Annotated in this window: 58 protein-coding genes and 1 tRNA gene; 37 read left to right on the top strand and 22 right to left on the bottom strand. The window is 63.4% G+C overall.

The window, feature by feature from the left end:
* Nucleotides 1-1,694 precede the first annotated feature (1,694 nt).
* Entirely contained in the window at nt 1,695-2,066 is a 372-nt protein-coding gene (locus tag KBY83_RS09930) for a hypothetical protein (protein WP_255019383.1), read from the top strand.
* Between the two features lie 507 nt (nt 2,067-2,573).
* Here KBY83_RS09930 and KBY83_RS09925 read toward each other — a convergent pair.
* Nucleotides 2,574-3,674, bottom strand: coding sequence for an IS3 family transposase (locus KBY83_RS09925; RefSeq protein WP_255019382.1), 1,101 nt, complete (start codon nt 3,672-3,674; stop codon nt 2,574-2,576).
* 8 nt (nt 3,675-3,682) lie between these two features.
* Complete coding sequence (locus KBY83_RS09920; RefSeq protein WP_255019380.1) at nt 3,683-4,189, bottom strand: transposase; 507 nt, start codon at nt 4,187-4,189, stop codon at nt 3,683-3,685.
* 169 nt (nt 4,190-4,358) lie between these two features.
* Here KBY83_RS09920 and KBY83_RS09915 point away from each other — a divergent pair, with 169 nt between their 5' ends.
* Nucleotides 4,359-4,841 carry a hypothetical protein gene (locus tag KBY83_RS09915; protein ID WP_255019378.1) on the top strand — a complete coding sequence of 161 codons (483 nt, stop codon included), beginning with the start codon at nt 4,359-4,361 and terminating at the stop codon, nt 4,839-4,841.
* Between the two features lie 32 nt (nt 4,842-4,873).
* Here the strand turns inward: KBY83_RS09915 and KBY83_RS09910 are convergent, their stop codons facing one another.
* Together KBY83_RS09910 and KBY83_RS09905 are read right to left on the bottom strand one after the other, a co-directional pair.
* A complete protein-coding gene (locus tag KBY83_RS09910; protein WP_255019376.1) occupies nt 4,874-5,776 on the bottom strand; it encodes a hypothetical protein in 903 nt (300 codons plus the stop codon).
* Between the two features lie 84 nt (nt 5,777-5,860).
* The gene (locus KBY83_RS09905; RefSeq protein ID WP_255019374.1) at nt 5,861-6,793 is read right to left on the bottom strand and encodes a hypothetical protein; all 933 of its coding nucleotides are present in this window, start codon (nt 6,791-6,793) and stop codon (nt 5,861-5,863) included.
* A gap of 285 nt (nt 6,794-7,078) precedes the next feature.
* Here KBY83_RS09905 and KBY83_RS09900 point away from each other — a divergent pair, with 285 nt between their 5' ends.
* From KBY83_RS09900 to KBY83_RS09875, 6 genes are all read left to right on the top strand, one after another.
* Complete coding sequence (locus KBY83_RS09900; protein WP_255019372.1) at nt 7,079-7,972, top strand: hypothetical protein; 894 nt, start codon at nt 7,079-7,081, stop codon at nt 7,970-7,972.
* Nucleotides 7,973-7,975: 3 nt separating this feature from the next.
* On the top strand, nt 7,976-9,676 hold the full coding sequence (locus KBY83_RS09895; RefSeq protein WP_255019370.1) for a DnaB-like helicase C-terminal domain-containing protein: 1,701 nt from the start codon (nt 7,976-7,978) through the stop codon (nt 9,674-9,676).
* Nucleotides 9,673-11,379: a DNA primase gene (locus KBY83_RS09890; protein ID WP_255019368.1), complete on the top strand. Its 1,707-nt coding sequence runs from the start codon at nt 9,673-9,675 to the stop codon at nt 11,377-11,379. The genes KBY83_RS09895 and KBY83_RS09890 overlap by 4 nt, the downstream gene beginning before the upstream one ends.
* Nucleotides 11,380-11,405: 26 nt before the next feature.
* Nucleotides 11,406-11,768, top strand: coding sequence for a hypothetical protein (locus KBY83_RS09885; protein WP_255019367.1), 363 nt, complete (start codon nt 11,406-11,408; stop codon nt 11,766-11,768).
* A 67-nt stretch (nt 11,769-11,835) separates the two neighbouring features.
* Nucleotides 11,836-12,033 carry a hypothetical protein gene (locus KBY83_RS09880; protein ID WP_255019365.1) on the top strand — a complete coding sequence of 66 codons (198 nt, stop codon included), beginning with the start codon at nt 11,836-11,838 and terminating at the stop codon, nt 12,031-12,033.
* Nucleotides 12,033-12,266 (top strand): hypothetical protein, encoded by a 234-nt coding sequence (locus tag KBY83_RS09875; protein WP_255019363.1) that lies wholly within the window; start codon nt 12,033-12,035, stop codon nt 12,264-12,266. Before KBY83_RS09880 ends, KBY83_RS09875 begins: the two co-directional genes overlap by 1 nt.
* Before the next feature lie 22 nt (nt 12,267-12,288).
* On the opposite strand, the gene KBY83_RS09870 is transcribed toward KBY83_RS09875, so the two are convergent.
* The 4 genes from KBY83_RS09870 to KBY83_RS09855 all read right to left on the bottom strand — a co-directional run bounded on the left by KBY83_RS09870 (nt 12,289) and on the right by KBY83_RS09855 (nt 14,446).
* Nucleotides 12,289-12,501 (bottom strand): type II toxin-antitoxin system HicA family toxin, encoded by a 213-nt coding sequence (locus KBY83_RS09870; RefSeq protein WP_255019361.1) that lies wholly within the window; start codon nt 12,499-12,501, stop codon nt 12,289-12,291.
* Nucleotides 12,501-12,698, bottom strand: a complete 198-nt coding sequence (locus tag KBY83_RS09865; RefSeq protein WP_255019359.1) for a type II toxin-antitoxin system HicB family antitoxin — start codon at nt 12,696-12,698, stop codon at nt 12,501-12,503. Before KBY83_RS09865 ends, KBY83_RS09870 begins: the two co-directional genes overlap by 1 nt.
* Before the next feature lie 92 nt (nt 12,699-12,790).
* On the bottom strand, nt 12,791-14,143 hold the full coding sequence (locus tag KBY83_RS09860) for a hypothetical protein (protein WP_255019358.1): 1,353 nt from the start codon (nt 14,141-14,143) through the stop codon (nt 12,791-12,793).
* 231 nt (nt 14,144-14,374) lie between these two features.
* Nucleotides 14,375-14,446 (bottom strand) — tRNA-Lys (locus KBY83_RS09855).
* A 97-nt stretch (nt 14,447-14,543) separates the two neighbouring features.
* Here KBY83_RS09855 and KBY83_RS09850 point away from each other — a divergent pair.
* The 8 genes from KBY83_RS09850 to KBY83_RS09815 all read left to right on the top strand — a co-directional run bounded on the left by KBY83_RS09850 (nt 14,544) and on the right by KBY83_RS09815 (nt 21,578).
* Complete coding sequence (locus KBY83_RS09850; protein WP_255019356.1) at nt 14,544-15,047, top strand: gamma carbonic anhydrase family protein; 504 nt, start codon at nt 14,544-14,546, stop codon at nt 15,045-15,047.
* A gap of 73 nt (nt 15,048-15,120) precedes the next feature.
* Nucleotides 15,121-15,243 (top strand): photosystem II protein Y, encoded by a 123-nt coding sequence (locus tag KBY83_RS09845; protein ID WP_106632785.1) that lies wholly within the window; start codon nt 15,121-15,123, stop codon nt 15,241-15,243.
* Nucleotides 15,244-15,247: 4 nt separating this feature from the next.
* A complete protein-coding gene (gene trmFO, locus KBY83_RS09840; RefSeq protein ID WP_255019354.1) occupies nt 15,248-16,621 on the top strand; it encodes an FADH(2)-oxidizing methylenetetrahydrofolate--tRNA-(uracil(54)-C(5))-methyltransferase TrmFO in 1,374 nt (457 codons plus the stop codon).
* A 27-nt stretch (nt 16,622-16,648) separates the two neighbouring features.
* Nucleotides 16,649-18,178 (top strand): carotenoid isomerase, encoded by a 1,530-nt coding sequence (gene crtH / locus KBY83_RS09835; protein ID WP_255019352.1) that lies wholly within the window; start codon nt 16,649-16,651, stop codon nt 18,176-18,178.
* Nucleotides 18,179-18,274: 96 nt separating this feature from the next.
* Complete coding sequence (locus tag KBY83_RS09830; protein WP_255019350.1) at nt 18,275-20,320, top strand: bifunctional diguanylate cyclase/phosphodiesterase; 2,046 nt, start codon at nt 18,275-18,277, stop codon at nt 20,318-20,320.
* Complete coding sequence (locus tag KBY83_RS09825; protein WP_315858966.1) at nt 20,223-20,732, top strand: EAL domain-containing protein; 510 nt, start codon at nt 20,223-20,225, stop codon at nt 20,730-20,732. Before KBY83_RS09830 ends, KBY83_RS09825 begins: the two co-directional genes overlap by 98 nt.
* Nucleotides 20,733-20,760: 28 nt before the next feature.
* Nucleotides 20,761-21,045, top strand: coding sequence for a hypothetical protein (locus tag KBY83_RS09820; RefSeq protein WP_254960319.1), 285 nt, complete (start codon nt 20,761-20,763; stop codon nt 21,043-21,045).
* A complete protein-coding gene (locus KBY83_RS09815; RefSeq protein ID WP_255019348.1) occupies nt 21,042-21,578 on the top strand; it encodes a hypothetical protein in 537 nt (178 codons plus the stop codon). The genes KBY83_RS09820 and KBY83_RS09815 overlap by 4 nt, the downstream gene beginning before the upstream one ends.
* Here KBY83_RS09815 and KBY83_RS09810 read toward each other — a convergent pair.
* Nucleotides 21,562-22,323, bottom strand: a complete 762-nt coding sequence (locus tag KBY83_RS09810; protein ID WP_255019384.1) for a response regulator transcription factor — start codon at nt 22,321-22,323, stop codon at nt 21,562-21,564. The two genes, KBY83_RS09815 and KBY83_RS09810, sit on opposite strands and share 17 nt — an antisense overlap.
* Nucleotides 22,324-22,500: 177 nt before the next feature.
* Here KBY83_RS09810 and KBY83_RS09805 point away from each other — a divergent pair, with 177 nt between their 5' ends.
* The gene (locus KBY83_RS09805; RefSeq protein ID WP_254936090.1) at nt 22,501-22,767 is read left to right on the top strand and encodes a DUF6761 family protein; all 267 of its coding nucleotides are present in this window, start codon (nt 22,501-22,503) and stop codon (nt 22,765-22,767) included.
* A gap of 25 nt (nt 22,768-22,792) precedes the next feature.
* Here the strand turns inward: KBY83_RS09805 and grxD are convergent, their stop codons facing one another.
* The 4 genes from grxD to KBY83_RS09785 form a co-directional block, all read right to left on the bottom strand.
* Complete coding sequence (grxD, locus tag KBY83_RS09800) at nt 22,793-23,116, bottom strand: Grx4 family monothiol glutaredoxin (RefSeq protein ID WP_106632779.1); 324 nt, start codon at nt 23,114-23,116, stop codon at nt 22,793-22,795.
* A 4-nt stretch (nt 23,117-23,120) separates the two neighbouring features.
* Entirely contained in the window at nt 23,121-23,354 is a 234-nt protein-coding gene (locus tag KBY83_RS09795; RefSeq protein ID WP_255019346.1) for a BolA family protein, read from the bottom strand.
* 37 nt (nt 23,355-23,391) lie between these two features.
* On the bottom strand, nt 23,392-23,889 hold the full coding sequence (locus KBY83_RS09790) for a hypothetical protein (RefSeq protein WP_255019344.1): 498 nt from the start codon (nt 23,887-23,889) through the stop codon (nt 23,392-23,394).
* 71 nt (nt 23,890-23,960) lie between these two features.
* Complete coding sequence (locus KBY83_RS09785; protein ID WP_255019343.1) at nt 23,961-24,653, bottom strand: 1-acyl-sn-glycerol-3-phosphate acyltransferase; 693 nt, start codon at nt 24,651-24,653, stop codon at nt 23,961-23,963.
* 179 nt (nt 24,654-24,832) lie between these two features.
* Here KBY83_RS09785 and KBY83_RS09780 point away from each other — a divergent pair, with 179 nt between their 5' ends.
* Nucleotides 24,833-25,582, top strand: a complete 750-nt coding sequence (locus KBY83_RS09780) for a pyridoxine 5'-phosphate synthase (RefSeq protein WP_106632777.1) — start codon at nt 24,833-24,835, stop codon at nt 25,580-25,582.
* Nucleotides 25,579-25,899 (top strand): MgPME-cyclase complex family protein, encoded by a 321-nt coding sequence (locus KBY83_RS09775; protein ID WP_254960312.1) that lies wholly within the window; start codon nt 25,579-25,581, stop codon nt 25,897-25,899. Before KBY83_RS09780 ends, KBY83_RS09775 begins: the two co-directional genes overlap by 4 nt.
* Here KBY83_RS09775 and KBY83_RS09770 read toward each other — a convergent pair.
* Nucleotides 25,896-26,219 (bottom strand): hypothetical protein, encoded by a 324-nt coding sequence (locus KBY83_RS09770; protein WP_254960311.1) that lies wholly within the window; start codon nt 26,217-26,219, stop codon nt 25,896-25,898. The two genes, KBY83_RS09775 and KBY83_RS09770, sit on opposite strands and share 4 nt — an antisense overlap.
* Before the next feature lie 113 nt (nt 26,220-26,332).
* Here KBY83_RS09770 and KBY83_RS09765 point away from each other — a divergent pair, with 113 nt between their 5' ends.
* The 7 genes from KBY83_RS09765 to KBY83_RS09735 all read left to right on the top strand — a co-directional run bounded on the left by KBY83_RS09765 (nt 26,333) and on the right by KBY83_RS09735 (nt 38,430).
* Nucleotides 26,333-26,992: a metallophosphoesterase gene (locus KBY83_RS09765; RefSeq protein WP_255019342.1), complete on the top strand. Its 660-nt coding sequence runs from the start codon at nt 26,333-26,335 to the stop codon at nt 26,990-26,992.
* A 23-nt stretch (nt 26,993-27,015) separates the two neighbouring features.
* On the top strand, nt 27,016-30,273 hold the full coding sequence (locus KBY83_RS09760) for an exodeoxyribonuclease V subunit gamma (RefSeq protein WP_255019341.1): 3,258 nt from the start codon (nt 27,016-27,018) through the stop codon (nt 30,271-30,273).
* Complete coding sequence (locus KBY83_RS09755) at nt 30,270-34,061, top strand: UvrD-helicase domain-containing protein (RefSeq protein ID WP_255019340.1); 3,792 nt, start codon at nt 30,270-30,272, stop codon at nt 34,059-34,061. The genes KBY83_RS09760 and KBY83_RS09755 overlap by 4 nt, the downstream gene beginning before the upstream one ends.
* Nucleotides 34,058-35,635 carry an ATP-dependent RecD-like DNA helicase gene (locus KBY83_RS09750; RefSeq protein ID WP_255019338.1) on the top strand — a complete coding sequence of 526 codons (1,578 nt, stop codon included), beginning with the start codon at nt 34,058-34,060 and terminating at the stop codon, nt 35,633-35,635. The genes KBY83_RS09755 and KBY83_RS09750 overlap by 4 nt, the downstream gene beginning before the upstream one ends.
* Nucleotides 35,632-35,997 carry a phosphomannose isomerase type II C-terminal cupin domain gene (locus KBY83_RS09745; RefSeq protein ID WP_255019337.1) on the top strand — a complete coding sequence of 122 codons (366 nt, stop codon included), beginning with the start codon at nt 35,632-35,634 and terminating at the stop codon, nt 35,995-35,997. Before KBY83_RS09750 ends, KBY83_RS09745 begins: the two co-directional genes overlap by 4 nt.
* Nucleotides 35,998-36,215: 218 nt before the next feature.
* Nucleotides 36,216-38,111 (top strand): DEAD/DEAH box helicase, encoded by a 1,896-nt coding sequence (locus KBY83_RS09740; protein WP_255019336.1) that lies wholly within the window; start codon nt 36,216-36,218, stop codon nt 38,109-38,111.
* A gap of 28 nt (nt 38,112-38,139) precedes the next feature.
* On the top strand, nt 38,140-38,430 hold the full coding sequence (locus KBY83_RS09735) for a hypothetical protein (RefSeq protein ID WP_254960304.1): 291 nt from the start codon (nt 38,140-38,142) through the stop codon (nt 38,428-38,430).
* Nucleotides 38,431-38,462: 32 nt separating this feature from the next.
* On the opposite strand, the gene KBY83_RS09730 is transcribed toward KBY83_RS09735, so the two are convergent.
* Nucleotides 38,463-38,666: a hypothetical protein gene (locus KBY83_RS09730; RefSeq protein WP_255019335.1), complete on the bottom strand. Its 204-nt coding sequence runs from the start codon at nt 38,664-38,666 to the stop codon at nt 38,463-38,465.
* A 251-nt stretch (nt 38,667-38,917) separates the two neighbouring features.
* On the opposite strand from KBY83_RS09730, the gene KBY83_RS09725 reads away from it, so the two are divergent.
* The 3 genes from KBY83_RS09725 to KBY83_RS09715 are packed head-to-tail and all read left to right on the top strand — an operon-like array spanning nt 38,918 to nt 40,417.
* Nucleotides 38,918-39,271: an RNA-binding protein gene (locus KBY83_RS09725; RefSeq protein ID WP_255019334.1), complete on the top strand. Its 354-nt coding sequence runs from the start codon at nt 38,918-38,920 to the stop codon at nt 39,269-39,271.
* A complete protein-coding gene (locus KBY83_RS09720) occupies nt 39,219-39,497 on the top strand; it encodes a hypothetical protein (RefSeq protein WP_255019387.1) in 279 nt (92 codons plus the stop codon). The genes KBY83_RS09725 and KBY83_RS09720 overlap by 53 nt, the downstream gene beginning before the upstream one ends.
* Complete coding sequence (locus KBY83_RS09715) at nt 39,494-40,417, top strand: LCP family protein (protein ID WP_255019333.1); 924 nt, start codon at nt 39,494-39,496, stop codon at nt 40,415-40,417. The genes KBY83_RS09720 and KBY83_RS09715 overlap by 4 nt, the downstream gene beginning before the upstream one ends.
* Here KBY83_RS09715 and KBY83_RS09710 read toward each other — a convergent pair.
* Nucleotides 40,399-40,869: an MgtC/SapB family protein gene (locus KBY83_RS09710; protein WP_255019331.1), complete on the bottom strand. Its 471-nt coding sequence runs from the start codon at nt 40,867-40,869 to the stop codon at nt 40,399-40,401. The genes KBY83_RS09715 and KBY83_RS09710 overlap by 19 nt on opposite strands.
* An 82-nt stretch (nt 40,870-40,951) precedes the next feature.
* Here KBY83_RS09710 and KBY83_RS09705 point away from each other — a divergent pair, with 82 nt between their 5' ends.
* The 3 genes from KBY83_RS09705 to KBY83_RS09695 are packed head-to-tail and all read left to right on the top strand — an operon-like array spanning nt 40,952 to nt 44,832.
* Entirely contained in the window at nt 40,952-41,929 is a 978-nt protein-coding gene (locus KBY83_RS09705) for an aromatic acid exporter family protein (RefSeq protein WP_255019330.1), read from the top strand.
* On the top strand, nt 41,926-42,978 hold the full coding sequence (locus tag KBY83_RS09700) for an FUSC family protein (RefSeq protein ID WP_255019328.1): 1,053 nt from the start codon (nt 41,926-41,928) through the stop codon (nt 42,976-42,978). Before KBY83_RS09705 ends, KBY83_RS09700 begins: the two co-directional genes overlap by 4 nt.
* Before the next feature lie 6 nt (nt 42,979-42,984).
* Nucleotides 42,985-44,832 (top strand): TolC family protein, encoded by a 1,848-nt coding sequence (locus KBY83_RS09695; protein ID WP_255019326.1) that lies wholly within the window; start codon nt 42,985-42,987, stop codon nt 44,830-44,832.
* 30 nt (nt 44,833-44,862) lie between these two features.
* Here the strand turns inward: KBY83_RS09695 and KBY83_RS09690 are convergent, their stop codons facing one another.
* Genes KBY83_RS09690 through psbP form a run of 4 tightly spaced genes read right to left on the bottom strand, consistent with a single transcriptional unit; the run spans nt 44,863 to nt 48,119 of the window.
* Nucleotides 44,863-45,069: a hypothetical protein gene (locus KBY83_RS09690; protein WP_106632756.1), complete on the bottom strand. Its 207-nt coding sequence runs from the start codon at nt 45,067-45,069 to the stop codon at nt 44,863-44,865.
* Nucleotides 45,066-46,406: an NHLP bacteriocin system secretion protein gene (locus tag KBY83_RS09685; RefSeq protein WP_255019324.1), complete on the bottom strand. Its 1,341-nt coding sequence runs from the start codon at nt 46,404-46,406 to the stop codon at nt 45,066-45,068. Before KBY83_RS09685 ends, KBY83_RS09690 begins: the two co-directional genes overlap by 4 nt.
* Nucleotides 46,407-46,449: 43 nt before the next feature.
* A complete protein-coding gene (locus KBY83_RS09680) occupies nt 46,450-47,535 on the bottom strand; it encodes an FAD-dependent oxidoreductase (protein ID WP_255019323.1) in 1,086 nt (361 codons plus the stop codon).
* The gene (gene psbP / locus KBY83_RS09675; protein WP_255019322.1) at nt 47,532-48,119 is read right to left on the bottom strand and encodes a photosystem II reaction center PsbP; all 588 of its coding nucleotides are present in this window, start codon (nt 48,117-48,119) and stop codon (nt 47,532-47,534) included. Before psbP ends, KBY83_RS09680 begins: the two co-directional genes overlap by 4 nt.
* Before the next feature lie 85 nt (nt 48,120-48,204).
* On the opposite strand from psbP, the gene KBY83_RS09670 reads away from it, so the two are divergent.
* The 3 genes from KBY83_RS09670 (at nt 48,205) to lipA (ending at nt 50,464) form a co-directional block, all read left to right on the top strand.
* The gene (locus KBY83_RS09670; RefSeq protein ID WP_255019321.1) at nt 48,205-48,900 is read left to right on the top strand and encodes a pentapeptide repeat-containing protein; all 696 of its coding nucleotides are present in this window, start codon (nt 48,205-48,207) and stop codon (nt 48,898-48,900) included.
* 62 nt (nt 48,901-48,962) lie between these two features.
* Complete coding sequence (gene recR, locus KBY83_RS09665; protein WP_106632752.1) at nt 48,963-49,541, top strand: recombination mediator RecR; 579 nt, start codon at nt 48,963-48,965, stop codon at nt 49,539-49,541.
* Between the two features lie 5 nt (nt 49,542-49,546).
* Nucleotides 49,547-50,464, top strand: coding sequence for a lipoyl synthase (gene lipA, locus KBY83_RS09660; protein WP_255019319.1), 918 nt, complete (start codon nt 49,547-49,549; stop codon nt 50,462-50,464).
* Here the strand turns inward: lipA and KBY83_RS09655 are convergent.
* Entirely contained in the window at nt 50,443-51,210 is a 768-nt protein-coding gene (locus tag KBY83_RS09655; RefSeq protein ID WP_255019318.1) for a J domain-containing protein, read from the bottom strand. The two genes, lipA and KBY83_RS09655, sit on opposite strands and share 22 nt — an antisense overlap.
* Before the next feature lie 120 nt (nt 51,211-51,330).
* On the opposite strand from KBY83_RS09655, the gene KBY83_RS09650 reads away from it, so the two are divergent.
* Nucleotides 51,331-52,560: a carbohydrate porin gene (locus KBY83_RS09650; protein WP_255019316.1), complete on the top strand. Its 1,230-nt coding sequence runs from the start codon at nt 51,331-51,333 to the stop codon at nt 52,558-52,560.
* Nucleotides 52,561-52,594: 34 nt separating this feature from the next.
* Here the strand turns inward: KBY83_RS09650 and KBY83_RS09645 are convergent, their stop codons facing one another.
* Complete coding sequence (locus KBY83_RS09645; protein WP_241518326.1) at nt 52,595-53,146, bottom strand: hypothetical protein; 552 nt, start codon at nt 53,144-53,146, stop codon at nt 52,595-52,597.
* A 94-nt stretch (nt 53,147-53,240) separates the two neighbouring features.
* Between KBY83_RS09645 and KBY83_RS09640 the strand changes: the two genes are divergently transcribed.
* A complete protein-coding gene (locus tag KBY83_RS09640) occupies nt 53,241-53,534 on the top strand; it encodes a type II toxin-antitoxin system Phd/YefM family antitoxin (RefSeq protein WP_255019315.1) in 294 nt (97 codons plus the stop codon).
* Nucleotides 53,535-53,757 lie beyond the last annotated feature (223 nt).

Raw genomic sequence — 53,757 nt, 5'->3', positions numbered from 1 at the left:
CGATAAGATCGAGATCTGTTGCGGCTGAATGGCTTTCGGGCACAGGGAGGAGGCAATTCCGCCGACCTCAACTCATGCTGGCAGCCCAGGCAAGCTCGCCTGTGCCAGACTTTGAATCAGCCCTGGGTCCAGGCGGGAGCCATAAATAACTGGGCTCCTCCAATCCTGTGGAGGCAGTCTGGGAAGGAGTGGATCTATGGTGGAAAGTACATAGTGATAGCGAGTGGTGTTATACAAATAAAGCATACAGGTCAGAACACGTCTTCAACATATACTCACCGCTCTCTCTCAAGTGCTAAATGTCGCAAATAGAGGATCCATCATTAAACGTGCAAAGCCATGTTTCTATCGTCAAATAATCAGATCAACTAAGCATCCAACCATCCATACTTAGATGATCCAATGGATTTCATCATGGTGGATCCAGCCAACGCCTTGTTAAGATCGCCCAGTGCAGGAATGTGAGTCTCAGCAACTCCAGTGGGGAATTTAATTGTTATCCAGATCAAACCTAGTTCGCCTGAATGTAGTGTATTAGCAGCAGAGGAACATGCCTAATCAACAAGACTTGGAGAAACCCTATAGAAAGTAGATCAAAGGGTAGTGGTTACGGCATATTCAACTGGAGTGAAATATTCCTTGATTTCTGACAATTATACTCATCAGTTCGAAGGAACTCCTGGAAGAGAAATAGCGAAAAAGGCAATTCAGACAGTCTGCTGCCGGCGAATCCCTGAATCTGCAACAACTAATGTGAAAATCGATCAAACTGAATGCATAGAAGAACCCTGGAGAGTCGGTTGCCTAATCTGGTGCGGATAGATTATAATTCATAGGATACCACGAATGCCAAAAAAATAGGGTAATTCTGAGATGATCTAAACCCCATCAGCTAAAGTTAGAGTTGATAGCGCAACCTGCAAGCAATGCCGCGTCATTCTCTGAATCTAATGTCTTCAATTGTGAGTATCGTGACCACTAGCTGGAGTGGAGTGGTCTTTGCCTCTCCATGTCATGAGCAATATCAAGCGCAATACTATTCAAGTGCTAAAAAGGCAGCAGTAAACGTTCTTAAATACTGCGAATGGCATGCGAAACAAGGGTCATCATACTCTGAATGCCTTGGGTATTTCGGCATTATGCAAGGCACGAAAGCATCAATGATTGAAATGAACAAGGTATGTATAACTGAAGTCATCCCATTTCGCTCAGCTGAGAAAGTTTGCAACCAAGGCGATCCAAGATCAAACTGCATAAAATATTGGTACTCACCCTAGACTGGTCCTTAAGAAAAGCCCGACAAGTCCACTTAATCAAGATCTCCTTATAACATTTCCAAGCCTGTAATAAATTGTTGATATTGATATAAGCATCAGCCCTTAATCGGCAGTCCGAGTTTTCTGGATCTCTCTGGTTTGTTAGTTTTCCAAAAAGATCTAATGCAAACTTGATGCCTGGTTCGCACAAAAACGATGTAACTGCACCAATCACATCCTGATCACACTCATAGGCAGCCATGCACTGAAAAGTGACTTCTTACCCGAGAGAGGAGAGGGCACAAGAAGGAGAAGGGAGGGGTTGCCTGGAGAGCGGAATGATTTTAAGTATAGCTGGTTGAAATAAGTAAAAATCATTGCTCTTTCTGATTAAATTCAGTAAAATAAGACAGCCTAAACCATACGAGAACTGCTTCCATGCACAAATTTTCAGCACGAGCGTTCACGGGAATATTCATAATATTAATGCAATCGCATGCAGCAAATGCAAATGAATTTAGATTACCGAGCAGAATTTCTTGTATAAATGGAAGCGTTGCTATCAAGCAAATATCGCCAGCACAGACATACGAGAACACAACCACAGCAGGATTCACGCTGACGGTGGGAGGGGTTACGGAACAAGCTACAGGGATTGCAAATGGTAATTACAACAAAATAGAAAGTAGAGGTTATTACGTCTTTCTTGGGACTGGCGGATTGACCTTTGCCAAGCAAGATGGTATTAACAAAGCAATATGCACAAACTCAAAGTACGGCAATACAACAAAGGGATTTATGACTGAATAAAAGTGCAATCAGTTTTCTGCAACTTTACTAAGTAACTTATATCCTAGAGACAAGTAGGCGGTTTTTGGCTGGACTGATCGAGAGGAAAGGCGTAGAGTTAAAGGTTTTGGGTAGATGCTGGATGGGTTTGGGTGATGGATAGGGTTCGAAAGGGGGCAGGATATTGGTGACTTTTGTAGGAAACTGGAGGACTTTGGAGGGGAAGAGAAGCTGCCAGAAGGAGGGAGGAAGACAAATGACAAATATCGGTCGGTGGGTCAAACAACTGCTACAAACTCAGTAATGGTGAATTTTTGGCAAAGGTTGCTTTTATGGTAAAGAAAGACAGCAGACTACAGCAACTATAAATAAGAATGCAACTTCTTGCATACCTACCAAGTAACCTTATTGATGGCATTCTTCGGCATATTTTCTAATCCGCTGCATCCATCCGCCAACGGCCTCTTATAAACTATGGGCAGCATGGGTCGGTGACTTTCAGGAAAGATGTCACTCCTGGGCTGCCACTCAGGCGGCCTGCATCAACGTTAACTCCAGGGCCAGTTCGTTCTCTTCCGGTGGCTTGTTAATCCACACTTCTTCGGGTTGGCGCCAGCAGCGGGTGCTCCGGCTCCAGCGAGTTGGATTTGCACGGCGTGCGGCCTCGCAGACATCGGCTCGCTGCTGGCAAATTGCCTTGGCTGCTCCGCTGTGGCGCTGATGTGGCGTCACGAACTTGATGCCGCTGTGGCGGTGCCGGTGGTTGTACCAATCCACAAATGCAGCTACCCATTCGCAGGCCTCGTCCTTGCAGGCAAAGGGCCTGCTGGGGTAGTCGGGCCGGTATTTGACTGTCCGGAACAGGGATTCCGAGTACGGGTTGTCGTTCGAGACCCTCGGCCTGGAAAAGGATCTGAGCACGCCCATCTCCTCCAGCCTTGATTCCAGCGTGGCCCCACGCATGGCATTGCCGTTGTCGGCATGGAGGATGAGTGGCGGCTGGTGGCACTGGCGGCTGCCAAAGCCTCTGGGGCGGTGGTAGCGCTCCTTGAGGCAGGCACGCTGCACCAGATCCGCTGCGATCTGAGCCGACTCAACCTCGGCCACATCCCAGGCCACCACTTTGCGGCTCCAGACGTCGACCACCAAATAGAGGTAGAGCCACACACCCCGCACCGTGGTCGGCAGGAAGCTGATGTCCCAGCTCCACACCTGGTTTGGGCCATCCGCCCTGAGGCGCGGCACCGAGCGCGGTTCCTGAGGCAGTCTGGCCCTCCCCCGACGGTGGCACTGACCCGCCTGGTGCAACACCCGATAGAAGCTGCTCTCTGAGCCAATAAAGAGCTTCTGATCGGCTAGTGCCGGCACGATCTGTCCCGGCGGCAGCGAGGCGTATTGCGGCTGGTTGCAAGTCAGCAAGATTCGTTGGCGCTCTTCCTCGCTCAGGCGGTGACCCACCAGGCGGGCGCTGCCTTTACGGCGGTCCTTGCCGTCCCCATCACCCAGGAAGTCCTTCCGCCAGCGTTTGAGGGTGCGCAGGCAAATGCCGATCACACCGCAGGCCCTCACCAGGCCAGCGCCCGCAGCATTGGCCTCGCCAATCAGCTCGATCACCTTCCGCCGGTGCAAGGCACTGGTCAGCCTTCCGCGTCCTCCGAACAGAAGGCATCCCACTTTTTTTGCAGCACCAGCAAAGCCGCCATCTCCGCCATGGCCTTCTCCTTGCGCTGCAACTCCTTTTTGAGGGCCTTGATCTCCCGCTGGTCCTGAGCGCGGAGCTTCTCGAGCTCCTTCTGTTCGGCCATCGTCAGCACCGGCTTGGCGTTGGCATCCTGGGCCGCCTGCCGCCAACGGCTCACCTGCTCAGGGAACAGGCCCCGCTCGCGGCAGTAGGCACTGAGCTCGGTGGCGTTGAACCCGGAGCTCTCCAGCACCACCGTGAACTTGTCGGCGGCGTTCCAGCCCTCTGGTTCCTTCTCGGATGCCGGCACCACCTCTCCCTGCAACCGCCAGGCCTTCCTCCATTTGTAGAGGGTCATCACGTGAATGCCCAGCTCCTCTGAAATCCGGGCCACGCTCTGCCTGTGGGGCGGGTGCATCCGTCTCCTCACATCAGCCTTAACGGCCTCGCTGTAACGACGCATTGGTCATGTCCTCAAGCCCCCGGATGTACTGATCACAGGGGTGACAACTTTCCTGAAACCGGGGGGGTTAGCCTTACATGGGCTTAGTTTGATCAGATTTGTCAATGCCTTGACGAGATAAAACCCAATGAGTAAATTGACAGAAAGCACTTAACCAGAAGAATTCACCTTGATTCTCTCCATTCCTAGTCTTAAGCGGGCTATTCTGGCAATGCTTCTTGCCTTTTCAAGTTCTGCCTGTGAAAAGGGCAAAAATACTACCCAATTACTGGAACAATCCAAAACATCCCCTACTCAAGGAACAAATATCTACAGATATCTATCAGCCATAAGCGATGCTTATCCAGACAAAGAGGCGCTGACTCAACTTTGTATCCGCCAGCACGACTTTATGCTAAACCTTCCTGAGCAGACTATTAAAGCGGCTCATGATATTCGCTTGCCAGCTTATGAGGAATGGAGTGAAGTGCAGGAAGTAGAAAGTCAAAAATATAAAAACAAAACAGTTATAGTTCAGCCTCCATCAGTTAATGGGATTGTCATGGAAAAGGAGACAAAAGAGATCCAAATACCATATACTGTTACTGAGAATATTCAAACAATTAAGCGCGTTTCCGGAACATGCATTGGCACAGAGTACATAACTCAATAATCTTGTAGTATTGGGTTAATGTATTGCCGCACTCAGATATTAGGAGATACTCCACCTTGATATGTGCAGTAAAAACCACTTTCTATTTCACGGCTAATGGTTACATACCTTTTGTCTCCAGCTACGAATAGTGGTCTTAATACAATTGCTTCAATCACCATGTCACCTGTTCCATCTCTCAGCATCGCAAAAGAATACTTATCAGAATAAGACATGTCGTAGAGTGGCGCTTTGAAATCCTCGTCCACTATAAATCTAGCACCACTCTTGTCTACAAATATGCCGCAACCATAAGAGCTTGAGCATTGCGATACTGAATAACTACCCTGACTATCTATCTGATATCCACTTCCTTGGCTATAAAGCTCCGTAGGATCCCAACCGTAACCCGCACTATTTGAGCATCTACCTTCGTGATAAACCGTGAAACCTTCATAAGGATTTCTGAAAGTGCACTTAAAATCTGGTGCCCGCTCTTTAGAAATACTATTATATGTTGACAAAACATTTGCGTTTCTTAAGGATGACTCACTATCTTTGGGCACAGTGACAATCCAATACTCAGCGACTTTGCCATTTCGCTGATCTTGATAGCGCTTAAAGTAATCTTTTGGACATGATGCAGCATTGGCCTGTAAAGAAGCTATAACAAAGCTGATTGCAACCGAGGCGAATCTAAAACGCATGCAAAAAAAGAGACCTTTTTCATAGTAGCATAAATCTAATAAAAAATCAATGCAATAAATTATCAAAGCATTTATCAATCTTTCCTGGAAGTAATTTTCGTTTTCATTGCAATCTCCTGGCAGGCACCAAAGCGGGCTTTGTGAGAAGGAGATTAAAACACTAAAGCTAACAGCCGCTAACATGGCCGGCACTCTTTTACCATGATGCTGACAGGTAATTTTTTGAAGACCTGGGGCTGCAAAACTCATGTTTTCGAGGAGCTCTTAAGGAAATAGGCCAAGCTCAACACCCACCACAACGGACGTGGCCCCTACTAGCTCGGGTTCGCTGAATTAACCCTGCTTGAGCGCCGTAGCCCTACCCGCCCGAGGCTTCTTCTCGGCAGGGGCTTTCGCAGCAACGGCCTTGGCGGTGGGCTTCTTCTGGGCTGTCTTCTTCTGCACAACCTTCTTCTCCGCCGGCTCTAGGGCTTCACCGAGCAGCTCTTCTGCCAGTTGCTGAGGATCAAGCGAACGGCCCAGGGCAGCGGCCACGCTTGCCGCAATCCGCTCCCAGTCATCCGCCAATTGGCGCGGGCTGTAGTCCTCCATCCCCGCCACCACGCGCAGCAGCCGCTCCACTCCAAAGCTCTCGCCGCACCAGGCGCTCCGCAGCCGCTGGCCCGCCTCCCGGAAGCTGATCCCATCAGCCGAGAAGGCCTGATCCAGCCAGCCGCCCAGCTTTTCAGCCAACAGTTCGGCCTGCCGGCTGGACAGGCTCAAAGGCGGACTGATCGGTAGCTGCAGATAGCCCAGGTACACCTCCAGAAACTCCCCCGCCCCCAGGGGCTGATCGGTGGCCGGGTGCAGCAAGGGGGCATAGCCCTTGAGGATCGACTCGAGCCGCGGGGTCAACGGCGCTGTACCCAGCTGGCTCATCAGGGCCGGCTGATGGTGATAGGCCCAGGCCGCCTGGTTGATCCGGCCGAGGGCATCGACGCACTTGATGCCAAGCATGCGCATCTTGCTGTTGCGCAGGTGGGAAATCTGGGAGGTGTGCAGGTTGCCCGTTTCATTGCAGGCCCAATCGGCCAGCTCACTGAGCTGGGGATGGCTCACATGGCGCAGCAACTGCACGAGCGCATCGGTGAAATGGCTGCGGCCCTGCTCGCGGCGCGCTTCTCCAGGGAGCTGCAACAAGCTCCCATCAGGAAAGCTGGCGGGCCAGCCCTGGGCGGGATCAACAGCCTTTGGCGTGGTTGCGCCCTTGGCAGCGGTTGCAGTCATGACCAGAAACCTCTAGGACCTATCTCCTAGCGAGCAGGCTAGAGCCAATCAGTTCAAAACCATATCCGTAATTCCACGGTGATAAGACAATTTCTTAAGCCCCGCTAGGGCCGCTCCAATCCCAGCGGCAGGGCCCCTGCTGCCCCGCTCTAAGGCCCCAGCGGCCCAGCCATCCCTATATAAAAACCATAAAAAAACCAAAGGCCCAAAGCCGCTAGGCAGGAAAGCTCCAACGCCACCCGTAGCCTGTCAGGTATCGCACAGGAGCATGACCTCCTGGCCCCCATGCAATTTTTCGCGGTGCGTAGCGAGGCGATAGCCCGCACCCACCAGGCCCTACAGGCCCTCAGCCTCCAGGGCGCCACCTCCGGATCAGGCCCCAGCCGCGCCCTGCGGGTCGCCCAGCTCTACGGCCACCTGCAGGTGCGCTCCGCAGACAGCGGCCAGCTCAGCCTGGTCCTAAGCGAACTGGCGGCCCAATGGCACCTGCAGCCGCGCCAACTGCGCGCCGACCTGGAAGCCCTGCAAGCCATGGGCTGGTTGAGCTACGCGGGCACCAGCCGCGGCACCGACATCCAGCTGCACGAACCCGCCAGCCTCAGCCGCAGCGGTGCAAGCAAGGGCCCTGGCGCCAGCAACTCTGCAGCCGCCACCGACCAACCAGCCCAACCCGGCGGCTCCGAGCTGCTTGAGCGCGTCGCCGAGCACTACAACCACCACAAACCCACCAGCTGGCCCGCCTACAGAGCCAAGGGCCAGGCCCTGCTCCCCAAGCTGCAACGCGCCATTCGCCACGCCGGCGATCTCGATCGCTTTTTAGGGCGCCTGGCCCAGGCGCTGGCAGCCATGCCCGCCTTCTGGCGCACCACCTACCCCCAGGGCCGCAGCGGGGCCGAATGCCTGGCGGTGCTCCTTGCCTGTGATCGCTCCTGCGCAGGCTTGGGGGTGGAGTTTTGGCACGTCTTCTCCTGGGGAGCGGCAGCCGACTCGCCGCCCATGGGCTCCTCCACGGTCAGCCGCGCCCAGATGCTCCTCGCCTGGGACGGTCACCACTGGCGCGGCCAGGGGGTGGCAGCCCTCAAGCTCTCGCTGAAAGAAAAACGCCAGCTTGCAGAAGCACTAGAAGCGGCCGGCCATGGCATCGCTGGCACGGCGGCCCAGCAATTTGCCGAGGCCTGAACCATGACCCCACAAGCACCAACACCGATCGCCAGTTCGGCCATCGCTGGCGGCTTTGATGCGGCCGTGATCGAGCGCGCCATCGCCACAGGCGCCTTGATTGAAACCGCCAGCGGCCTGATCCCCAGCGGCGCTGGCCATGACGAAACCCATGACGAAAGCCATGGCGAAACCAACCCCGCGGCCCAGGGGGCGCTGCCGGAGCTGCTCGAGCACGAGCGCTCGATCCTCTCGGCCGTCCTGGCTGGCCCAAGCGATAACCGCGAGTTGTGGGGCCTGTTTCGCCGGCGCATTGGCCTGCGCTTCAACGAAGCGGTGCCCGCGTCGCTGTGGACGAGCGCCGAGCACCGGGCGGTGGCCGATGAAATTGATGCCACCTTCCGCGCCGAGCGCGACATCCAGGCCATCCAGGCAGAAAGCCTGCGCCAGAGCCTCAGACAACGGGCAATCGATGGTCGCTTCCAGGGCAGCCTCCAGGCCCTGGACACCGCCATCGCCGAGCTCCTGCGCTGGGCCGATGGCAGCAGCAACCACGATTTCGAGCTTGCCTGCACCCTGTTCCAGAGCGCCAAAGCCCGCCAGCTCTTCTACCCGGAACTCCGCCGGCTGTTGGCGCGCGAGCAGCGCGATATCTGCATTGATGGCGAATTGGAGGCCTGCCGCACGGCCCTAAATGCGGCGGTCTCGATCACCTCAGGCCGCTTCCACAGCCGCCGCAGCTGCGGCACCGCCGCCGATGCGGCCGCAGAAAGCCTGGCCCTCGCCCAGGTGCCCCTCTCAGAGCGGCCCCAACCGATCTCCACAGGGATTCCCAGCTTTGATCTCGACATGCGCGGCGGCATCATCCCCGGCCAGGGCGAAGGCACCTATGTGATCGCTGCCCGCTCAGGTGTGGGCAAAACCACCGTGGCGGTTGCGGCCGCCATGGGCCTGGCCATGGGCGGAGCGGGGGTGCTGTTTTTCTCCTGCGAACTCAGCCGCCGGGCCATCGGTGCCCGCCTACTGGCCCATTACAGCCGCCGGGCCCATGGCCTCTACACCCCCCAGTACAGCGCCAACGACCTCGAGGGCCGGGGCAACGCCATCGCCGGAGCCGACCTGGAGCGCCTGCAGCGCTGGTCAGCGGACTTTGCCCAGGGCCGCAGTCCCTCGGGAGATGCCATGGGGCCCCTGCTCTACGAATCCCAGTTCGGCGCCACGGTGGAGCAGTTCGCAGCCGTGGTGGAAGACGCCAAGGCCGCCTGCCCCCAGCTGTCTGCGGTGTTTCTCGATCACTTCCATGCCATGGGCTCAAGCCCCGGCTTTGGCCCCAACACCACAGCTGAACTCGCCGCCCGGGCCATGCAAATCAAGGCATTAGCTGGGCGCTGCGAGGTGGATGTGTTTGTGGTGGCCCAGCTCAACCGCGGCGCCTACAACAACCCCACCGGCCCCGATGTGTCGCACCTGGCGGGAACGTCGGAGCTGGAGCGCTACGCCTCGGCGGTGTGGCTGATTGATCGCCCCAAAACCGATGGCTACTCAGCGCCGGCGGCTGGGTTGCTGGAGGTGCACCACGGCAAATTTCGCCACGGCCAGCTGGCAAGCGACGACCTCAGCAAAACGGCGATTCGCCTCGATCGCGCCCATTGCTACCTGGAGGCCGATGAAGCCCGGCGCGTCTTTATCGGCTCGTCGCTCTATCCGGGGGTGGAAGCCCTATGAGATCGGGCCTTGCAGGCGTTGGCCCCAGGGGTGCTCGGCCCACCAGCGACGGGTTACTGAGCAACGGGTTGCTGAGCAAAGGGTTGCTGAGCGACACCCTGATCGAGCAGGTGCGCCGACGGGCCCAGATTGTCGATCTGTTTGAGCCTGGTGCGTTGCGCAAGGCGGGCCGGGAATTTCTGGCCCGCTGCCCCTGGCACGACGACCGTTCCCCCAGCCTCACGGTCAGCCCCAAAACCAACCGGGTCCACTGCTTTGTCTGCGCCAAAGGCGCCGATCCGATCGGCTGGTTGCAGCAAACAGAGGGGCTCACGTTTCCAGAAGCGATCCGGCAGCTGGCCCATCGCTACGGGATTGCAGTCAGCCAAGAGATCCCAGCGGCCCAATCGCAAGCAGGCAAAGAAGCTGCCAGCAAGCTCGCAGAAGATCGCCGGCGCCTAAGGGCCCGGCGCCAACAACAACACAGCGCCTTCCACCAAGCCCTCCGCCGGGATCTTGAAACCGCTGGCCCCGCTGCCCAGTTCCTGGCCCGCCGCGGCATCCAAGCCGCCACCGCCATCCACTGGCAGCTGGGCCTGGCCGAGCAGCGCCTGCAACTACCGCTGTGCGATCTCCAAGGCCGCTGCGTGGGCTTTAGCGGCAGGGCCCTGGCGGAGCAACAGCCCAAATACCGCAACAGTTCTGGCGATGCCCTGTTTCAAAAATCCCAGCTGCTCTTTGGCCTGGATAGGGCCCGATCGGCAATCCACTCCAGCCAGCAGGCCCTGCTCGTGGAAGGGCCCCTCGATGTGATCGCCCTCCACCAGGCCGGCTTTACAAATGCCGTGGCCACCCTTGGCACCAGCTGCTCGCCAGGGCAATTGGCCCTCTTGCGCCGCTGCGGTTGCAAGCAACTGCTGCTCGCCTACGACGGCGATGCGGCGGGCCGAGGCGCCAGCTTGCGCCTGATCCAAGCTCTCCTGCCTGAGGCCAGCCGCGGCGAACTGGATCTGGCCGTGGTGCCCCTACCGGCGGGCAGCGATCCCGATGGGCTGATCCAAACAGTTGGCGCCGAGGCCTTTGCCCGGCATCTGGAGGCCAGTCGCCATTGGCTCAGCTGGTGGTTCGATCAACTGCTGGCACCGCTTGAGGCACCCCTCCAAAAGCCCCAAGAGGCAACAGCCGCCGCAGGAACGACAAGCTTGGCCCTGTTGCAGCGGGTGGAGCGCCAGGCCAAGGCCCTACTGGCCCAGCTGCCTACGGGGGTGCTGCACCAACGGGCCGCCGATCGCATTCAGCAAGCCCTGGGGCTGCGCCCCGAAGCTCCAGAGCTTGGCCCTGCCGACAGCCCGCTAGAGCGCGCCGAACGACGGGCCCTGCGCCTCTATCTGCACAACCCCGAGTGCCGTGGCCCCCTGCAATGCCTGCAACTGCAAACCCCATTGACGGGGGCGGCGATGCAATGGGCCGTGGCCCTGGCGGAGCGCTGCCCCGCTGGCCAATTGGCCGTCGCGATCAAGCGCCTGGGCCCTGAGCTTCCCCCAGCGGTCGCCGGCCTTTTGCTGGCCTGCGCCACTCCAGGGGCGGAGGTGGTCCGCGAACTCACCGAGCAGGGGATCAACGAATTGCAGGCAGTGCTTGATGTCTTGGAGGCAGAAGAAAGCCAAAGGACCGCTCGTGGGGGAGGACGTGAAACGCCCCCCTGGCCTGGGGCGGAACCCTAAGGGGCTCCGTTGGTCTCTCTTCAACCGTGCTCCAACGCCTTCTCTATCGGCTGATCCTGACGGCCACACCCGCTGTGATTGATGCAGTGCAAAAGGTCCTGCTCTGGCTGAGCGATGGGTCACTGCACCTGCTCCAACAGCTCGATGGCGAGCGGCTGAACCACGAACTCGCCGCCATCGAGCAAGCCGAGCTCCTCGAGGAGCTGGAACTCCTGCGCGCGGGGCATCGCCTCCAAAGGCAAGCCAGCCAGCTGGGGCAGCTGGGCGACGCTGACGGCGAACAGCTCCTCGTGATCTGCCAGGAGCTGCACCAGTTGCACGGCTGGAGCGAGGCGGCAATCGATCGCTGGCTCGATCAGCTCCTGGATCAGCAGCCAAATCAGGATTAGATCAGGACTGGCATCAGTAACCTATTTGGCTGTCTGATTCCAGATAGCAACCGCTCTTGCTGTTGCCATGACCTCAACCCTCTGGCTCACCACCGACCAGCTCTGCACACACCTGGCGATCAGCCGCACGACCCTCTTTGCGATTCGCCGCTCAGGGCTGCTCAAGGACGGCCGCCACCTCGTCGCCAAAAACCCACTTTCAAGCCGCTCCCACCTGCTCTGGCATCTGCAGCGCTGTGAACTCGCCCTCGGGCGGATCAACTGATGGCCAACAAGAGCTGCACTTGGCTCACCACCGTTGAGCTTTGCCATGCCCTTTCCGTGAGCCGCTCGACGCTTTGCCGCTGGCAGCAGCGCAGGGTGCTCCGTCAAGGCGTGCACTGGGTCCGCAAAAACCCCAATGCACCGCAATCCAATCAGCTCTGGAACCTGGAGCGCTGCACCCAAACCCTGCGGGGTAGCGGCTTACCGCTTGAGGTTCAAAAGTATCCGGCTTAAGTCCCCTCCCCAGCCTTGGGGCTCAGAGCAAATCCCTGAACTCTTGAGGTGTTAATCCCGCATCGCGGGCGATCGCGCCCATCGTGATGGCATTGATGGGGTCGTGGCGGGGAATGACGAGCCTGCGTTCACCGTTGCTCATGATCAGATGACCGGATTCACGCACCACCCGAAAGCCGAGCCTCTCGAAGACCCGGACAGCCTCCTTTTGGCTGATGCCTGGCAGCCGCGGCATTACACCGCAAGCTCCAAGGTCTCCACCGTTTTCACCCCACCTTCTTCTGCTTCCACCTCGAGCCAGAGCTCAATTGCTTCCCGGATGTTCGCCAGGGCATCCGTGCGGCTATCGCCCTGGGAATGGCAGCCCGGCAGGTCCAGGCAACTCACCGACCAGCCTTCTTCTGTCTCAAGCAGCCGTATGCGATACGCCATGGCCACAACAACGCTGCCATCACCCTATCCGCGCCCAACTGGAACGCTCGGAAACTCAAGCAGCCCTAGGCGGCCATGCCCTTGAGCAGCCCCTAACCAACAAGCATCCGTCTGGCCACTGACGCCTTGGTCTGCTCACCGCTGATTTCACTCAAATACGTGCGGCGGTGCACCTCTGGGCTGTGGCCCATCACCGCCGCCACATCCGCGTAGTTCCAAGCCGTCGTTTCCCGGGCGCGAATCGCATAGGCGTGGCGCAGGTCATAGGGCACGCAACGTTCTTTGCGCTTCTGCGCCTTGCGCTTGCCCTGGGCCGGTGCCGTTTCCACCCAGGCATAGAGCTTGTTCTTGAGCTCAAACTCCGCCTTGGCATCGGAGCTGCGCAACTTGTGGCAGCACACCGCCCCCAGCCGTTCGTTGTTGTCGCAGCGCTTGACCAGATCGCGGTCGGGATCAAAGGGCAGGCCGTCCTCATTGACGAATTTGGGTTGATACCGGGCCCGCAGTTGTTCCAGCCGGTGCTCTCCATTGGCGCCAGAGAGCTGATAGCGCTCCACCCATGCCGCCGGCAGTGGCAGCGCCACCCGAAAGCCGGTCTTGGTCACCTTGATGTGGCGAGCCGCTACACCGATGCTCATCATTCCCTGCCCGTCGGGTAGTTCGGCGATGTGCCACACCTCATGGGGCCTCAGGCCATAGGTGGCCACCATCGCGAACACCCAGCCCCACAACGGGTCTTCCTCCATCACCTGATCCAGCCACTCCTGGATCGCCGCGGTGCTGGGGATGCGCCGCCTTGACTCACCCGCCGCCACCAGGGCCAGCTTCTTGCGGTTAACCATTCCCTTGAGCTCATCGCTCAGGGCTTCCGGTGCAATCGCCCCATAGCCAGAGCGCCGCAGGAGCGACACCACCTCCCGCTTCTGGCGAAAGCCCTGGCGATGGGTGGCCATCGGCATCAACAGAGCCGTCGGTTCGTCCAGGCGGGCCTTGAGGCTCTCGCTCGTATGCAGTGCAAAGCGGCGCACGTCCTCTTCTGTTGCCGGCCGGTCCGTAGGCAACAGGCAGAAGTAGCCCTTCCCCTTGAACGGGCCCACCAAATTCATGTTCACCCCCTGGCCGCGCTGGAAGGCCACCACAGCTGCGCAGATCTCCGGCCAGCTGGGGTTACTGGCGGTGGTCGCCTCCAGGTCCGCCTGGCTGTCGGGCAGGACCACGGGTTTGCCGCTTCTGGTGGCCTCAATCAGCAAGTCCTGGAGACTCTCGATCGCCTGGGGGTCAGCGGCGGCGTAGCCCTTAATGGTGTGTTCGCGGGTCCTTCCGCCCGCTCCCAGCTGATACACCGTGATCCAAGGGCTGCGGCGGTGCTCCCGCAGCCGGTAGCGGGCGCCGAGGGCACGCAGCACCGCATTACAGCGGTGCATGGGGCTCTGAATGGTGGCCATGGGGAACGCATCTCTATTGTGAGTGTTCCCACCGACCAGGCTCCCGGATCCACCCAGTCTCACGAGGTGAGACGAGCAGATTCCTTGGGACTTGTCCCAAGGAAATGACACAACTAGGGTTTTCGGCGACCCTTCCCGGACTCATTTCGCCCGAGGGAAGAGGCTCTGTTGACCCTTGAAAACGCTTGCGCCGCAGGGCTTATTCCTTGCAGTCTAAGGCGTTCCAAAATATGGGTCGCCTGAGATTCGAACTCAGGACCAATCGGTTAAAAGCCGAGTGCTCTACCGCTGAGCTAGCGACCCGCGCCCTTGGGCACTCATGAAACGTATCACCCAGGGGCGACCTCCTCCAAGGGGGCCCAGGCAACCGTGAGAATGGCCTAACAGCTGGCCGCAGCGGATGAGCGTCTTTCCCTGGCCCAAACCCCAGATCCACACCGAGGCCTGGGTGGCCGAAACGGCCGTAGTAATCGGCGATGTGCAGCTAGCGGCAGGAGCAAGTCTCTGGCCCACTGCGGTCGCCCGTGGCGACGTCTCTTCGATCGTGGTGGGTGAGGGCAGCAATGTGCAGGACGGGGCAGTGCTGCATGGCGACCCCGACCAGCCTGTAACCATCGGCGCCGATGTGACCATCGGCCATCGGGCTGTGGTGCATGGCGCCACCCTTAAAGACGGCTGCCTGATCGGCATCGGAGCCATCGTGCTCAATGGCGTCACCGTGGGAGAGGAGGCCCTGGTGGCCGCCGGATCGGTGGTGACTCGCGACGTACCAGCTGGAGTCCTGGTGATGGGATCCCCGGCCCAGGTGAAGCGAGAGCTCACGGCTGAGGCCCGGGCCGAGCAGCGCGAGCACGCCCGCCGCTACCGCCAACTCGCCGGTGCCCATGCCCAGGCGAACGGATGACGACAGATCCGGGTCTAGACAGGCGAATCCTGAGGTTCAGTCCGTAAGATCCTTAAATCTCGTTTGGCTTCCCATGGACGGTCGGCTGATTTTGGTGGTTGCTCCGATCCTGCTCGCCGCGAGCTGGGCCGTCTTCCATATCGGTCGTGCCGCCGTAGGACAGCTGCAATTGCTGCTCAAGCGCGCCCGCGCCTGAGCATTTGAGCTCTGAGCTGCTCGTTATCGGTGCTGGCCTGGCGGGTACGGAAGCCGCCTGGCAAATCGCCCAAGCTGGGCTGGCGGTGCGGTTGGTGGAAATGCGGCCAGTGCGCCGCAGCCCAGCCCACCACAGCTCTGAATTTGGCGAGCTTGTATGCAGCAACAGCTTCGGCGCCCTAAGTAGCGATCGGGCCGCAGGCCTGCTTCAAGAGGAATTACGGCGCCTTGGTTCGATGGTGATTCGCACCGCTGACGCCCACGCCGTGCCTGCAGGCGGCGCCCTGGCAGTAGATCGCGGCCGCTACAGCGCCGCCCTCACCGCCGCCCTCGAGCAGCACCCGTTGGTGACGGTGGAGCGGCGGGAGCACACCGAGCTGCCCGGCCCCGGTGAGATCGCCGTTCTGGCCACCGGTCCGCTCACTAGCGAGCCCCTGGCGGAGCAGCTGCGGGAATTCACGGGCCGGGCCGACTGCCACTTCTTCGATGCGGCCAGCCCGATCGTCGAAGGCGAGAGCATCGACCTGGGCGTGGCCTTTCGCGCTTCCCGCTACGACAAGGGCGATGCCGACTACATCAACTGCCCCATGGACCGGGAGCAATTTCTGGCTTTTCGGCAGGAGCTGCTAAGCGCCGAGCAGGCCGAGCTGAAGGACTTTGAAAAGGAGAGCGCTCACTTCTTCGAGGGCTGTCTCCCCATCGAGGAGCTGGCACGCCGCGGCGAAGACACGATGCGCTACGGCCCGCTCAAGCCAATTGGGCTCTGGGATCCCCGCTGGGGCGATCTCAATGATCGCGATGTGCGCCGCGCCAAGCGGGCCTACGCGGTGGTGCAGCTGCGCCAGGAAGACAAGGACGGCCGCCTTTGGAACCTGGTGGGCTTCCAGACCAACCTGAAATGGGGGGAGCAGAAACGGGTATTGCGGCTGATCCCGGGCCTGGAGAACGCCGAGTTTGTGCGCTTCGGTGTGATGCACCGCAACACCTTCCTGGAATCGCCCCAGCTGCTCGATGCCACCCTGCAGTTCCGCCAGCGCCCCAGCCTGCTGGCGGCGGGCCAGATCACGGGCACCGAGGGCTACGCAGCCGCGGTAGCTGGTGGCTGGCTGGCTGGCACCAACGCAGCCAGACTGGCCCTAGGCCTGGAACCCCTGAGCCTGCCAAAAACCACGATGCTGGGCGCCCTCAGTCACTTCATCGCCGAAGCGCCCAGCAAGAAGTTCCAGCCCATGCCGCCCAACTTCGGCTTACTGCCCGAGCTAGCCGAACGCGTCCGCGAGAAACGGGCCCGCTACGGCGCCTACCGCGACCGGTCCCTAGCGGATCTTGAGCCTTTCACTCGGCCCCTACAACTGCACGACGACAGCGCCGCTGCCTAGGGTCGCTTCAGCATCTCCAGCCCAACGTTGACCAGCAACCCTGCCCCCATCTGGGATGTGATCGTGATCGGTGCCGGCATCGGCGGCCTGGTCACCGCTTCCCAGCTGGCTGCCAAGGGGGCGAAAGTGCTGGTGCTGGAGCGATACCTCATCCCAGGAGGCTCCGGCGGCAGTTTCAGGCGTGATGGCTACACATTCGACGTGGGCGCCTCGATGATCTTCGGCTTCGGCGAGCAGGGGCACACCAACCTGCTCACCCGGGCCCTGGCCGATGTGGGCCAGCACTGCGACACCATCCCCGATCCAGCCCAGCTCGAATACCACCTGCCCGGCGGACTCAACGTGGCTGTGGACAGGGATTACGAGCACTTTCTCAGTGATCTCACCGCCCTGTTCCCCCACGAGGCGAAGGGCATCCGCGCCTTCTACGACGCCTGCTGGCAGGTGTTCCGCTGCCTCGATGCGATGCCGCTGCTTTCGCTGGAGGATCCGGCCTACCTAGCCAAGGTGTTCTTCAAAGCACCCTTGGCCTGCCTGGGCCTGGCCCGCTGGCTGCCGGTGAACGTGGGCGATGTGGCGAGGCAGCACATCAGCGATCCGGCCCTGCTCAAGTTCATTGACATGGAGTGTTTCTGCTGGAGCGTGATGCCGGCCGATCTCACGCCAATGATCAATGCGGGCATGGTGTTCTCCGATCGTCATGCCGGCGGCATCAATTACCCCAAAGGGGGCGTTGGTGTGATCGCGGAAAAGTTGGTAGCGGGATTGGAGAACCATGGCGGCGCGATTCGCTACAAGGCGCGTGTGACCAAGGTGCTGCTGGAGAACAACACTGCGGTGGGGGTGAAGCTGGCCAGTGGTGAAGAGCTGCGGGCCCGCCGCGTAGTGAGCAACGCCACCCGCTGGGACACCTTTGGCGCTCTGGTAGATGCCGCCCACACCCCCAAGGCCGAAACCACCTGGCGGCGCCGCTACAAGCCCTCCCCCTCCTTTCTCTCCCTGCACCTGGGCATCGAGGCCCAGATCGTGCCCAAGGGTTACCACTGCCACCACCTGCTGCTGGAGCGCTGGGAGGAGATGGAGGCCGAGCAGGGGGTGGTGTTCGTATCGATGCCGACCCTGCTGGATCCGGAGCTGGCCCCGGCAGAGCGCCACATCGTGCATGCCTTCACCCCCAGCTCCATGGAGCACTGGCAGGGGCTCACGCCAGCGGCCTATCGCGCCAAAAAACAGGCGGATGCCGACCGGCTGATCGGCCGACTCGAAGTGATCCTGCCCGGCCTGAAGGGGGCTATCCGTCACCGCGAAGTCGGCACGCCGCGCAGCCACCGGCGCTTCCTGGGCCGCATGGGCGGCAGCTACGGCCCAATCCCAGCCCTGCGCCTGCCGGGGCTGCTGCCGATGCCCTTCAACCGCACCGGCCTCACCGGGTTATATGCGGTGGGGGATTCCTGTTTCCCGGGCCAGGGCCTCAATGCGGTGGCATTCAGTGGCTTTGCCTGCGCCCACCGCATCGGCGCCGACCTGGGGCTTAATCCCTGGAACCTGCCTGACTAAGGTGGTTTCAAAGGGCAAAACGGCGGCCCAGTGACAGTCGACACGACCAACGAGCTCTCTCAGCCTTATGCGGGGGCAAGGCGCCAGTCCGCGCGAATGCTGTGGCGCTCATGGGCCAAAGAAGAGCGCATCAGCTGGATCAAGCGTGGCCATTCACGGTCGGCCCTGATCCTGTTTCTGATAGTCATCCTGGTTGGGATTGAAGCGGTCCGGAGGATTCAGCTGGCCAAGGGTCGAAGCGTCACCAACCAGACGATCGCCCTGGAAAAACTCGAAGCCGAATTCCGGGAAGCCCAGCGAATTGCGAGCGACTGGGGCTGGTGGGATGACAGCTATGCCTTCATCGAGGGCAAGAACCCCTCCTTCCCCTCCCAAAACCTGGCCACCAGCAGCCTCTTTGATCAAGGGGCCGCCATGGCGATCTACGACGCCCAAGCCCAACGCCGGGCCCTTCAGGTGGGCCTGAGCAGCCCGAGCCGGCCCCCTGATCAACGGCTGGTGCGCTGCCTTGACTCCACCGCCCGCACCCGCCGCCAACTGGGCCTCGCCGGCATCCGGGTGATCTGCTCAGACGAGACCAACAACCTCTACGTCGGCTTCGCCACCACCATCGGCACCAGCGACAACAGCCGTTCCACAACAGCGACCCTCATTTTCCTCAACCCGCTGGTCGAACCCCAGTTCGGCACCAACTTGAAGGAGGAGCTCAACCGCATCCAGGCTCAGCTGCAGCCCATCCCCCCAGCTGGAGTCATCGCCACGGGGGAGCCCTTGGCTGCGCTTAAACCCAAGACCTTCGGCGAAGACGGGCGACTGATCGGCGTCAAACCCGCCAATAGCCAGGCAGAGCAGCTCAGGGAACTAAACCATCTGCTGCTGCAGCTAACCGGCGGGGGACTGATCGCCCTGGCCCTACGCCTCAGCTGGAAACTGGCCGAGCGCCGGCAGAGAATGCTGCTGCGCCAGAAGGAACGCCGGGCTACCCAACGCATCCGCCGAAGTCACCTTGCACTGATTGAAATCCTTGAATTCAAAGCCCCCCAGTCGCTCCCTTCACCAGATCACAGCCCTGCCGGCCAAGCGATCGAGGGGTCGACCACAACCGGCAGCGAACCCGCTGGTCGCCAACGCGTAGACATCCAGTCGATTGCCAATCGGTTTGAACAGATTCTGGGCACCGCCCGCGATCTGGCTATGCACGATGCACTCACCGGCCTGGCCAACCGCCGCTATTGCATCGAACACCTTGAAAGAAAAATCGATCGCCTTAAGGAAGAGCAGACACTTCTTGTCCTGCTGTTTATCGATCTCGACAAATTTAAAAGCATTAACGATACCTATGGCCATCGCATCGGTGATCAAGCCCTGCGCAAGGCAGCCAACCAACTCAAGGCCCTCTGCCGCCAGGGTGATTTCCTGGCGCGCTACGGCGGCGACGAATTCATTCTGATTCTGAATCCGGGAGACTCTCAAAACGCCAGCAATGAAGACGATCTAGCCCTCCATGCCAAACAGGTAGCCCACCGGATCCTTGAGTCCTTTGAGAAAAGTCAAGTTGACTCCGCCTCGCCCTACCGACTCAGCCTGAGCATTGGGATCACGATCAGCGATCCACACCACTTCAGTAGTGAAGACATCATTCGAAAAGCAGACCTGGCAATGTACAAGGCAAAGTCATCCCAGGGGGAACACATTCACCTGTTCACAGCGGAAAATGAGTCCAATCCGCTCAGTGACTATCGCCTATTTACTGCGCTCCAACAGGCTTGCGAAGCATCACTTGAGCCATCGCAGCCCGACTCCTTCCGGATTTTATTTCAACCGATCGTCAACGCCGCAGGCGAAGTCCTAGCCGTTGAGGCTCTCGCCCGCTGGGATCACCCAGAACTGGGGGAAGTTCCCCCAACTCTATTTATCCCGGTAGCGGAACACTATCGAATCATGGGTCGCGTTGGCTGGCAGCTGATCGAAGCCACGTTGAAGACCTTCAAGCAGCTGATCCAAGCTCTAAAAGTAACCCCCAATCAGCTCAACCTAGCGATCAATATCAGCCCATCCCAACTCACCAAACGCATCTTTTTCAGGCCAATTAATCGACGCCATTGCAGCCCACGGAATCTCTTGCAACAGCATCAATCTTGAACTCACCGAAACCGCGATCTTCAACTCCACTGCAGCAGTTAAAACTAATCTGCGCCAGTGTCAAGAAGCGGGAATGCGGATTTCACTCGATGACTTTGGAACGGGCTTCTCCTCCATGGGCCTGCTGCTATCGCTAAAGCCTGACGAACTGAAGATCGATCGCAGTTTTGTAATCGGAGTTCTCAACGATTCCTATGCGGAACAAATCGTGGAACTGCTCCCTAGGCTCACGAACTCCGTATCGATGACCCTCGTCGCTGAAGGGGTGGATACCGAGGAGAGCTTTCAGCGGCTGCAACAGATGGGGGTGGCCCGATTCCAGGGCTATCTATTCTGTGAGCCCCTAAACATCGCCGCCCTGGTTGAGCTTGTGGGTGGAAAGCGACTCACAATCCCACTTCCCGCTGCATAGCCTGGGCCCAATAGCCCTAATGCAAGGAATGCCCGGCTCCCCTACCCCCAGCTCCGCCGAGCTGGCCACTTACCTCGAGCAACGCGGCGAGCTCAGCAAGCCCTGGATGCTGCAGCTACTAAGGCTCACCAAGCTCAAGGAGGCCAAGGACAGCATGGACCCGGATGCCTACATGGCCAGCCTGCAGGAGGCCCACGCCGATCTGATGCGACTTGGCGAATTCTGGAAAGGTCGCGAGCAGGAAGTTTTCAGCGGCCGCTACCAGCCAGAGACCCTGATCGAACCCCTACCCGGCTCCCCCGAAGATCGATGACCGGCGCCTTGGCCGTCAGCAGCGACCGCTACCCGATGGCCGCGCTGATCCGCTTTACCCTGATCGCTCTCTACTTGGCAATGGTGGCGCCCCTGCCCCTACTGGCACCAGCAGAGCTCAAATTGCTGCTTTGGCTGGCTCTACCCCTGGGGCTGGGCTTGGTAGTGGCAGCCACCAGTGAAGCCGTTGAGCTAAGTGCCGATGGCATTCGGGTTGGCCATCCCAGCTGGTGTGCCTGGCTGCTGCGCCGCGGCTGGAGCCTGCCTTGGAAATCCATCAGCGGGCTCACACCGGTAGCCACAAGCCAGGGGGGCCGGGTCTTTTACGTGAGGGGAGAAGACGGATCGGCATACCTGCTGCCGCAACGGGTCGCAGCCTTCGAGCAGTTTCTGGGCCGCTTCAGCAAGGAAACGGGCATCAACACCAGCTCAATCGGCCGAATCAGCCCACCTTGGACCTATCAACTCCTAGCCGGCCTGAGTGCGTCCATGTTGCTTGGAGAGTTGGTTTGGGCTCTTAAACCAATGAGTTGAGCTGCTGACGCGCCGGCTCTTCCTCGGCAGAAGCTTCAGGCAGGGTTTCAAGGCTGAAGCGATAGCCCTGCTGGCGCATCGTTTCGATGCCGCCTCCTTCACCCAAGCCAGCCTGCTCTAACTTGCGACGCAAGGTGAGCACTTGGGTGTCAACCGAGCGGGGACCGCCGCTGAAGGGTGGCCAGGCCATACGCAGTAGTTCCTGGCGACTGCGCACAACCCCAGGGGGCATTAGCAGGGCACAAAGCAGGGCAAATTCCCGTGGACTCAGCTCGACTGGCTGGTCGCGCAGGGTTACCTGGCGGAGCAATACGTGAACTTCAAGCGGTCCAACACAGACCCGTTCCTGCAGACCGGTGCCGCCACGGCGCAGCAGGGTGCGGCAGCGGGCGGCCAGTTCTTCCAGGCCAAAAGGTTTGCGCAACACATCATCTGCTCCCGCATCAAGCAGGCTCACCACGGGCTCCGAACCGGTGCGGGCCGTGAGCACCATCACCGAGCAGCGCAGCTGGGCCGCCAGGCGCAGGGCGGAACTCTCATCGAGTAGTTCTGCGCTGATCAGCAGATCGGGAGATTGGTCCTGGCACACGTCCAGAGCTTCACGAGCCGTAGCAACCGCCGCCGCAAGATGGCCGTCCTGCCGCAGGCGCTGGGCCAGCACCGTGCGCAGGGTCGCGTGGGGATCAACCACCAAAACCCGCTGGGGCTGGCTTCCGGCCTGATTGGCGGCCCCAGAGGCCGGCAGTGGCGGGTTAGAGGAGTTGATGGAGTCCACAACTGTGTTGAATTCACCTTAACGGCAGCCGCCAGGGGATCCGCGTATCAGTCGATGCGTTTGTGTGGACACCACCAACTATGCGGAGACCACCCAATCGCGGCTTCTGCCTCCAAGGGGCAAAATAGATAAAGGTCCTACGACCCCATGACTTCGCTTCAACACCCAGACGCCATCCGCCACTTCCAGTCGCTGTGCGATGCCTGCCAGGAACTGGCCCATCGCTTCCACAGCCCTGCTGAATTGCGGCTCTACGCCGATGGCTACATCCACGCCCTGCGCCGCACTGCGGTGCTTGATCCGATCTCCCAGCGGCGACTTGAGGAGCTCACCGACCGCTGGATTCGAGATCCTTCCAGCTTTGTGGGTCCCGATGGTGACCCGCGCAGCCTTTACGAAAGCGAGCGCTACTGACTCGCTGAATGGCTAACTGCCCCTATCAGCTAGCCAGAGCCACTTCCAGCTTCTCGCGCAACTCACCGGAGTTGTACATCTCGATCAGGATGTCGGAGCCACCGATGAATTCCCCTTTCACATACACCTGGGGAATCGTGGGCCAGTCGGAAAATGACTTGATGCCATTACGGATCTCAGCATCCGAGAGAACGTCGAAGGTTTCAAATGGAACCCCAACTGAGTGCAGTATCTGCACCACGTTGTTGGAGAAACCGCACTGAGGCATCAGCTTGTTGCCCTTCATAAAAACGAATACCGGGCTGGTGGCCAGGAGTTCTTCGATGCGTTGGCGGGTAGTGGCGTCCATGGACTCAGGCGGGAGTGGATGTTTGCAGGGCTAGGGCGTGGATTGCCTCACTGGCCAATTCCTGGCGTAGGGCGCCATAAACAAGCTGGTGCTGCCTGACCTTGGTCAGGCCGTCGAACGCTGCGGAGATGACCGTGACCTGCAGATGGTCGCCGCCGCCGGTGAGGTCTTCAACCTCCACCTGGGCATCGGGCATGGCCAAGGTGATTGCGGCCTTCACCTGGTCTGAATGCACCATCGAAGCGAAGAGGCAGCGAACAGGGGAAATCTAGTGGTCAGCTGCCAGGGGTTGCCGCGGCCCCTGCTGTGTAGGGAGTGGCGGCGAAGCCAATCTCGACCAGGCTCTGGAAAGCCTTGCGACCCTCTGGGCTGGCCGGGGTCATCACCTTGACCACCTCGACCAGCAGGGGCACCGCCACCTCAGGCTGGTTCTGGCGACGGAACAAGGCCGCCAAGCGCAGGTTCGCCTGAGCCATGGTTTCCAAAGCTTCCCGCCCCTTCTGGTCCATTTCGCGGGGGATGCGGGCATCGAGTCCGCGGAAGGAGCCGCTCAAGTCGCGATAAAAGCCGAGCAGGCGGCGACAGGCATCGCGGGCCTGGTCGTAGAGCTTGCGAGCTTCGACCAGATTGCCCTTAGCAACGGCGGCGTCACCGCGCACCAACAGGGCGCGCACACCCTCAAGATTGAACGGGCTGCCGGTGGACTCCAGGGCCTTTTGGGGCTCCTGCTGAGCTTGCACCTTGGCCGGAGCTAGGGGCGCTGCGAGGGCCATCAAGGCCAAAGCGGAGCCACAAATCAAGCGGGATGGCCTACGCACAACCAGCAAACAAATATGCATCAACTTTAGGGGGCTAGACCCAGGGCTCCCTGGGCCTGGCCTTCAACCACCGCCATGGCGGTGGCGAGGTGGGCGGTGAAAGCACTCGCAGCCTGCCTTCCCTGGCCCTCCAAGCTGAGAGGTGGGCCGAAACAGAGCACGGCCCCATCCCCGCGGCGGGGGGGGCGATGGCCATAGGCGATGCCCACGGGCACCACCGGTACCGCCACGCCCTGGCCCGCGGCCAGCATGGCCAGGCGGGCGAGGCCTTGGTGCAGCCGCAGGGGAATCTCTTCCCGCACGATGCGTCCCTCTGGAAAAACCACTAGCTGCTCACCGGCAGCAAGTAGGTCCACGGTGTAGCGCAGGCTGGCCAGGGAGGGACGCCCCTGACTCACAGGAAAGCAGCCCAAGCGGTGCAAAAACCAGCCCTGCAGCCCACGCATCTCATCAACCGTGACCATGAAGCGGCAATCCCGCCCCGTAATTCGGCGGCCTGCGGCGTGGGTCAACAGCAGGGCATCCCAGCGGGCCCGGTGGGTCGGAGCTAGCAGCAGCGGCCCGCTGAGCGGCAGATTTTTGCTGCCAAGCACCTGGACGCTGCGAAAAAAAAAGCGCAGGCCAATGTCCTGGCTAGCCACCATGGCGAGCGGTGCCAGCCAGGGGCTGATGCCATTGCAGAGCCCCTTTTCCCGGGAGGAGGGGGCCTGGGTGGACAACGCCGATGGGCCGGATTGAACCGCCAACAACCCGTTAAGTGCGACCAAACTCAAAGCTAGGGGCTAGGCAATGGAGCTCGGCTCGAGCGCGGGCAGTTGAACTGGCGTCCTGAGCCGGCGCAGGTTGCGGTATCCATAGGATTTGGGCTGGATCACCGCCTGCCAACCACTCCCCAGCCATGGCCAGCCTCGGCGTCAACATCGACCACATCGCCAATGTGCGCCAGGCCCGCCGCGCGGTGGAGCCCGATCCGGTGAGCTATGCCCTGCTGGCCGAGCTGGGGGGGGCTGACGGCATTACCGTGCACCTACGGGAAGACCGGCGCCACATTCAAGACCGCGATGTGGAGCTGCTGCGTCAAACCGTGCGCAGCCGGCTCAATCTGGAGATGGCCGCCACAGCTGAGATGGAGGCGATCGCCCTGCACATCCGGCCCGACATGGTGACCCTGGTGCCGGAGAAGCGTCAGGAGGTAACCACCGAGGGCGGCCTCGATGTGGCGGGCCAGCAGCCAGCTCTCAGCGCTCTGGTGGGTGCGCTGCAAGATGCCGGCATTGGCGTGAGCCTGTTTGTGGACGCGGAGGCGAGCCAGCTGGAGGCCTGCCGCGCCACCGGCGCGCGCTGGGTGGAGCTGCACACCGGCGCCTATGCCGAAGCCAGCTGGAGTTTGCAGCCAGCCGAGCTGGCCCGGCTCACGGAGGGGAGCTTCATCGCCCGCAGCCTCGGGCTGAGGGTAAATGCCGGCCATGGCCTCACCTACCAAAACGTGGAGCCCATCGCCGCCATCGAAGGCATGGAGGAGCTCAACATCGGCCACACAATCGTGGCCCGGGCCCTGGCGGTGGGCCTGGAAGAAGCTGTTCGGCAGATGAAGGCGCTGATACAGAATCCGCGCCGCGACCCCCTGTTCGGCAGCCGCCAGCTATGAGCACCTACCACTTCATCGCCGCCAGCGAAGCGTTCCTCACCGTCGAGGAGCCCCTTGAGGAGGTGCTGCGCGAAAGGGTGCGCCATTACGGAGAACAGGGCAAGGAAATCGACTTCTGGCTGGTGAAACGGCCGGCCTTTCTCGATGCACCCCAACTCGAACCGATCGGCAGCGCCGTGCCGAGGCCGGCGGCGGCGGTGGTGTCCACCGATGAGAAGTTCATCACCTTTCTGAAGCTGCGCCTGGAATTCGTGGCCACGGGCCGCTTTGAAGCCCCCAGCACCTCAATCCCCGACGCCCTCGCCAGCGCGTCCTAAAACAGCCCCAAGAAGCGTTTGCGCGGCCCGTCATCGGAGGCTCCCTGACCGCCATCCTGCTGGTAGCGAGGCTTGTTATCACCAATAGTGAGTAAGGCCTCCTTGTTTTTCCACCACACCCAGTCGCGGATTGGTGGGGTGTTCGCCAGTTGCTGGCGGCTTAGCCCTAGGCCGAGTTTGGCGGAGGCATCGAGCAGAACGTCGAGCATCTCCTCACCGTTGCCGCAGCGGGCCAAGGCCTCATTGGTGCGCTTAGCGCCATTTAGGGCTTTTACCAGGGCGTTTACCCGCTGGACCACCGACAACGACGCTGGATTCATCTGACTGTCACTGGGTGGGGCGACCGTACCAGCGCTGGCCGGTCGACATGAATCGCTGGGGGGCTGACAAGTGGCCGTCAGGCAGGCAAGACTGGAACTAACGCGATGGACTGATGACGTCCCCTTCACGTTCCTGCCACCACTGGGTGATCGGGGACGTCCACGGTTGTGCCGACGCGCTTGAGCTGCTGGTAGCTCGCCTACCTGCAGGCGACAAGCTCGTGCTTTGCGGTGATGTGATCAACCGCGGCCCCGAGATCCGCCGCACCATGGAGCTGGCCTGGGGCTTGGTAAGCTCCGGCCGGGCCATCTGGCTGATGGGAAATCACGAAGCCGACCTAGTGGCCGCCCTGCGGCAAGGCGACTGGACCGCTCAAAGGGCCTTGGCCGGCTGCGACACCTATCGCCAGCTCGGCGATCGCCACTGCCGCCTCTGGCAGGAGCGGCTGGAGCAGCTGCCCCGCACCTACGCCGGTGAAGGCTGGCTCGCCACCCACGCTGGCTTCAATCCCGACACCTGGGAACCCGACCTCAGCATCCGCATGCCCTTCTGGCAGGCCTACGACGGTCGCTTCGGTGAGGTAGTGATCGGCCACACCCCCGGGCCCCAAGTGCGTCGCCTCGGCCAGATCGTGATGGTGGATACGGGCGCCTGCTACGGCGGCGAGCTTTCGGCCTACTGCCCCGAAACCGGAGCTATTCACGCCGTTTACGGCTTGCAAGAGCGCCGGCTCTCCTCCTTCAGCCAGGAGCTGGCAGGCTGCCTGCCATGACGACCCACAGCTGAGCATCTTTTGTGCTCACAGTTTTCCGGGGCAACCGGGCCGAACACCTAGCCGAACTCCTGGCCGCCCAGTTGCTGCTCACGCCTCCCGGGCCGCTCGAGACGGTGCAGGTGGTGGTGAATACCTGGCCCACCAGCCGCTGGCTTGGTGAACAGCTGGCCGTGGGACTCGGCGGCATCGCCGCCAACATCCGCTACCCATTTCCTGGCAGCCAGCTGCGCCAAATCGTGAATGGGGTGCTGGGCGAAAACGGCGCAGACCAGGATCCCTGGCGTGCCAGCCAGCTGGTGTGGCCCGTGCTGGAACTGCTCCCCCAGCTGGTGGAGCAGCCAGAAGCTGCCTCGCTTAAGCACTGGCTAGGCCGCTACCCGCAGCACGGCAGCAACCTTGAGCTGGCCCAATGGCAACTGGGCCGCAGCATCGCCGACGCCCTCGACGACCTAGCCCTGTATCGCCCTGAGCTGCTGGCAGCCTGGTGGTGTGGGGAGGACGGCCCACCCCTGCCGCCGGAGCAGGAGTGGCAGCGGCTGCTGGTGGGGCGGCTACGGGAGCGCCTGGGGGTAAAGCCCTTCGGCCTGCAGGTGCTGGAGGCCATAGCCCAGCTGCAGATCAAGGCACCGCCGGTCGGCGGCCTGCCCGATCCCCTGCGCCTGTTTGGGCTCAGCAGCCTGGCGCCGATCCAGGTGCAGCTGCTGCAGGCCCTGAGCGTGCACACAAATGTGGACCTCTACCTACTCACCCCCTGCCGCGACCTGTGGCAGCGCTGCACCAGCCGCCGCCAACTGCTCAGCGATGCGATCGCGCTGCAGCAGCCCCTTGATGGGGACTGGCTACTGCAAGCCCCTGGCCTGGAGGCCCGCTTCGGCCGACTCGGCGGCGAGTTTCAGCAGTTGCTCGAAGGCAGCGGCGAGAGCCTCCAGGGCCAGTGGCAGGAAAAGGATTTGTTTGTGGCCCCAGCCAGCAGCCATCGGGGCCAGGGGCCAGCGCCCCTGCTGCATCAGCTGCAGCAACAACTGGCAGATCCGGCTGCCCAACCCCTGCTGCAGCGGGCACCGGCAGACAGCTCCCTGGAGTTCCACCGCTGTCCCGGCCCCCTGCGCCAGGTGCAGGTCGTGCGGGACCGCATCCTGCAGCTGCTGGCCGCCGATCCCACGCTCCAGCCCCGCGATGTGCTGGTGATGACGCCTCAGGTGGATGGACTAGCACCTTTGGTGGCGGCCGTATTTGGCGATCAAGAGGCCACTGGGGTGGCCCTAAATTGGCGCCTCACCGACCGCAGCCAGCAGAGCGAAGCCAGCCTCAGCCGCAGCTTGCTGGAGCTGCTGCGGCTGGCGGGGGAACGGCTCACCGCCTCCGCCCTGGAAACCCTGCTGGAGAGTCCGGCGCTGCAGGGGCATTTCCAGCTCAGTGCTGTCGAGATGGCGGCCCTGCATCCCCTGCTGCAGCAGGGGGGCTTCCACTGGGGCCTCGACGGGGAGGAGCGCGGCGGCCTGGACAGCGGCAGCCTCAGCTGGGTGATCGATCGGCTGCTACTAGGCCTGGTGCTGCCCTGCGACCCCGGCCTGGCCCCGGCCGCCACCGCCCCCCTGGCCAGTGGCGAGAGCATCGAGCTGTTGGGCCGCTGGCTGCACCTGCTCACCCGGCTGCGCCACTGGCTGGTGGAGCTGCGGCGACCCCGCTCTTGCCTGGCCTGGAACACCTGCCTGCGGGCCCTGCTGAGCGACCTGTTCGGCGAGGGCGACCAGGCTGGCGGGAGTGGCCAGGACTGGGAGCTGCCCCTGGTGCTAACCGCCATTGACGACTGGCAGCAGGCCGCCGCCGGCTGCAACCTGGAGCTGGCCGCACCCGTGGTGGCTGCCGTGCTCGATGAGCGCCTGGCTGCGGATTCGGGCCGGTTTGGCCACCGCAGCGGCGCCCTCACCATCAGCGCCCTCGAGCCGATGCGGGCGATTCCCCATCGGGTGATCGTGCTGATGGGCCTGGATGCAAACGCCTATCCCCGTCAGAGCAAGCGGCCCGGCTTCCACCTGCTGGAGCAGCAGCGCCACCTCGGCGATCCCAACCCGGCCGACCAGGACCGCTACGTGCTGCTGGAGGCCCTGCTCTCAGCCCGCGACCATCTGCTGGTGACCTGGAGCAGCCGCGACCCCCGCAGCGGCGAAGAGCTGCCACCGGCCACACCGGTACGCCAGTGGCTCGAGTGGCTGCAGTGGCAGCTGCCTTGTGGAGGTAGCGAACTGGTGATTAGTCACCCCGCCAACCCCCTCGACCGGGCCAATTTCCAAACCAGCGGCGAGCGGCCGCCCGGCAGCTGCGACGAGCGTCTGCTGAAGGCCCGTGAGCTGCTCGATCAACCACGCCAGCAGAGCGGAGCACCGCAACCGCCCCGGCCCCTGGCGGCCAGCGAACCCCCTAGCGCGCCCCCGGCCCAACCCAGCGATGCCTATGGGGATCTGCGCGACTGGCTGCTTGCCCCCCAGGCCAGCTGGCTGGCTGAATTGGGGCTAAGGCCGCGGGAATGGGCCGACAGCCTCGACGACCTCGAGCCCCTCAGCCTCGATGAGCGCGGGCGGGCGCTGCTGCTGCGCCAGGCCCTCGAAAGCACCAGAGACGCAGGCCTCGATGAGCCCGCCGGCTGGCTGGCTCGCCATCGCGGCCAAGGCTTGCTGCCTCCCCAGGCGGCAGGTGAACTGGAGGCCAGCGGGCTCAGTCAGCGCTGGCGCAGCCTGCACGCCAGCCTCGAGGCCCTGGGCCCCGAGCGCCGCCAGCTGGCCCTCTGGCAAAACTGCCAGCAGGAGCTGCAGTGGCGGGGGAGTTCGGTGCTGGTGCTGCACACCGCCAAACCGCGCAATCGCCAGCGGCTAGAGCTGTGGCTGGCGCTGCTGCTGGCCGCCGCCGCCGACCAAGGGCCGCTGGATGGGGTGCTTGTGGCCCGGGGTGCCAAGGACTTCGGCGTGCAGTTGCGGCTGCAGGCGCCCCAGGTAGATAGCGCCCGGGCCGAACTAATGCGGCTGCTGGAGTTGCGCCAGCAATGGCGCCAGAGCTGCTGGCCGGTGCCACCGGAAACCGGCTGGGCCTTGCTCGATAAGGGTGAAGCCCGGGCGATCGAAACCTGGGAAGGCGGTTTTCAGCGGCGCGGCGAGCGGCTTGATCCGGAGCAGGCCCTCTGTTTCGGATCTGAACTCAGCGGCGCCGCCCTGTTGGCCAGCGGTGAGCTAGCCGCCAGGGCTGAGGAGCTGCTTGGTCCCCTGCGGGAGCGGTTGATATGAACCTGTCTGCCGGCAGCGATCAGGCTTTGGCATCTGAACAAGCCCTGCCACTCCCACTGCCACAACCATTTGAGGCCAATGCCTTTCCCCTGGATCCCGGGCTGCGGCTGCTGGAGGCCAGCGCCGGCACCGGCAAAACCTTCGCCCTGGCCCAGTTGGTGCTGCGCTACGTGGCCGAGGCCGAACTGGGGCTGCGCCAGCTGCTGGTGGTGACTTTCACCGAGGCCGCCGCCGCCGAACTGCGCGATCGCATCGGCCAGCGCCTGCAGCGGGCCCTGGCAGGCCTGGAAAATCCAGATCTGGAGCCGCCCGATCCCACCCTGGCCGCCTGGCTGGAGCAGCAACGACCGCGGGCCGAAAAGTTGCGGGCCCGGTTGCTGCTGGCCCTAGAGGAACTAGACGCCGCTGACATCACCACCATCCACGGTTTCTGCCGCCGCACCCTGCAGCGCCACGCCCTGGAAGCAGGCCTGCCACCGGAGCTGCAGCTCGAAACCGACAAGGGCACCCTGGTGCGCCAGGTGGCCCACGACTACTGGCAACAGCAGGTGCTGCCCCTGCCAAGCCACCTGCTGGCCGGGCTGCAGCAACAGGTTGGCGGCCCCGAAACCCTCGAGGGCCTGCTGCGCCAGCTAGATGGCGATCCAGCCCTAGGCCTGGATTCCCTGCCGGCAACCCTGCGGACCGACGCCCCCTTGGCGCCCCAGCTCGAGGTCCTGTGGAGCGAGGCGTGGCACAACTTCCAGCAGCTCTGGGCCAGCCACGGCCAAGCCCTGGAGGCCGGCTTTTGTGCCGCCGCCAGCCAATGGCGCGGCCTGGGCTTCAAAACCACCAGCCCCTACGTTCCCAAACCCACCAAGGACCGCTGCGCTCTAGTGCGGGGCTGGATCGCTGCCCAGCCCATCGGCGGCGACTACGGCGCCACGGCAGGCAGCCAGGGCGGAGGCCAGGGCCTGCTGCGCGATTACTTCCACCCCGGCGCCTTTCTCAAAGTTGCCCGCAGCCTCGAACCTGGCGATGGGAAAGGCCCCGGCCCCTCCCTGCCCGAACGCCCCTTGCAGGAGGCGATCGCCCAGGTTTTGGATGGGCCGGCCGAAGCCCTAGTGCTGCACGCCTGCCACTGGGGTCGGGCCGAACTGGGCCGGCGGCGGCGCCAGAGCGGAAGGCTGGGTTTCGCCCAACTGCTGGAGGGTCTTGATCCGGGCGAGCAGGCCAGTACCCCCCTGCTAGAGGCGGTGGGAGCTCGCTATGCCGTTGCCCTAATTGATGAATTCCAGGACACCGATCCGATCCAGTGGCGCATCCTGTCGCGGGCCTTCCAGCCTGAGCGGCACCGACTGGTGATGGTGGGTGATCCCAAGCAGGCGATCTATCGCTTCCGCGGCGGCGACCTGCGCACTTATCTGCTGGCCCGTCAGGCCGCCGCCAGCTTCGGCGGCATCAGCAGCCTCCGCGACAACTACCGCTCCAGCGAGGCCCTGGTCGCCGGCCTCAACGGCCTGATGGGGCCGGGGCTGCGCCGCAGCGACCTGGCCGTACCAGCGGTGCGGCCCCAGGCGACCGACACCAAACTGCTCCTACCCGCCGGCCAGCACCCCCTGCAGCTGCTCTGGCTCGGCGGCAGCCGCCTGGCTGGTGAGAAACCACCCAGCCGCAGCGCCCTGGAGCGGCAACTTCCCGACCAGATCGCCTGCTTCAGCGCCGAATTGCTCAACCAGGGGCTGATGCAACAGCGGGGCGAGCAGCGCCAACCCCTGGGCCCCAACGACCTATGCGTGCTGGTGGGCACCCACCGTCAGGCTGAAGCGCAGCGCGCCGCCCTAGATCGCTGCGGCATAGCCAGCAAGCTGGTGAGCCAGGGGGATGTGTTTGAAAGCGCCGGCGCCTCGGCACTGCAACGGCTACTCGATGCCCTGGCCGAACCCGGCCGGACCCAGCGCCTGCGGCTGCTGGCCGCCTCTCCCCTGCTGGGCTGGAGCGCGGAGCAAATCGCCTCCGCCAGCCCCGAAGCCTGGAGCAACCTGGCTGCGCGCCTAGCCCAGCTGGCCGTTGAACTACCCCGCCGGGGCCTGCTTGGGGTGCTGGCGAGTTTGCTGGAGCAAAAGGGGCTGGCCCAGCTATCCCTTGGCGGCCGGCTGCTGGCGGATTTGCAGCAGTGCGGTGAATTGGTGGCCGTGCGGCTCCATGCCGACCAACTGGGTCCCGCAGCGGCAGCTGACTGGCTGCGGCGTCTGCGTCTCGATCCCGACCGGGACATCCCCGACGCCCACCAGCCCCACAGTGACGTGGTGGATGAGGCCGTATCGGTGCTGACGGTGCACCGCAGCAAGGGCCTGGAATATCCAGTGGTGATCTGTCCCTACCTGTGGCAGGCCGGCGCTGAGAGCCGCAGCGGCCAGTCCATCGGCGTGCGCTGGCACCCGGGCGGCCCTGAAGGCGGGCAGCCTGAAGCCGTGCTCGACCTGCACCTGAACAACAACTGGGGCCCGGGCCAGGGCGCCAGCCAGCAGCAGCTTGGGGCCGAGCTGCAGGAGCGGGAGCGACTTGCCTATGTCGCTTCCACCCGGGCCAAGCTGCTGCTGGTGCTGGCCTGGGGCCCGGCCTTGGGCCAGCAGGGCAATCCGCTGCACCCCTGGCTGTTCGACCAGGAGCAGCCCCCCGCCAGCGACCACGACCCCTACATCGGCCGCAGTGATGCGGAATGGCGCGAGCGGCTGGAGCAGGCAATCGCCCGCCGCCAGCTGCCCCTCAGCCTGGTGCAGCCCCCCGCCAGCGGCCAGCACAGCCAGCTGAAACCAGGCCCGGCAGCTGCTGGCCTATCCCTGCAGCGAGGCCCCGTACCCAGCCATGGCTTCGACAGCAGCTGGGGCCGCAGCAGCTACACCAGCTGGACCCAGGGCAGCCACAGCGCCGCCCCCGCAGCCGTGGAGGAGGGCCGCGAAACCGATGCCCTGGTGACCGAACTCGAGGCAGCAACGGCGGCCAACGCCATGGGCGCCGATTCCCAGGACAGCCCTCTGGCCCCCTTCCCCCGGGGCGCCCAGGCCGGCGACTGCCTGCACCGCATCCTTGAGCAGCTCGACTACTGCCAACCCTTGGCAGCCCAGGCCGAGCTGGTGGGCCGCGAGCTGCAGCGGGCCGGTATCGCTGCGCAGCACGGCGAAGCGGTGCTAGTTGGGCTGGAGCAGCTGCGGCACACGCCCCTGGGCGGCCCCTGCAACGACTTCAGCTTGGCCCAGCTTGAGCGCGGTGCCCGCCTCAATGAGATGAACTTCGATCTGCCCCTGGGCCTGGTGCGCACCCCAGACCTGGCACGCCCCTTTGCCGACCATCCCGAAGGCTGGTTTGGCGGCGCCTACGCCGAGCAGCTTGCCCAGCTGAAAGTGGAAAGCCGGGGCTTTCTCACCGGCTCGATCGACCTGGTATTTCGACAGGGCGAGCGCTGGTGGGTGGCCGACTGGAAGAGCAACTGGCTGGGCGAGCGCGACGACCAAGGGCAGCCGCTGCACTGCGGTCCACGCCACTACGGAGCAGCAGCCATGGCAGAGCTGATGGCCGCGAACCACTACCCCCTGCAGGCCCACCTGTACCTGGTAGCCCTACACCGCTACCTGCGCTGGCGCCTGCCCGGCTACCGACCCGAGCAGCACCTGGGCGGCTACGTCTACGTGTTCCTGCGCGGGGTGCCCGGACCCACCACGGCCAGCGCGGTGCCCGGCATGTTCGTGGAGCAGCCGCCCTTGGCCCGCCTGCTCAAACTGGACCAGGCCCTGGGGGGCACACCATGAGCGGCCCCACCCCCCTGGAGCAACCTCGCTGGCTCCAGACCCTGGCAGCGGCCCTGGCTGAAGCCCTGCCGCGGCTGCATGGCAGCAGCCCCGATCCATTGCTGGCGGAACTGATCACCAACCTGGCTGCCGCCCTGGCGGAGGGTCGCCTGGAAATCAGCCTGCCCAGCGCCGAACATCGCCGCGCCCTGGAGGCTTCACCCCTGGGCGCCGAGCCGGATGGTCCCCTGGTGCTGGAGGGCGACCGGCTGATGTGGCGACGCTGGCAGCGCCAGCGCCAGCAGGTGCTGCAGGCACTGATCGAGCGGGCCCAGTTTCAGCTCCCCGATGCGAGTCCCGATGCAAGCTGCAGCGAAGGGCTGGATCCGGACCAGCAGCGGGCCGTCACGGCGGTGCTGCAATACGGCCTGGTGCTGCTTGAGGGCGGTCCGGGCACCGGCAAAACCAGCACCGTGGCTCGCATGTTGGCTGCGGTGTTAGCCCAGCAACCAGGCAGCCGCATTCAGCTAGCAGCCCCCACGGGCAAAGCGGCGAGTCGGCTGCGGGCAGCCCTAGCCAGCAGCAGCCTGCAACTTCCCTGCAGCACCCTGCACCGGCTGCTGGAGAGCCGCGGCGAGCGCTTCGGCCGCAACCGCCAGCACCCCCTTGCCCTCGACCTGCTGGTGGTGGATGAGGTGTCGATGGTGGATCTCCCCCTGATGCAGGCCCTGCTGGAGGCCCTGCCCCCTAGCTGCCGGCTGGTGCTGGTGGGGGACGCTGCCCAGCTGCCACCGGTAGGCCCCGGGCCAGTGCTTCTGGAGCTGCAGGCACCCGAACGCCGCCAGGCCCTGGGCGGAGCCGCCATAGAGCTGCGCACCACCTACCGCAACAACGGGGCCATCGCTGCGGTAGCAGCGGCCCTACGGGAGGCTGAGCAGCCCCTCGAGGCCCTGCTCACACCGCTGAACTCTGACGACAACCTGCGCTGGCTGCCGGCCAACCCACGCCAGCTGCCAGCAGAGCTGCTGCAACGACTGCGGCAGCACCAGCACCAGCTGCAGGAGAGCTGCCTGGCGGGCGATCTGGACGATCCCACTTTCACCACGAGCCTGCTGGCGGGCCTGGATAACTATCTAGTGCTGACACCGCTGCGCCGGGGCCGCTGGGGGGTGGAAGCTATCCACCAGGCCCTGCTGGGGGAGGCGGCCGCCCGCTCGCCCCAGTTTTGGCCAGTGGGCACGCCCGTGCTGTGCCGCCACAACCTCAGTGAACTGGGGCTCGCCAATGGCGACGTGGGGCTGGTGGCGGAAAGGGAAACCAAGCGGGGGCGGGAACGCCGCCTGCTGTTTGCAAACCAGGGCGGTAGCGAGCCTCTCTGGATTCACCCGGCCCAGCTACCAGAGGCCGAGCCAGCCTTGGCCCTCACGGTGCACAAGGCCCAGGGCAGTGAGGCCCAAGAGGTATGGGTGCTGATGCCCGACACCGGCAGACCCCAACATCGCCTGCTCTACACAGCCCTGACCAGGGCCAGAGGACGGGCCTGCCTGATCACCCCGTTGCGCGGCGCGGCGGCGGCTGTCAGCCTGAAATCGTGAACATCCCTGAGCCCCAAAGTCCCGCCAGCCGGGTGCAACGCCCTTGGGGCTGGTTTGAACAGCTGGCCAGCGGAGACCAATACCTGGTCAAACGCCTACTGATCCGCCGCGGCCAGCGGCTGAGCCTGCAGCGCCACCAACACCGCTGTGAGCACTGGGTAGTGGTGGGCGGCGACGGTGAACTGCAAGTGGGGGAGGAGGCCGTCACCGCAACGGCAGGGACCAGCGTCTTCATCCCCCAAGGGGCAATTCACCGGGCCCAAGGAGGTCTGGCGGATCTGGAGATCGTGGAGGTGCAGCGTGGTAGCTGGTTGAGCGAAGCCGACATCGAGCGCCTGGCGGATGACTTCGGCCGGAAGTGAAGCGGACCGGAAGGTGATAATATCTGTTTTCAGCCTTTTTCAAGGGCAGGGCAGTTTTGTTAATTGCGGGTCTGAACAACTGAACATCGGGTAAAGCAGTGCAGCTTCAGTTGCCCCGCAACGGCCCATCCGTTCAGTATTTCTTGGCTCAATTGGGTTTCTGCCGGCCTGCGTTCAAGGACTTCACCAAGCCCTGATCAACCAGGCCTTTGCATCCCGTGACCGAACACGCCAACGGCGGCAGCTTTGCTTGCTCCGTCGACATCGACGCGCCCGCCCAAACAACTGAAATCAACACACCCGAAAACAACACAGCTGAAGTCAATTCGGCTCAGATCAACTCAGCTGAAGTCAAGACAGAAGCAACCACTGCCTCGGGCTTTGCCCGCTTCGGCTTTGCCCCAGAACTGCTGAAGGCCCTTGAAGCCATCGGCTATCTGGAGCCCTCACCAATTCAGAAGGCCGCCATCCCCGAGCTGATGCTCGGCCGCGACCTGGTGGGACAGGCCCAGACAGGCACCGGCAAAACCGCTGCCTTCGCCCTGCCAATGCTGGCGGCCCTCGATCCCGAGCAGCGCAAGCCCCAGGTGCTGGTGCTCGCCCCTACCCGGGAATTAGCGCTGCAGGTAGCCGAGGCCTTCAACAGCTATGCCAGCCACCTACCCGGTGTGCGCACCCTGGCGATCTACGGCGGCGCTGATTTCCGCGACCAGATCCATCAGCTCAAGCGCGGCGTACAGATCGTGGTGGGCACCCCCGGCCGGGTGATGGACCACATGCGTCAAGGAACCCTCGATCTCTCCAGTCTTCGCGCCCTGGTGCTGGACGAGGCCGATGAAATGCTGCGCATGGGCTTCATCGATGATGTCGAATGGGTGCTCGAACAACTACCTGAGCAGCGTCAAGTGGTGCTGTTCTCTGCCACCATGCCGCCCGAAATCCGGCGCATATCGCAGAAATATCTCAACGCGCCCGCTGAAATCACGATCAAGCAAAAGGCCGCCGATGCCACCCGCATTCGTCAGCGTTTCTTGATGGTGCATGCGCCCCACAAGCAAGCCGCCCTGGAGCGGGTGCTGGAGGCAGAGACCAGTGAGGGTGTGATCATTTTTGCCCGTACCAAGGCGATCACGCTCACCGTGGCCGAATCACTTGAACAACACGGTTATGACGTTGCCGTGCTCAACGGCGACGTGCCCCAAGCCCAGCGAGAGCGCACCATCGAGCGGCTTAAGAGCGGCCAGGTGGACGTACTGGTAGCCACCGATGTGGCTGCCCGCGGGCTCGATGTAGAGCGGATCAGCCTGGTGATCAACTACGACATCCCCTTCGATTCGGAGGCCTATGTCCACCGCATTGGCCGGACCGGTCGAGCTGGCCGCAGCGGCGACGCCATCCTGTTCCTGACCCCGAGGGAGCGCCGTTTCCTGGGCGGCATGGAGCGGGCCGTGGGCAAGCCGATCGAAGAGATGGAGGTGCCAAGCAACGCCACCATCAATCAAAACCGGCTCGACCGGATGCGCACCAAGCTCACCAACTGCTTGCAAACCCCAGCCAGCAGCGAGCAGGAACGGGCCTTACTCAGTGAAATCCTGCAACGGGTTGCTCAGGAGCAAGGCTCCAGTCCTGAGCAGCTAGCCCTGGCGGCCCTAGAGCTGAGCCTGGTGGGCAAACCCCTGCTTTTGCAGGGCGAAGAGAACTTCCAGCAAGTGCGTCAGAACGGTCCTGGCCGCGATGGAGGCCGCGATGGCGGCAGGGATGGCGGTCGCGACTTCGGCCGGGACCGGGGAAGGGGCCGGGAAATGGGTCGGGAGGTTGGCCGTGATGTAGGCAGGGGAGCTCCCAGGGGCGAACGCCCCGTGGGTCCGCCAGAGGACAACATGGAGCGCTTCCGGGTGGAACTGGGCTGGCGCGACCGCATCAAGCCCGGCAACATCGTGGGTGCCATTGCCAATGAGGCCGGTCTGAACGGGCGAGCCATCGGCCGTATCCAGATTTTCGACACCCATAGCACCGTGGACCTACCCAAGGGCATGCCCGAGGATGTTTTCCAGGGTCTGCGCCAACTTCGGGTGATGAACAAACCCCTGCAGCTTTCCAGGTTCCAGGGGTGAATTCCTCGGGCTTCCGCCCTTTTGCTCCATGAACCCCAGCCCCCCGCGCCCGGTCCTAATCGGACTGCTTTGCCTGGGGCTGGTGTCCTTGGTTCCAGCCAGCCGCTCTATCAGCGTCGCCGAGGTAGTGAAAGCCTTCTGCCTGTCGGCTTACCAGGCGGACTTGCAAAGGGAGGGCAAAGTTGCCCCCGCCGCCCAACTCGACCGCACCTGCGCCTGCGTTGGTGAGCGAGTTGCAAAGGGCAGCGACGTGGAGGAAGCCCATGACGCCTGCGGGCGGACCCTGGACCAGCGCTCCGTGAGCAAGCCCAGCACCTAGCTCCGGGCGATGATCCGCCAGGCCAAAGCGCTTCAGGCGCAAAGACTGGTCACGCCTCCCACACTCAGGCTGGTCAAATCAGTAATAGACAACCGCTCCACGGCGGCGATCAACGTCGATTGAACCTCTGCAGTTTCGCAAGCAACCAGGCTCTGCAGCAGGTCAAAACGATCCTGGGTGGCAAGTTCGCCATCCTCACGCCAGGCGAGGCTCCAAGGCACAGGCGCTGTGATCATGGGTCCGCGTTGATCAGAGTTTGCTGACATTGGGACGACATCCGGGATCATCGGTTGAACCTCAGAGTCTCTTCAGAACCGCTTTACGGTTCTCCATGAAACGCCCCGCCAGTGCTAGCTGGGGGCCAGGCCACCCGGTATCATTTGCCGTGATTCAAAGGGTACGGCCCCTCTTTTGGCACCCCTAGTTCCCACTAGGACCACTAAGAACCGCAGCTTCGACCGAATCAGTTCCAGGATTTGCTCCATTAATGACTATCTACGTTGGCAATCTTTCGTTCCAAGCTGAACGCGAGGACTTGCTTGATCTCTTCGGCCAATACGGAGAGGTGCGCCAGTGCAGCCTGCCCCTAGACCGGGAAACCGGGCGCAAGCGCGGTTTCGCTTTTGTCGAATTAGCCGACGATGCGGCCGAACAAAAGGCTATTGACGACCTTCAGGACGTCGAATGGATGGGGCGCATGATTCGTGTCAACAAAGCCACTCCCCGTGAAGGTGGTGGTGGTGGTGGCGGCCGTGGGGGCTACGGCGGTGGCGGTGGTGGTGGCAATCGTGGTGGCGGTGGATATGGCGGCGATGGCGGTGGTGGCGGCAACCGCTGGTAAAGCCAACCCCATCAGCCCGTACTGCAAGCTCTCTAGCTCCGCACTGAGCGACACCAACCCTGCCGCGGAAGCGCAACGGCAGGGTTATTTTTTTGCAGAGCGTCCAGCGGTGAAAGCCAGGTCTGCTTCAACAGCTTCATCAACTCGTTCGAGCCTGGCCACTCTGGGCAGCGGCATGCCCCCATTTGTGAAAGGTTCGCTTGGTGAAATAGCTTTCAGGGGATGAGAACCCCTCCGGCCAAGCGGCCCCGCAAGCGGAGTAAACGCGGTGCCGTGCTCCTGGCGATCGGGGTCGGCCTTGGCGGAGGCCTGTTGCTGGCGGGGCCCCTCTCCGAACTGCTCAGCGACAACGCCTCAGGAGCAAATAACGCCATCACCAATCCGTTCGCGGCCTGGAGCGGCATCACCAATCAAGACATCCTGCTGCTCGGCACCGATGTGGGTGGTGGCAACACCGATGTGATCGCCAGCCTGCGCGTGGATGGGGGCATCACCCGGATCACCCAGGTACCTCGTGACACCTACATCGAGGCAGAAGGTTACGGTCCCCACAAAATCAACGCCCTCTACAGCCTGGGGGGCACCGATCTGCTCAAAAGGGAGCTGGCCCGCAAGTTAGGCCGACCGATCACTCATCACGTGGTCGTGAACCTGTCGGCAATCCGGCGCATGGCGGATGCCTTAGGCGGCATCGAGGTGGATGTGCCGAAACGCATGGCCTACACCGACAACAGTCAGGGCCTGTACATCGACTTGCAACCCGGCCTGCAAAATCTCAAAGGCCAAGACCTGGAAGGCTTCCTGCGCTTTCGCCACGATGAGATGGGCGACATCGGCCGGCTTGAGCGTCAGCAACTTGCCCTACAGGCACTCTTTCGCAAGCTCACCAGGCCAGAGCATCTGGTGCGCCTGCCAATCCTGCTGGCTGCAGCAGGTAAGGATCTGAAAACCGATCTGGGCCCCATGGAGCTGGGTGGCCTGATCACCGCCATGGGCACGACCCAGCTTGAAACCAAGCGACTGGGCGGACGGCCCTTCTATCGCGATGACATCAGCTATTGGGAAGCGGAGTGGCCCCAGCCTGTGCTGGATGGATCCAACGGAGCTGAAAGCAGCGGCGATGGCCGCTATCGCTTCCTTTTCTGATCTACTGCAGCTTCCGTCGATGACGGAGTAGCACCATTGCTCCGCTGAGACAGGGTGATTAGGGCCAGAACCAGGGCCACCCCTGCAAGCAAGGGGGTGGAGGCGGCCACGGTCACCCCGAGGGCAGCAGTAAACCAGATCGAAGCCGCACTGGTGAGTCCGCGCACCTCAGGCAGGCCCGTCTTGTCAGCAGTAGGGGGCACCAGGATCTCGCCCGCCCCCAGGAAGCCAATTCCGGTGGCGACCCCCTGAATCACCCGGCTGCGGGCCTGGGGGTCGTCACCCGCCGCCAGCACCATCAGACAGGCACTGAGGCCCACCAGCACATGCACCCGCAGGCGATTGGGATGGCTGGTATTGCCATGGTGGGCTCGATTGATGCCCACAGCCAAACCACACAGCACCGCCAGGCCTAGGCGCAGCAGGATCTGCAAATCAAGGGTGAACGGCAATGGTCCGGATCCAACCTCCCCATCATCGATCGCACTGGACGGGAACGCCAGAATCAGCGCAAGGCTGTGATCCCTGTCCCGCATGCTGAGCAACCCCGCCCTGCGCGCCGCCATCAAGATCGGTCTGGCCGCCGCCCTCGCCGGCGCCTGGGCAATCAGCTTCCGCGACGTGCGCTTCGTCTGGTATCCGCTGTTGGCGGTGGTGATGTGCATGGACGAGACCGACACCCGAGTCATGGCCGCGGCCCGGGGCAGGGTGCTGGGCACGATCGGCGCCGGCATCGTCAGTTTTCTGGTGCACACCCTCCTAAGTGGCTGGGTGGGGCTGACGGTGTCGTTGCTGGTGGTGGTGCCCCTGCTGCGGCTGATGCGCTGGCAGGCCGGCCTGGCCACCGGAATCGTGATGTGCTCGATGCTGTTTCTGGTGGCCGATTACGCCGAGCTCAACTGGATCTATGTGCTCAACCGCACTGCCGACACCCTGGTGGGGGTGGCGGCCACCCTGCTGGTGAATGCCCTGTTCTGGCCCATCAACCGGCTCGCGGAGATGGGCCAACTGGACCGGCAGCTGCGGAGTCTGCTGGGCCAACGTCTGGAGGCGATCCGCCGCCAGCTCAAAGATCCAGCAGCCGGCGATGGGCGAGCCAGTCAGCCGATCGTGGGCAGTCGCCTATGCCAGCAACTCAACCAGCTGGTGAACGATGAGTTGCGCAGCAACCCAAGCGGCGCAGCCCAGCGGCAGCACTGGCGCCAGCGCAGCCTGCTCTGGGAGCGCATCAACCACCACAGCCTGCAGCTGCAGCGTCTCGGTCAGCTGTTGCCTCCGGGGGCCCTGGCCTCGGAGGCAACACCTTGGCTGGAGCGGCTGCCGGCACTGCTCGGCCCAAGCCCGGCGCCAGAGGTGCTGGGCTTGCCGGAACGGAAACGCCTGCAGGACCTCGCCCTGGCGCAGGGGCTTCCCTCCTTGTTGTTGCTGGCCATCGACGATGAGTTGCAACGGCTCACCCGCAGCGCCCAGAGCCTGGCCCTGGCCAGCCGTGGACATGGAGTCCGGCCATGAAAGCTCCTCCCCTGATCACGCGAACCGACCTGCGGCTAGCCCTCACCGCCGGGCTCTCAGCTGGATTCGTGATCGTGCTGGGCATCCCCGATGCGTTCTACGCCCCGTTGGCTGTGGGGGCGGCCCTGGGAGGCACCGTGGGCGCCACCCGCTTGCTGGGCACCCAGCGGGTGCTGGGCACCCTTCTTGGGGGAGTGATCGTGGCGATCGGGTTCAACACCATGGGCCAAGCCCTGCCCCTACCCCTGGGGGTAGCGGTAGCCCTTGCCCTGACACGGATCTTCGGAGGATCCCTCGGCCTGCGTTCCGGTTACAAAGTGGCCGGGCTAGTCGTATCCATGGGCTGGACAGTTCACCACACCAATCTGGCCAGCTGGATTCCCACCCGCCTGGTGGTGACCCTGATCGGCGTGTTGGCCGCGTGGCTGGCGGTGAGCCAGATCTGGCCCAGCAGGGCCCTGGAGCAGCACCAGGAACACTCCCAGCGACTGTTCGGCGAGATCGCCACCTTGCTGCGGGAACGAGCCAGGCTGTTGCTGGAGGAGCGGGAACTGGAGGCCAGCGCCCGTCTGCAGCGGCGCAACCAGCTGGTTAATGCCACCCTCCAACTCCAGAACCAGCGCCAGGAGGCCAGCCAGGAGCTGGGCCCGGACCGCATGGGAGAAAGGATGCAGCGCCTCTGGGACCTGCAGGAGCAATGGCTCAGCGCCGTGATCAGCCATTACCGAACCATGCTGCGCCTGCCGGTGGTGCCGTTGACCAGTCCCGGTCTGAAAGCCCTGATGGAAGCGGAACACTTTCTCCTCCAAGACCTAGCCGACCAGCTCGATGGCTGGGCCCAGCACTGGCCCAGCGCCCCACCGCTGGGGGCCAATGCCGCCGCCGGTCCGGACCTGGAGCGGCTTGAGCAGGCTGAAACGTCAGCCTTTCAGGATCCGCTTGCCACAGCGGTGTTGCTGGGCAGCAGCGGTGGACGCCGGGCGATCACATGCCACCAACTGGTCGAAGCCAGCCGTGGCTTCGAGGCCGCTTGGGCTGCCGTGCCCTGAGCTGCCGTGCCCCGAGCTGCTGTGCGGGAAAGTGCACGTCCCCCCCAGGCAAGAGGACGTTCCATTCAGCAGACTGACCTACTTGAGGGGCTAAACGGAACCACCGTGGCAATCCGCAACCGCGCCCTGATCCTGGTACTGCTCGGCATCATTCCTGCCCATGGGACCCCGGCTGCCCTGGCAGCGTCGCTCCCTGCCCGCAAGGCCCCTCCCCAGTCCACCGCGCTGGTTGAACGCAGCTGGCAGCGCCTGGATGCGGAGCTGCGGGCGCTCGATCGGCTGCTGCCTAGCGAGCCCGAGCCCCCTGTGGCCGACGTGCTCAGCACACCGGAGCTGCCCGCCAACCTGATCCGGGCCAACCAACCCGCCACCGGTCCGATCCAACCTGCCGATACGGTGGCCGGTCTGCCCCTGGATCTACCCACCCCCCAGCAGCTTCAGGCTGGCGGCGTTGCCAGCCTCAGCCTGGAGCAAGCCCTGGCCATAGCCTTCGCCAACAGCGCCAGCCTGCAGGCCCAACGCGAGCAAGTGGCCGCCGCCTTGGCCAGCATCCAGGCCGCCATAGGGACCTACTGGCCCACCATCAGCGCCTTTGCCAACGGTGGCTACGAGGGCAGCCGCAGCACCACCACCGCGAAAAAGCCGAACGACAACTTGGGCTTCGGCCCAAATTTCGAGCTCCCCAACGGCCCCTTCTATGTGCCCAACGGCGGCTCCTTAGGAACCACCACCGGGGAATGGGGCGTTGAGGGGGGACTGCAGCTCAACTACGCCCTGCTCGACTTTGCGCGCACGCCCACGGTTCGGGCGGCACGCGCAGTCCTTGAACGGCAGCGCAACACCTACGCCAACCAGCTCCGCTCCCTGCAACTGCAGGTGAGTGAGGCCTACTACTCCCTGCAGCAAGAAGAGCAGCTGGTGCGCGTCTACGACGCCAACCTGCGCAACGACTTGGTAGTACTGCAGGACACGCTCGACCTCAAGCAGGCGGGTCTGGTGCCCAGGCTCGATGTGCTGCGGCGCCGGGCCATCCAGGCCGCCGATGAAGAGACCCTGATCCAGGCCCTGGCCGACCGGGCGGTGGCGCGCCGCCAACTGGCGGTGCTGCTCAACCTGCCCGCCAGCGTGACCCCCAGCCCCAGCGACCCGATCGTGGTGCAGCCCCGCTGGCCCCTCGATCTGGAGGCCAGCCTGCTGGCGGCCTACCGGGGCAATCCGGAGCTGGAGGCGATCCTGGCTACTCGAACGACTCTGGCCCAGCAGAGCCAGGCCACCGCTGCGGGCTTGCTGCCACGGTTGTCGCTGTTTGCCAACGCCGGCGGCAGCGGCTCCCAAACCAGCCTGGGCGACTTCGAGCTAGGTGGAGGGGGCTGCTGCGGCTCCACCGCCCTGCCCCTGAGCACCAACAACGGTTGGGACTGGTCGGTGGGTTTGACCTTCACCTGGCTGCTGTTTGATGCTGGCACCACCGCAGGCCAGGCCCGGGCCCTGACCAAACAGGCGGCGGCCACAGCCCAGCAATACGCCGCCAGTCGCAACGACATCCGCCTGCGGATCGAGCAGGCCTTCTTCAACCACGAAGCCAGCCTGGCCAAGCTGAGTTCAGCCCGCCGAGGCGTGGCGGCTGCCCTGGAGGCCTTCCGTGACGTGCGGCTGCGCTATCTAACCGGCCTCGACAGCGAGCTCAATCTCTCCAATACCCAAGACCGCCTGATCAACAGCCTGGTGCGTCGGATCAACGCGACGGTGAACGTGAACATCACCTACGCGAAGTTGCTGAAGGAGCTGCTGCCGATGCCGCGCGATCCCAACGAGCCGATCCAGCCGCAGCTGCAGATCAGCAGCCAACCCTGAGCAGGGGAAATAACAATGGCCCTGGTGGACTCAGGCGTTGGGCCGCGACGACCACCAGCGCTCGACGCGATAGAGCAGCACCACCAGCAGCACCACCAGCCAGAACCACAGCTCCGGCGGGTTGGCGTTGAACAGGATCAGCAGCAACACCACCTCGCTCACCAGCCAGGGAAATTCCTGGCGCAGCAAGGGATTGCGGATCCGTGGCAGGGACGGCGACTTCACAGGGGAGCTCATGGAACGGTGTTGGGCTGGCGCAGGGAGGGCTGGTTCCAGCGCAGATCGATCCAAGGGGTGCGGAAGCCACCGGTGAGGGAGCGCAGGCCAGGGATCACGTAGCTGATCGGCGAGCGCCACTCCACGTAGGCATGGGTCGACACGGTGAGTCCGTCGCGGATCGGGAACACGCCACTCCCCCCCGAGAGGGTCCAGCGGTAGCCGTCCACGCTGGAGGGATCCCGCTCCAGCTCGATTTCACTGCGCATCACCGGCCCGTTCTTCGTGAGCGCCTGGGCCAGCTGCGCATTACCGGTGGTGGTGGAGATGTCGTCTTCGGTGGCGGGCAGGGTGAGCACCTGCGTCACCTTGCCCACGATGCCGCCGAAGCGGCCGCGCTGATTCCACTGCGGCACGACCTCCACGGGCAGCCCCAGCGGCAGGCGGCGGGCATCGGCGGGCGCAAAGTAGGACACCACTCGCAGCGGGCGGTCTTTAGCGCTGGGTTGTTCAGGCCGGCCGATCGTGCCCAGCCGCTGGCCGGTGCCCACGGTCTGGCCGGCGATCACCTGCAGATCCAACACCGTGCCGTTCCGGTCGGCATGCACCTTGCCGTCGTAGCCGATCTTGGCTTCGGTCACCTGGATCTGACGCTTGAGATCATCGATCTGATAGCGACGCTGCAGGGCCTGGGTCTCAATATTGAGCTTCACCTGCTGGTAATTGGTCACCACATTCTTCTCGTTGATCTTCACGTCATCGAGATTCACGCTGGTGCTGGTGAGCCCCTGCTCCGCCGACACCACCTCAGAAGAAAGCGGAGCCACCACCTCGCGCTGGGCCAGCCAATCAAGGTTGCGCAGTTTGCTGGAGTACGTCGATTGCAACTCGCCGTAGCGACGGCGATCTTCGGAAAACTTAGACAGAGATGTATCCAGGGCCCGCTTTTCGGTGAGCAGACGCAGGGCATCGCGCTCATCGAGCTGGGCGTTATGGCGCTCCAACTGACGCAGGTTGCCGCGCTGCTGGTCAAGCTGGCGCTCCAGCACCGGCAGATACAGCTGCATCAGCACCTGGCCGCGCGCTACCTGCTGTCCCTCTTTGACGAACAACTCCCGCACCTGGCCGCCGGCACGGGCGTTGAGGATGCCGGCGTTGTCGGGGTAGATCAACACGCCCATGCCTTCCACCTCGGTGGGCACTGGCCAGAACAAGGCCCACAGCACGAGCACACCGCCCACCCCCGCCAGGCTCACGCCCACCTGGTTCTGGTCGCTGAATCCGTTCCAGCGCGCCTGAAGCCGCTGCAGGGGGCCGCGGGGCATGGGCGCTGCAGCAGTGGAACTGGCCTGAGTCATGGCACCCAGCTTGCAGGATTCAAAGGCAGCTGTCAGCCCCCACCTACTCCGGCAGCCCTAGGCCCAGCTGCTGCAGGCGCCGCATCGCCGCTTCCGATCGCGCTCCCCCCGACACCAAGACCTGGGCCAGCAGGGGCGCCAACACCGGCACCTGGCTGAACCCCGCACTAAAGCCGGTGAACATCCACAAATCCGGCGCCTCTGCCAGCGGACCCACCAGGGGCAAGCCCTCACTGCAGAAGGCCACGGCCGCCTGGCGCAGGCAACCAGGCAGCGCCGCTAGCGGTGCCCCCCAGGCTTGCGCCGCCAGCTCTTGGCGCAGTTGCCTTTCCACCTCCAGAGGCGGCGGCCCTGGGCCCAGCTCCAGGCCTGGTCGCACCAGGGTGTGCTGGCCAAGAAGGGCCCCTTCTGCCCAGGGCACCAACCCGCCATCCACCAGCCACTCCGGCTGGCTCAGGCCAGCGGCGCGCCGCTCCAGAGCGACCCGCCCAAAGCTGAGCGGCAGCCAGGCAGCCGCTCGGCCCAGTGGCGCCGGGAAGGAGGCCAGCTGCAGCGCCGCCGCCCAGCTGCTGCGCAAGCGCTGGGGCAGGGCCGGCCAGAGCTGGCGGCAGTGAGCACCTGCCGCCAGCACCAGCTGGGCAGCCGGCAGGCTGGAGCCGTCACTGAGGGTAAATTCCCAACCTGCCCCAGCCTGCGGCTCCAAGCGCTCCACCCGGCCCGTTTTGCACCTCACTCCAGCCGCCGCCAGCGCTAGCGGCAAGCGCGCCGTCAGCACTGCGGAATCCACCTGGGCGAAGGGCAGCGGCCACCAGGCACTAAGGGGGCGCCAACCGGCGGCAGCCCCGTGCAAACGCAAGCGGCTGGGGCGCCAGCCCAGGTCACCATGGCGTTCCTGTAGGAGCCGCCAGCGCTTGGAGGCTCCTGCCGCCAAACGAGCTAAGGGGGTTGGAGCCAGGGGCCATCCCGGCAGAGCGCCATAACTGAGCTCTGAAGCGGAGCAAAGCCCATTAATGGCGGGGGCATCGACGACCGTCACCGACGCCCCCAGCTCCCGCAACGCCAAGGCCAAAAGACCACCAGCCAACCCAGCGCCAACGATCACCACATCGGCAGGAGCCGAAACCGTCACACCAGAAGAGTGAAGGAGGTGACGACCTGATGGAACATGTCCTTCACCTTGGCCCAACGAATCTCGTTGGTGCTGGCCGCAAATGTGTATAGCCGGCCGCGATCGAGAACCACGGTGGCCAACTCGTGGCGGTCGCGGTCTTCGAGGTGCACGGCATATTCAAGGTCGTAGAAGGTGCGGGGACCTTCCTGCCGCTCCGACGCCTCTACCAGCTCAGCCTGGCGGCCACTGCCCTCAGGGGCAATCACCGTGCGGCGCAGCTGCTCGCCGACCGCCACGGCGCTGCCGAGCTTTTCCAAGTCATTGGTGGGGTTCACCTCCGAGATCACCAGGCTGAGGGTTTCATCGCTGTTGATCAGGTCGTGGAACACCACCTGGGGGCCGCCACTCACCTGCACCCGCGTCCAACCGGTGGGATAGAGAAAGGCATAGCGGCCATCGGGGCTCTGGAAACCATTGAGCCCGGCTGCCGCAGCACTGCAAGCAACCAGCAGCCCCGCCAGCACCAAGGCAACCAGACGCGGCACAAAGGCGCGTAGGCCAGCCCGACTGCAAAAACCAGCCTGATTGCAAAAAACAGCCATGGCTCAAGGCGCGTTGCGTGGCGCCATTCTGCTGGGCAGCCGAGCCCCCAGGGGTCAGCATGGGCTCTTGATCTCCAGTCTCCCCATGCCACGCCAATTAACCTGGGTGGACCGGCAGCAGCGTCGTCACGATTCCCACTTCTTCCGCCTGCTGGACGGCTCCTTTCTGTTCCGCCTGGCCCTATCTGGTGCAGCGGCCATGGCGCTGCTGCTGCTGGTGAACAGCTACGCCACCTGCCGCAACAACCGCTGGGCCCCGGGGTGCCTTTGGCGGGATGCGGAGGCCCTGATCAGCGTCGGCAATGTGGAATCGCTGAGCATCGTGACGGCCGCCTTCCTCTACGTACTGGAGGCTCAAAAACGGCGCCAACGCGACAACATCGAGGCCTACGAGCTGCTGATGAACTGCAATGCCTCCGGCGTCAAATGGCTGGTGGGGCGTATTTCTGCTCTGGAAATCCTTAACAGCGCCGGGCTCCCAATCGACGGCCAGCAGCTAGCGGGCTTTGACCTACGCAATCTGCAGGCTGCCAACGGCCACTGGCACAACGTCAACCTAGAAGGGAGCGTGCTGCGCCGAGCCAACCTGGCCGGCACCGATCTGAGCGGATCCAACCTGCGCGGCGCTGATCTGCGCGATGCCGACTTGCGCGGCTCGATCCTGGTTGGCGCAGATCTTGAGGGTGCCCTGCTGGAAGGGGCCCAACTTGATGGGGCAGAACTTGATGGAGCACAACTTGATAGGGCCAGCCTCGATAGCGGTGCCCCCAATCCCAGCTGATCGAGCTGGCTGCCTAAGTTCTGAGCAATTGCGGCGGACTGCTGAGCGGCTTTACCCGCCCCCTGGCCAGGCTGATCGACCAGTTCGAGCGCTTACCTGGCATTGGCCCCCGCACGGCCCAGCGGCTTGCTCTGCACCTTTTGCGCCAGCCTGAGGAGCAGGTTCGCAACTTCGCCGACGCCCTACTGGCGGCCCGCAGCCAGGTGGGCCAGTGCAAGTGCTGCTTCCACCTCTCGGCCGAGCCGATCTGTGAGATCTGCCGCAACGAAGAGCGCGGCAACGGCCAGCTTTGTGTTGTGGCCGATTCCCGCGACCTGCTGGCGATGGAGCGCACCCGGGAGTTCAAGGGGCATTACCACGTGCTCTGCGGCTTGATCTCACCAATGGATGGCATCGGCCCCGAGCTGCTGCAGATCCAGCCCCTAGTGAACCGGGTCGACAAGGAGTCCATCACTGAGGTGATCCTGGCCCTGACTCCGAGTGTGGAAGGGGATACCACCAGCCTTTATTTAGCCCGGCTGCTCAAACCATTCACCACCGTGAGCCGCATTGCCTACGGCTTACCCGTCGGCAGCGAGCTGGAATACGCCGACGAAGTCACCCTGGCCCGGGCCTTTGAAGGTCGCCGCCAGGTGGAGTAAGGCCCATGACGCGCTACAGCGCCATCCACCCCACGGAACGGCTGCCCGAGTGGCTGCGGCGTCCAGTGGGCAATGCCTCAGCCCTGGAAAACGTGCAGGCATTGGTGAAGCAGCAGCGGCTGCACACCATCTGCGAGGAGGGCCGCTGCCCAAACCGAGCCGAGTGCTATGCCGCTGGCACCGCCACCTTTTTGCTGGGAGGCCCGATCTGCACCCGCAGCTGCGCCTTCTGCCAGGTGGAGAAGGGCCAGTCACCCCAGCCCCTAGATGCAGGCGAGGCCGAGCGGGTGGCCGAGGCAGTTGCCGCGCTCCAGCTCTCCTATGTGGTGCTCACGGCCGTGGCCCGCGACGACCTGGCCGACCACGGCGCCCACCTATTCACCACCGCCATGGCTGCGATCCGCCAGCGAACACCCGGAGTGGGCATTGAAGTGCTCACCCCCGACTTCTGGGGCGGCCATCGCGACGAACAGGAGGGGTTGGCGGCCCAACGCCAACGGCTGGCCGCAGTGCTGGCGGCGCAGCCCGCTTGCTTTAACCACAACCTCGAAACCGTGGAGCGCCTTCAGGGGGAGGTGCGCCGGGGCGCCACCTACCGCCGCTCCCTGGCCTTGTTGGCCGCTGCCCGCGAACTGGCGCCCGCCATCCCCACCAAGAGTGGGCTGATGCTGGGGCTGGGCGAAACCGAAGCAGAGGTGCTGCAGACGATGGGCGACCTGCGATCAGTCGATTGCCAGCGCCTCACCCTGGGCCAATACCTGCGCCCATCCCTTGCCCACATTCCGGTGGCTCGCTACTGGACTCCAGAAGAATTTGATCGGCTGGGAGCCAGGGCCAGGGAGATGGGGTTTGAGCAGGTGCGCAGCGGGCCGCTGGTTCGTAGCAGCTATCACGCAGCCCCTCAACCGACCAGCAATCGATAGGCGGCATCAAGGCGATGGAAGGCCGTCACCTCTCCACCTAGATCGGGGTGGTGATTTTTAGCCAGTCGCCGGTAAGCCCGCCGGATCTCGGCAGGGCTGGCACCGGGCGCCAAGCCCAGTAGTGCTAAGGCTTGCTGGCGAGGATCAGCTGCGCTGGCGGTTGTGCCAGAGCTGTCTGGGCTGCGTCGCAGCAACTCCTCCACGACCCGCATTGGGGCCTCCTCCAACCACTCCGGAGCGCGCGGACCATAGAGCGCAAAGGCCGCCCGCACAGCCCAACGCCAGCGGCAGTGGGGTCCCCGCAAGGCCTCAACCAGCTCAGAGCCCAGGCCGGGGCAGCGGCGGTTTAGCTCCTGTTCCAGCTCGAGTCGCGGATCCCACCACTGGCTGCGCAACTCCTCAACCAAACCCCGCAAGCCAGCGGGCGGCCCCAGGCGCAGCTCCTGCCAGCGGGGATGGGATGCCATGGCGGCTCCCCAGCGCTCCAGCCGCGCCGCGGTGATCCCGTGGGAAGCGGCGGATGTGACGCGGCTGCGAGCCCGATTGGGTGACCAAGCGTGCTGGGGCGACCAAGCGTGCTGCTGCGACCAAGCGTGCTGCTGCGACCAAGCGTGCTGGTCCAACTGCTGCCTCAGAGCCCGCACCTCCCGGCGCAGGCTCTCGTTTTCGGCCAGTAGCTCCTCCAGATTGGCCGTAACCGGAGGGGAGGTTGCAGAGGGGCGCCAGTGGCGGGGATCAAAACCCATCCAACCCCCTACCTCAACCCAGGATTCCATTCTTGCGGAGCACGGAGATGCCAGCAGCGGCATACTTGCCCCGATGCCGCTCCAAGCCAGTTGCAAGCCCCATCTGGAGCCTGTAAACGTTTGAGCGGCGCGGCACGATCCCCCAAGCGCCTGCTGGCACCCCTACTGCTGCTGGCAAGCCATGGGCTGCTGCCGCATTTAGTTTTGGCCCAGCCGGCGCCAACAGCCAGCTGGCTCGACCTCGACCTCAATCTGCAGGCCCAGCCCCTGGCCAACCCCAGCGGTGGCGAGCGTCAAGGCGCCAGCTGGATGCAGCAACTCACCTTGGGGGCAACACTCGGCAGCGGGCTGGCCAAGGAGCCGCAGCAGTGGCAAGAGGCCGACCACTGGCGCACCAACCTGCAGCTGATGCTGTTCAGCGGTGATGCCAACTACGCGGAGAGCCTCGGCGCCGCCTTCCCCCTGCAGAGCACGGCCCACCCCACCGGCCTCTGGCTCACCGAAGCCAGCGTGGAGCGTCAGCCAGGCCAGGGCGGTATCGGCATCAAGGCCGGGGTGTTCTCGCTCAATCCGGGGTTCGTCAGTGCACCGGTGCTTGATGCCTACGTGCACTCAGCCCTCAACGACACCCTCAACCTCAGTGTTGACGGGCTGCCAATCAACCCCTACACCGCCCCTGGCCTGCAGCTGAGTTGGCGACCAGAGCCCGCCGGCCGCTGGGGCGAATGGCACTACGGCGCCTTTCTGCTGGATCCCGAATACAGCCTGGCTTCCCTGTTCGGCGTCAACCCCGACCAACAGCGCCTCAACGGCCACCTCCAGATTGTGCAGTGGCGCTATGAACGCTTACCGGGAGCGGCGGCGATGCAAAAGCCAATCCGCGCCGGCGACCAGCAAATCGCCCGCCAGCTGCCACCGCCCCTCCTACAGATCGCCAGCGGCTACGTCGACAACCGCAGCACAGGCAACCTGGATGGGGCCGCCATGGCCACCCTCACCATGGCGGCGCCGCTACCGCTGGGGCTCGACAACCGCTTCTGGCTGGGCGTAAACGCCGGCTTTGAGTGGGACACCAACCCCATACCCCTGTTTCTCGGTGGGGGCTGGCTCAGTCAGGGGCTAGTGCCAGGCCGCCCCCTCGATGTACTGGCCCTAGGGATAGGCAACAGCCGCTTCAGCCCCAGCCTCTCGCCTGGCCAAAGCAGTGAAACCGTGCTCGAGCTCAACTACAGCTGGCTGGTGAACGCCAACCTCAGCCTTCAGCCGGTGCTGCAGCTGATCCTCAACCCCGATGGCAGCAACGCCGAACCGATCCTGGCGGCCGGCATCGGCTTGCAGCTGCAGTTTTGAAGCAGCTGCAAGCTGATGCCGGCTTCGAAATTGATCAACCCAGGCCCAGCCGCCGTCCACTGCGGCGCAGACCGTCGACGCAGTCCGCGCGCATGAGCAGACCCGCGCCACCCCAGATCAGCCGGGGGGCCAGATCGGCAACACCGGCATCGAGCTCCCGCAGGGGGCTGAAGCCCAGCTGGCGGAAGTAGCGCACCAGGCGGCGGTGCTGGGCCTCGCTGTCGCGGATGGCCAGGATCGTGGCCTGGCGGCAGGGGGTTGCCTCCAGGGCCCAGGCAAAGGTGGCCGCCCAGATCAAGGGGCCTACGGCGGCCGTGTTCTCCCCCTGCACCCGCATGGTGTCGAGGCGCAGGCCTGCGGGGCGGGGCAGGGCCCAGCCTTTGATCTCACCCAGCAGCACCAACCTCTCCCCATCCCTGCGCGCCACCCCCAGCCGCAGACTCCAGGCCAACCCAGCTGGCCGGCCCACCTGCAGGCGCAGCAACAGACCGCGTCTCCGGGCCTCCTGCTCCAGCTGCTCCAGACTCGGTGCTGGCAGAGGGCTGGGGTTGGGGCAGGTAAGTACCCCGGGGGAAGAGCTGGACATCCACAACCGCCACGGCCTGGGCCAGTCTCAACCGTTGCCCAACGGCCCTCCGTAGCGGGAGGCGGCCAATGTAGTCGCATATGCAGTGCTAAGCGTGTCAGAAGTAGTCGCAAGCCGGGTTTCGGTGCGGGATCTCAAGACCCATCTCTCCGAATGGCTGGCACGCGCTCAATCTGGCGAGGTGGTGGAAGTCACCTCCCATCGCAAACCCATCGCTCGCATCACGGCTCTGGACACAGCGGCTTCAGCCTCAACCAATCCGCTGCAGAAGGCGATTGATGCCGGCGTGATCAGCTGGAATGGCAAGAATCCTGTGATTCCTCCACCCGTAAAGCTGAATGATGGCGGGCCACTGATGAGTGACATCGTGATCGAAGATCGCAGCTAGGCACCGTGATCCTTTTTTGTGATACCTCTGCCCTTCTCAAGCTGTTCATCGACGAGCAGGGCAGCGACAGCATGATCGAGGCAAGCTCTTCATCTGACGTGATTACCCAGCTCACTCCGCACAGGGCGAACTGGTCGCATAGACTGGTACGCATATACCAGTTAGCCCATGTCGCGCAGTGCCGTCCAGTTTCAGAAAGGCCTCTCGCTGCCTGAGTTCCAAC

Source organism: Cyanobium sp. WKJ7-Wakatipu (assembly GCF_024345355.1).
GTDB classification, from domain to species: domain Bacteria; phylum Cyanobacteriota; class Cyanobacteriia; order PCC-6307; family Cyanobiaceae; genus Cyanobium_A; species Cyanobium_A usitatum.
This window is presented reverse-complemented; position numbering and strand designations above follow the sequence as displayed.

Excerpts from the sequence above, each read along its gene's own strand:
- KBY83_RS09865 (WP_255019359.1), bottom strand. The coding sequence starts at position 12,698 with ATGGCGTATCGCATACGGCTGCTTGAGACAGAAGAAGGCTGGTCGGTG.
- KBY83_RS09715 (WP_255019333.1), top strand. The coding sequence starts at position 39,494 with ATGAGAACCCCTCCGGCCAAGCGGCCCCGCAAGCGGAGTAAACGCGGT.
- KBY83_RS09705 (WP_255019330.1), top strand. The coding sequence starts at position 40,952 with ATGCTGAGCAACCCCGCCCTGCGCGCCGCCATCAAGATCGGTCTGGCC.
- KBY83_RS09750 (WP_255019338.1), top strand. The coding sequence starts at position 34,058 with ATGAGCGGCCCCACCCCCCTGGAGCAACCTCGCTGGCTCCAGACCCTG.
- grxD (WP_106632779.1), bottom strand. The coding sequence starts at position 23,116 with ATGGACGCCACTACCCGCCAACGCATCGAAGAACTCCTGGCCACCAGC.
- KBY83_RS09780 (WP_106632777.1), top strand. The coding sequence starts at position 24,833 with ATGGCCAGCCTCGGCGTCAACATCGACCACATCGCCAATGTGCGCCAG.
- KBY83_RS09820 (WP_254960319.1), top strand. The coding sequence starts at position 20,761 with ATGCCCGGCTCCCCTACCCCCAGCTCCGCCGAGCTGGCCACTTACCTC.
- KBY83_RS09795 (WP_255019346.1), bottom strand. The coding sequence starts at position 23,354 with ATGGTGCATTCAGACCAGGTGAAGGCCGCAATCACCTTGGCCATGCCC.
- KBY83_RS09860 (WP_255019358.1), bottom strand. The coding sequence starts at position 14,143 with ATGGCCACCATTCAGAGCCCCATGCACCGCTGTAATGCGGTGCTGCGT.
- KBY83_RS09895 (WP_255019370.1), top strand. The coding sequence starts at position 7,976 with ATGACCCCACAAGCACCAACACCGATCGCCAGTTCGGCCATCGCTGGC.
- KBY83_RS09930 (WP_255019383.1), top strand. The coding sequence starts at position 1,695 with ATGCACAAATTTTCAGCACGAGCGTTCACGGGAATATTCATAATATTA.
- psbP (WP_255019322.1), bottom strand. The coding sequence starts at position 48,119 with ATGGCTGTTTTTTGCAATCAGGCTGGTTTTTGCAGTCGGGCTGGCCTA.
- KBY83_RS09890 (WP_255019368.1), top strand. The coding sequence starts at position 9,673 with ATGAGATCGGGCCTTGCAGGCGTTGGCCCCAGGGGTGCTCGGCCCACC.
- KBY83_RS09765 (WP_255019342.1), top strand. The coding sequence starts at position 26,333 with ATGACGTCCCCTTCACGTTCCTGCCACCACTGGGTGATCGGGGACGTC.
- KBY83_RS09725 (WP_255019334.1), top strand. The coding sequence starts at position 38,918 with ATGACTATCTACGTTGGCAATCTTTCGTTCCAAGCTGAACGCGAGGAC.
- KBY83_RS09900 (WP_255019372.1), top strand. The coding sequence starts at position 7,079 with ATGCAATTTTTCGCGGTGCGTAGCGAGGCGATAGCCCGCACCCACCAG.
- KBY83_RS09815 (WP_255019348.1), top strand. The coding sequence starts at position 21,042 with ATGACCGGCGCCTTGGCCGTCAGCAGCGACCGCTACCCGATGGCCGCG.
- KBY83_RS09910 (WP_255019376.1), bottom strand. The coding sequence starts at position 5,776 with ATGAGTTTTGCAGCCCCAGGTCTTCAAAAAATTACCTGTCAGCATCAT.
- KBY83_RS09735 (WP_254960304.1), top strand. The coding sequence starts at position 38,140 with ATGAACCCCAGCCCCCCGCGCCCGGTCCTAATCGGACTGCTTTGCCTG.
- KBY83_RS09685 (WP_255019324.1), bottom strand. The coding sequence starts at position 46,406 with ATGACTCAGGCCAGTTCCACTGCTGCAGCGCCCATGCCCCGCGGCCCC.
- KBY83_RS09830 (WP_255019350.1), top strand. The coding sequence starts at position 18,275 with ATGCTGTGGCGCTCATGGGCCAAAGAAGAGCGCATCAGCTGGATCAAG.
- KBY83_RS09875 (WP_255019363.1), top strand. The coding sequence starts at position 12,033 with ATGGCCAACAAGAGCTGCACTTGGCTCACCACCGTTGAGCTTTGCCAT.
- KBY83_RS09845 (WP_106632785.1), top strand. The coding sequence starts at position 15,121 with ATGGACGGTCGGCTGATTTTGGTGGTTGCTCCGATCCTGCTCGCCGCG.
- KBY83_RS09670 (WP_255019321.1), top strand. The coding sequence starts at position 48,205 with ATGCCACGCCAATTAACCTGGGTGGACCGGCAGCAGCGTCGTCACGAT.
- KBY83_RS09870 (WP_255019361.1), bottom strand. The coding sequence starts at position 12,501 with ATGCCGCGGCTGCCAGGCATCAGCCAAAAGGAGGCTGTCCGGGTCTTC.
- KBY83_RS09790 (WP_255019344.1), bottom strand. The coding sequence starts at position 23,889 with ATGGCCCTCGCAGCGCCCCTAGCTCCGGCCAAGGTGCAAGCTCAGCAG.
- KBY83_RS09730 (WP_255019335.1), bottom strand. The coding sequence starts at position 38,666 with ATGATCACAGCGCCTGTGCCTTGGAGCCTCGCCTGGCGTGAGGATGGC.
- KBY83_RS09645 (WP_241518326.1), bottom strand. The coding sequence starts at position 53,146 with ATGTCCAGCTCTTCCCCCGGGGTACTTACCTGCCCCAACCCCAGCCCT.
- lipA (WP_255019319.1), top strand. The coding sequence starts at position 49,547 with ATGACGCGCTACAGCGCCATCCACCCCACGGAACGGCTGCCCGAGTGG.
- KBY83_RS09690 (WP_106632756.1), bottom strand. The coding sequence starts at position 45,069 with ATGAGCTCCCCTGTGAAGTCGCCGTCCCTGCCACGGATCCGCAATCCC.
- KBY83_RS09850 (WP_255019356.1), top strand. The coding sequence starts at position 14,544 with ATGAGCGTCTTTCCCTGGCCCAAACCCCAGATCCACACCGAGGCCTGG.
- KBY83_RS09805 (WP_254936090.1), top strand. The coding sequence starts at position 22,501 with ATGACTTCGCTTCAACACCCAGACGCCATCCGCCACTTCCAGTCGCTG.
- KBY83_RS09905 (WP_255019374.1), bottom strand. The coding sequence starts at position 6,793 with ATGACTGCAACCGCTGCCAAGGGCGCAACCACGCCAAAGGCTGTTGAT.
- KBY83_RS09755 (WP_255019340.1), top strand. The coding sequence starts at position 30,270 with ATGAACCTGTCTGCCGGCAGCGATCAGGCTTTGGCATCTGAACAAGCC.
- KBY83_RS09920 (WP_255019380.1), bottom strand. The coding sequence starts at position 4,189 with ATGCGTCGTTACAGCGAGGCCGTTAAGGCTGATGTGAGGAGACGGATG.
- KBY83_RS09655 (WP_255019318.1), bottom strand. The coding sequence starts at position 51,210 with ATGGGTTTTGATCCCCGCCACTGGCGCCCCTCTGCAACCTCCCCTCCG.
- KBY83_RS09775 (WP_254960312.1), top strand. The coding sequence starts at position 25,579 with ATGAGCACCTACCACTTCATCGCCGCCAGCGAAGCGTTCCTCACCGTC.
- KBY83_RS09770 (WP_254960311.1), bottom strand. The coding sequence starts at position 26,219 with ATGAATCCAGCGTCGTTGTCGGTGGTCCAGCGGGTAAACGCCCTGGTA.
- KBY83_RS09700 (WP_255019328.1), top strand. The coding sequence starts at position 41,926 with ATGAAAGCTCCTCCCCTGATCACGCGAACCGACCTGCGGCTAGCCCTC.
- KBY83_RS09880 (WP_255019365.1), top strand. The coding sequence starts at position 11,836 with ATGACCTCAACCCTCTGGCTCACCACCGACCAGCTCTGCACACACCTG.